Source organism: Rhizobacter sp. P5_C2 (assembly GCF_054049715.1).
This window is the reverse complement of the sequence record NZ_JBFULV010000037.1, coordinates 1-57,671: the sequence shown is the minus strand read 5'-3', so window position 1 is coordinate 57,671 and position 57,671 is coordinate 1. Positions and strand designations below refer to the sequence as shown.

Sequence of the window (57,671 nt, the reverse complement as noted above, 5' to 3'; positions counted from 1 at the left end):
TTCTGCGCCCGGGGCCGGCCGTCGCCGACCAGCATCACGTCGAGCGTCAGGTCGTCGACATGGCAGTCGACCAGGTCCTTGATGCGCCAGCGCGCGGCCGCTTTGAGCTCCTCTGGCGGCACCGCGGGGGCGTCGATCTGCAGCAGCGGGCACTGGTCGAGCTGCAGCAGCACGACGATCGAGCGCATCGGCAGCCCGAGCGCGCGCAGCTGCCGCCCCAGGTCCTGCGGCCGATCGGCGTCGAACGGCAGCGTGCCGCAATACAGCACCCGCCGCGGCGCGGCGGCGTTGCCGCCGTCGGCTGCGTGGGCAAACACGAGCTGCGAGCCCTCGAAGGCAAGCGCCATCGAGTCGGTGGAAGCGGGCTTGCGCCATGTCCAGAGCATGTCAGGGGTTCTCGCGTTGGTAGAGCACCCGGTCGGTGCCGTGGAAGACGCCGAAGGCGGCGCGCGCGGCCGGGTCCTTGTCGTAGGTGGCGCCGCACCAGCCGCCGCGCAGGTAGGCGAGGCTGGCGCCCTGCGTGGCGGCCTTGCCGGCGGCGGGTGTCCACGGTTGCAGGCAGGAGGTGTCGGTGGCGCTGCTGCTGTCCAGGCTCAGCGCGACGTCGACCGTGCCGCTGTGGCCGGCCGACGGCGCGGCGAGCTTCAGGAAAACGATGCCGTTCTGGACCTGGAGGCTGCTGTTGGTCAGCGTCGTGTCGGCTGTGGTCAGCGTCTTGCGGTGGTTGCCGAAGTTCACGCTCGCCAGCGGCACCGTGGTGCACTGGTCGTCGGTGTTCGTCGCGAAGCTGCCGCTGCTCCAGGTTTGCGCAGTCAGCGGCACGTTCAGCACGCGGCCCTGCGAGCCGACGGCGTTCGACAGCTTCAGGCGGCCGTACTGCAGCGGCACGGTGGTCAGCAGCTTGCGGTCGTTGCCGCTGACGCTGCCGTCGGCATCCAGGTCGTAGCTGCCCATCGTGATGCCGTCGCTGTCGACCGGCGCGATGCCGAAGCGCGCGTTGAACGGTCCATCGGGCGCGCTGCTGCGCAACGCCGCGGCCGACAGCGTCACGGCCGTCGCGAAACCGTTGCTCCAGCTGCCGACGGCGGTGCCGAGCGACAGGCGCGGTGAACTGCCGGTGCTCAGGAAGCTGGTGCTGCCATCGGCACCGCCGAGGTTCCATGCAGTGGCCGAACTCGGGTCCAGCTTGGCAAAGCTGCCGGTGTAGTTGAGGGTGTTGGCGCCGTCGGCGTTGACGGCGGCCAGCGTGAACTGCAGCTGGAAGTTCTCGCCGAGGTAGGTGAAGGGCTTGGCGGCGCTGCAGCTGACGTTGATCCGATTCGTCAGCGAGATGGCACTGACCGCGAAGGACGCCGGCGTGAAGCGCCCGACCCGCGTCGACTGCACGCTGTCCTTGTTGAACACGGTGGCATCCAGCGACAGGCCGCTGCCGAGGAAGTTGCTGACCACGCCGCTGGTGGCGAGCGCGAAGCTGCCGACCTCGGCGTACTTCAGCGAGGCCGCTGTCGCGCTGCCGCCGCTGAAGCCGGTGATGCTGCCGTTGCCCAGCGTGCCGAGCGTGCCGCCCGACGGTGTCTGGCTGCCGGCCAGCGGCGACAGCGTGACGGTGCTCGAGAACGATGGTGCGAGCCCGCCGGCGGTGGTGTTCGCAAGCGTCGCGCCGCTGTCCGGCACGCCGTCGTCGTTGGCGTCGGTGCCATTGGTCAGCATCGCGGATGTCCAGCGATAGGCCCCCACCGTGGCCTGGAAGCTGCTGCCTGCCTTGCCGAACACGCCCTCCGTGGCTGCCGAGCCGCCGGGGTTGCCGTTGCCGCCCAGTGTCAACCCTTGAACGACGATTGCGAAAGGCCGCACCGTCACCGCGTTGCTGCTGCCGATGACGGAGGTGCTGGCGTAGCTCAGGCTGTCGTCGCGCAGGTCGAAGCTGTATCGGCCGATGTCGGAAGTTGTCAGTTTGACGCTCGCGACGCCGGACTCGAAGACCAAGGTCAGGTTGTTCGACGACGGCTGCGCTGACGGAACGGTCAAGTTCGGAAGGACCAACGAGTTGGGACTGGCGATGGGTGCCGTCCAGCTGCCCCCGCTGTCGGTGCGCCACATTTTCACTGCGCGGTTGCCGCTGAAATCGGTGGCGACGCCACAGCTGCCGGTGCTCGGGTCCTTCTTGATCAGCGACACGGTGTAGTCGTGCGGGCGGCCGGCGACCGCGATGTCGCTGCCGCTGATCTTGTTGGAGGCGTCTTCGGCGAACGAGAACGCGTTGTCGCGGAAGGACAGCGTGCCCGAGGTGACGCTCGATCCGCTGATCGTCGTGTCGCTGGCCGTCACGGTGAGGTCTTGAGCGAGCGTGTGGCCGAGCTTCAGCTTGACGACGCCGAGGTCGCCGGGCGCGAAGGTGTAGGTGGCGGCGCCGTCGTTGGCCGTGCCGTTGTCCAGGGTGCCCGAAGGCACCGGGCTCGCGCCCGCGCTCCAGTCGCCACGGCCGCTGGACGTGCTCAAGGTCGCCGTGCCGGTGTAGTTGTTGACGGTATTGCCGCTGGTGTCGACGGCAGTGAGCGTGAGCTCGGTGGCGGCGCAGGTGGAGCAGTTCGAGCTGGCTGCCGACAGGGTGAAGCGGGCCGCCGCGTGCATCACGCAGTGGAAAAGCCGGTTGGCCGGCACCGCGACCTCGGTGGAACTGCCCGGTATCGTCCACGTGAGTCTTTGCTTGTAGACGCTGGAGTCGTTGTAGTGCTCGACCGTGATCGGCGCGTAGGTCGACGCCGACTTCGTGACGGTGGTGCTCAGGTCGGCACCGGAGGCCCAGTCGTCCAGCAGCAGCGTGTCGCTGAGGTACAGGTGGCCGCCGTCGTCGAAGCCGATCTTGAGCGTGTAGTCGCCTGCGGTCGAAAAAAGGATGAGGCCCTTCCAGCGCACCGAGAAGTAGGTGGCGGGAATGCCGCTGATCGGCACGGCGGTGGTCGAGGAGGTATTGATCTGGGAGGCCGTGGTCGTCTTGGTGGTGCCGGTGAAGTACGAGCCGGGGGTGCTTCCCTGCTGGTCGTAGTAGGTGGCGTTCAGTCCGCTGGCGATCCCGGTCGAGTAGCCGACGCCGGCCGACGCACTGCCGGTGATCGCGTTCATCGGCGTGGCCACATCGCCGACATTGCTGACGGTGAGCACGGACGCCCCGGTGATCGCAGGCGACACCGTGAGCCACACGGTCTTGCGGTCGGGCTGCAGCGCGGCGGCCGTGACGCCGTAGCCGCCGCTCAGGCTGTAGTTGCCGGCGGTCTGGGCGGAGCTGCTGTCGAGCTGCTCGGAGAAGACCACCTCCACCGAGGTGGTGGCGCCGCAGCGGACGTCGGCCGATGTGATCGCCGGGGCACTGCTGTCCGTCACGTTGGTCGTGAGGCCCATGCTGCCGTCGCTCTTCGGGATGACCACCGCGGTCGACGTGAGCGGCGACGGGCCGCGCCATTTCAGCATCGCGGTCGCGGTGCCCGAGTACTTGAGGAACTCGTAGCGAAATGCGTAGCGTTGCCCCGCGACCAGGTTGGAGCAACTGCCGCTGCTGACGGAGGGGCTCGAATGGACGCCCCAGTCGTCGACCAGCAATTCGCCGGACTGGAAGTCGCCGCTCTGGTCGCAATCGACATACAGTCGCGCGCCGTCATCGTTCCTCGACTCGAAGGTGTAGGTGCCGTTGCTGGGCACCAGCACGAACCCGGTGTAGCGCACCAGGTGGTTGGTTGCATTGATGTTGGGCGCCGGCGAGCCCGAGAGGGCGCTGACATTGATGTTGTCCTCGATGCGGTCCACCACCGCCTGCGTGGTCGGAAACGTCGTGTCGGCGTGGTACATGTTGAAGTACTCGGCCCGCACGCCGCGCACTTCGGCGGCCGCCGACGGCAGGCTGGCGCACCCCAGCGCCAGCAGGACCACGAGGTGCAGCGGCGTCTTCATTCGGTCAGCGTCCACGTGATCTGGCGCTCGACATACGTCGCATCCACGCTGCCGGTGGCTGGGCAGGCGCCACTGCTCGGCGCGTTGCAGGCGTTGGCGACCAGGGTCCAGAACGTCAGCGTGGTGCTGCCGTCGGTGCCCTGCGCGCGGGTGCACCTCAGCGTGACGGTGAAGCCGGCCAGGTTGCCGCCGGGCACGATGCTGTTGGTGGCCATGCAGGCGCCGGTCGCACCGCCCACCTTGCTCTGCCAGTAGGCCCACCATTCGAGCCCGGCACGCGCCGCCTGGTAGGCGCGCGCGGCCTGCAGGTCGCTCGCGGCGGCCAGGTGCTGGCGCTGGCTGACGGCGGCCATCGCCGCGCCGAGCGCGGCCAGCACGACCAGGATGAACACCACCGACACCATCGAGAACCCGGAGTGCGGGGCGCGGCGGCGACGGCTGCGAGGACCGAGGTCATGGCACATTGGTGACATGGGCCTCGTGGTGGAGGGTGATGCTTTCGGTGCCCGAGGGCGTGCTGGTGGCCAGCGTCAACTGCAGGCTGACGAGGCCGCTGCTCATCGCGATGGCCGCCGCGTCGTAGGCGAACCGGCAGGCGGTGACGCCGCTGGCCAGCACGCTGGCACTGCCGCCGGAAGGCGGGTCCGGCTGGCTCGCCTGGAAGCCGTAGCCGGTGTGGCGGGTCAGCGTGCCGGCCGTGAGGTCGCAGCGGTAGCTGACCGGCGTGTCGACCGCGAACACCCGGTAGGGCGCAGCGAAGTCCATCACCGGCAGACCGGCCAGCGAACTCAGCGTGATCGCCGTGGCCGAGCCGGCGGCGTTGGTCGCGGTGCGCCGGTTCGAAGCGGCCTGCTCGGTGGCGCTGCCGTTCGCAGCGTAGGCGTCCGAGCCGGGGACCCCGCTGCCGAGGTTGAAGAACACCAGCTGCTGGCTGCTCGCCATCACCAGCGGCGGGCCGACGAGGTCGAACGAGGTGTCGACCGTGCCGAACTCCAGCCGGTCGGTGCCTTCGCTGCGGTAGCGGGCCGCGCCGGTGGTCGGGATCAGCTCGATCGTGCGGCCCGACGAGGCGACGCGCACGCTGTTCGGCAGCGCGGTGCGCAGGTCGGCCTCGATGCGGCGCAGCGCCAGGTCGGCGCTGTCGACCAGCGCGGCGCGCGCGACGGTCGCGAGGTAGAGCTGGACCGGCTGCACGATGAAGCGCGCGACGATCGCCGCGAGCACGCCGGTGATCGCGATGACGACCACCGCCTCGACCAGCGTGAAGCCTTCAGATCGCAGGCGACGGCGCATGGAAGCTCCGGTAGCCGTCGAGGGCCAGGCTGTTGCCGTCCGGGCTGGTGACGGTGACGGTGATCTTCAGCACCACGTTGTCGGCGGCCGTCACCGAGTAGAAGCTGTTGCCCTGCGCCGCGGCCGCGACCGTCACCGAGGCCGAATAGCCCGACAGCGCGGCGATCGGTGTGTTCGTGATGTCGACGATGCCGGTCATCGCGTAGCCGTGGTAATCGTTGACGTTGTCGAACTGCGGCGACGCGAAGCGGGTCTCGCCGCTTTCCGGGCCCATGGCCTCGACCTGGCCCGCGCATTCCGCGGTGCTGGTAACAGCGACGGCGGCGTTCGCATCGTCCGGATCGCAGTACGTGTACGGCATCAGCTCGATCTCCTCGAGCAGCGATTCGGCGATCGCCAGCGCCTGGCGCCGCTGCAGCGGGTCGGCGCTGTGCGCGCCGGCCTGGATGAACACCCGCAGCACGCCGGCCAGCGCGGCACTCAGCACCACCATGAACACGACCAGCTCGATCAGCGACAGGCCGGTCTCGCGGGCAGGGTGGGATGGCTGGGGGCGCATGACGGACTTATCGGGGTGTCAAGGTGCGGCTGGAGGGGTACAGATCAACCGCCCCGGCCCATCGCCGCCTGCCCGAGGCTCCACAGCGGCAGGAAGACGCCGAGCGCCAGCACCAGCACCAGCCCGGCGATCACCAGCAGCAGCAGCGGCTCGATCGCGGCGGCCAGGCCCTGGATGCCGTAGGCGGTCTCGCGCTCGTACATGCCGGCGATCTCGACCAGCAGCGTGTCGAGTTCGCCGGTTTCCTCGCCGACCGCGATCATCTGCAGCACCACCGGCGTGAAGATGCCGGCGGCCGCCGCGCAGCGCGACAGGCTGCCGCCGCGCTCGACGCCGTCGCGCATCTGCTCGATGCGGCTCGCGATCCAGGCGTTGTCGACGGTCTGCGCGACCACCGTCATCGCCTGGCTGAGCGGAATGCCGCTGCGCGATGCCAGCGCGAAGCTGCGCGCGAAGCGGGCCAGCGTGGCCTTCAGCACGATCGGCCCGGCGATCGGCAGCCGCAGCTTCACGCGGTCCCAGCGGTAGCGGCCGTCCGGCGTGGCCAGCCAGCTGCGCAGCGCGACGAAGCCGCCCGAGCCCGCGAACAGCAGCGCCGGCCACCACGCAAGCGTGAAGGCCGAGAAGCCGAGCAGCAATCGCGTCATCAGCGGCAGCTGCGCCTTGAAGCCGGCGAACACCGTCGCGAAGGTCGGCAGCACGAAGATGTTGATGACCACCAGCGCGATGCCCATCGCCACCACCACCATCGCCGGGTAGCGCAGCGCCTGGCGGATGCGGGCGCGGATGTCCATCTCGAACTCGATGTGCTCGGCCAGGCGCTGGAACACCTCCGGCAGGCGGCCTGTCATTTCGCCGACCCGCGTCATCGCGATGAAGAAGCCCGAGAACACCTGCGGATGGCGCGCCAGCGCGACCGACAGTTCGCGGCCCTGGTCGAGCGAGGCGCGCACGTCGGCCAGCATCAGCGCCAGCCCTGGCTTCACGGCCGAGGCCTGCAGGCCGGCCAGCGCCCGCAGCAGCGGCACGCCGGCGCGCAGCAGCGAGTACAGCTGGCGCGCCAGCACCAGCGTGTCTTCGGGCGTGATCGGGTGGCTGCGCAGCGCTTGCCACCACGCAGGCCGCGCGAGTGCCGCGACGTCGCCGTTCGGCGCAATGGTCACCGGCGTCACGCCACCGGCCAGCAACTGGTCGGCGACCGCCGCCTCGCTGCCTGCGTTCAGCGTGCCGGTGATCAGCTCGCCGCGGGCGTTGCGTCCCTTCCAGTCGAAGCGATCCATGGTGTTGACAGGCCCTAGTCGAATTCGCTGGTCAGCCGCATTGCTTCGGCGATCGAGGTCTGGCCGGCACGCACCAGGTCGGCGGCCCGGTGCGCGAGCGTGCGGTCGTGCATGCGTGCGCGCGCCGCGGCCAGGAAGGTGGCGGGGTCGCCGTGGGTGGCGGTCTGCGCCAGCGTGGCGTCCATCTCGAGCATCTCGTAGACGCCGAGCCGGCCGGCGTAGCCGGTGCCGTTGCAGGCCATGCAACCGCGCCCGCGCTGGGTCGGCAGGGCGCTGTCGCCGGTCATCAGGCCGAGCCAGGCGGCCTCTTGCGGCGACGCGTCGTGCGGGCGCGTGCAGTGGATGCAGTTGCGGCGCACCAGGCGCTGCGCGATCACCGCCTGCAGCGCGGTCGCGACCATGAAGGCCGGCACGCCCATGTCGAGCAGCCGGTACGGCGTGCTCGCGGCGTCGCGGGTGTGCAGCGTCGACAGCACCAGGTGGCCGGTGATCGCCGCGCGCAGGCCGATCTCGGCGGTCTCGGTGTCGCGCATCTCGCCGACCAGGATCACGTCGGGATCCTGGCGCAGCGTGGCGCGCAGCACGCGGGCGAACGTGAGTTCGATCTTGTCGTTGACCTGCACCTGCGTCAGCCCGGGCAGCCGGTACTCCACCGGGTCTTCGACGGTGATGATCTTCTGGCTGCTCGCGTCGAGTTCGGCGAGCGCGGCGTACAGCGTGGTCGTCTTGCCCGAGCCGGTCGGGCCGGTGACGAGCACGGTGCCGGTGCTGCGGCCGAGCAGCTCGCGAAAGCGCGCCAGCATGTCGGCCGGCATGCCGATGTCGTCGAGGCGCCGCACCTCGCTGCTCTGGCCGAGCAGCCGCATCACGACCGATTCGCCGTACTGGCTGGGCAGCGTCGACAGCCGCACGTCGATCGTGCGGCCGCGCAGCCGCAGCGTGAAGCGGCCGTCCTGCGGCAGGCGCTTCTCGGAGATGTCGAGGTTGGCCATCAGCTTCAGGCGCTGCGTCAGCGCCCCGGCGATGCGCTTGTCGGCCTGCGTCTGCGTCTGAAGCACGCCGTCGATGCGGCTGCGGATCAGCAGCTCGTTCTCCTGCGGCTCGAGGTGCACGTCGGACGCGCCGATCATCATCGCGTCCTCGAACACCGATTGCAGCAGCCGCACGACCGGCGCGCCTTCCTGGCCGACGGACTCCTGCAGCGCGCCGAAATCGACTGCATCGCCGAGGTCTTTCTCGAGCGCCTTCGCGAGGCCTGAGATCTCGTCGGTGCGGCGGTAGTGGCGGTCGAAGGCCGGCGTCAGCTGGCTCTCGGGCACCACGGCGACCTGGATGCTGCGCTTGAGCAGCCGCGCGACGTCGTCATGCGACACCAGGTCGAGCGGATCGGAGAACGCCACCAGCAGGTGGTCGCCGCGGTCTTCGAGCACGATCGCGCGGTGGCGCCGTGCCGCGGCCTCGCCGAGCTGGCGCACCAGCTCGCCCTTCAGCGGGTAGCTGTTCAGGTTGACCACCGGCGCGCGCAACTGGCGGGCCAGTGCATGGGCCAGCGCTTCTTCGGTCAGCGCGCCGCGCTCGATCAGCACGCGGCCGAGCTTGCGGCCGCTGGTGTTCTGCAGTTCGAGGGCCAGCGTGAGCTGCTCTTCGGAGATCAGGCGCTGCGCCAGCAGCACGTCGCCCAGGCGCAGCTTGTCGCGGCGTGGGGCGGCGGCGGCGGTGCCCGATCCGGCCGAGGCAGCGATCAGCTTCATGGCCGCGCGCTCCCGCCGCGGCCGGTGGGCGACCGGGTCAGCTGTTGCTGGTCGCCCGCACCTCGGCCAGGCTGGTCACGCCCTGCAGCACCTTCTCGATGCCATCCTGGCGCAGCGTGCGCATGCCCTCGAGCAGCGCGCACTGCAGCAGCTGCTCGGCGCGCGCGCTGGTCTGGATCAGCCGGCGCAACTCGCGCGACACGATCATCAGCTCGTGCAGGCCCGCACGACCACGCTGCCCCGTGCCGCCGCATTTGTCGCAGCCGGGACTGTGGTGGTGCATCAAGTGGCCGTTCTGGCCGAAGCGCTCTGTCCATTCTGCTCGGATCACGTCTGGTTGGAACCGAGGGTGATCTTGCGGACAGATATGCAAGTAATCGTGCAGAAGCTCGTCGATTTGTTCGGTCGATGCCAACCCTGACACACGGCAGTGGGGGCACAAACGTCTCACCAACCGTTGTGCCAGCACACCCAGCAGGGAGTCTGCAAAGTTGAACGGGTCCAGACCCATGTCGATGAGCCGCGTGACGGTCTCCGGCGCGCTGTTGGTGTGCAATGTGGACAGGACCAGATGTCCCGTCAGCGAGGCTTCGACGCCCATCTGGGCGGTTTCGCCGTCGCGCATTTCACCGACCATGATCACGTCCGGGTCGGCCCGCAGGAAGGCCCGCAGCGCCTTCGCGAAGGTCCAGTCGATCTTCGGGTTGACCTGCACCTGGCGCAGGCCGGGCTGGGTGATTTCGACCGGGTCCTCGGCGGTCCAGATCTTGCGCTCGGGCACGTTGATGTGGCTGAGCGCCGAGTGCAGCGTGGTCGTCTTGCCCGAGCCGGTCGGGCCGACGCACAGCACCAGCCCGTAGGGGCGCTCCATCGCCTCCTTCAGGTGCTTCAGGTTCCACGGGCTCAAGCCCAGGTTGTCGAGCGGGATCGGCTTGGCCGACGCGAGGATCCGCATCACCACGTCCTCCAAACCGCTGTTGGTCGGGATGGTGGCCACGCGCAGCTCGATCTTGTGCTGGGGCGAGAACTTGGCGAAGTTGATCTTGCCGTCCTGCGGCTTGCGGCGCTCGGAGATGTCGAGGTCGCACATGATCTTGATGCGGGCGATCAACGCATTGCGGTAGTTCGGCGGCAGCTCCAGGTGGGTGCGCAGCGTGCCGTCCTTGCGGAAGCGGACCTTGATCTTGTCGCGGCCGGGGTAGCTCTCGATGTGGATGTCGGAGACGCCTTCCTTGTGCGCCTCGATGATCATGTTGTTGATCAGGCGCACCAGCGAGTTGTCGGATTGCTCGATCTGCCGCTCGTCCTCGAAGCCGGGCAGGCCGGAGTGCTCCTTCTCGAGCGTCTCCATCAGCTTGCCGGTGTCGGCGGCGACGAACTCGATCGGCTTGTCGGGCGAGTCGCCGTTGGCCGCCTGGTGGTTGGCGGCGCCGATCTTCTCGTAGGCGGCGAAGATGGTGTCGGCCACCGAGTGGCCGAGCGCGAGCACCGGCACGATCTTCATCTGTGCCATGAACTCGACCTCGTCGACCGCGCTGCGGCGGCGCGCCGGGTCGTCGATCGCGATCACCAGCCGGCCTTCGCGGATCAGCAGCGGCAGCACCTGCAGCCGCGCGGCGGCCGCATAGGGCAGCTTGCGCAGCGCCTCGGGCTCGACCGGGAAGGCGTTGACGTTGACGACCGGGTAGCCCATCTTGCGGGCGAGCGCCGTCTGCAGGTCCTCGCGCGAGACGGTGCCCATGCGCACCAGCAGCTCGCCCAGTGGCACGTTGCGGTCGTTCTTCTGCTGCGAGAGCGCGTCCTGCAGCTGTTCTTCGCTGACCAGGCCGAGCGAGGTCAGCGCCTCGCCGATGCGCACCATCGGCATCTTGGCCTGCTGTTCGATCGCGCTGAGCAGCTGGTTGGGCGTGACGATCTGGCGCGAGACGAGGATGTCGCCGAGCTTCTGGCTGCGCAGCTGCTGCTGCATGTCGGCGGCCTGGGCCACCTGCTGTGGCGTCGCCATCTTCTCGGCGACCAGCAGGTCGCCGATGCGCTCGCCGATCTCGAAGCTCTGGTAGGCGTCGCGCGGCACGAACAGGCGCTGCACGCTGCCCTCGGCATCGATCGGCGGGAACAGGAACAGGCCGTGCGCCGTCTCGACGTGGCCGATGGTGTCGCCTTCGAGCAGTGCGGCGGATTTGAGCGTCACCTTGTAGCGGCTGGAGGGGCGGTGCTCCAGCATGCCGGCGTGCGGGTCGCCGCTGGCGTCGCTGGCGGGCTTCAGCGGCTCGACGACGCACAGGCTGCGGAACTGCGTGAAGCGCAGCGCCATCGTCGTGCGCGCCGGGGGCACCTGCACATGCGCGACGGTCTCTTCCGGCACGAAGAAGATCAGCCGGCCGTTCATCTCGCGGTCGTTCAGGCCGACGATGCGGCAGGCCTGCGGCTGGTTCTGCTCCAGCGCATCGGGGTAGGCGGCGAACGGCGGCGTCGGCCAGCGAAAGCCTTCATGGCGGGCCTTCTCGGCCGGCGCGGGCGCGGGCGCGGGCGCGGGCGGATCCGAGAGGGGCGGCAGGTCCAGGACCCAGTTCGGCGGAGTCGTCAGATCGGACACGGGGTCCATCCTTTGAAGGACGGGCGCGTGCGGACAGGCCGGCGCGCCAGGGCGCGGAACAGTTTTCCGCCCTGGCATCGTAGAAGTACCACCCCCTGTACAAAGCGACGAATTGACGGTCTTTGGGCCGCCATCTCCGCGTGGGGAGCAGGTACTAGCTTTTCATCTGGTCCGGCAGGAACGTGATGATCTGCGGGAACAGGTACAGCAGCACCACCATCAGCACCATCAGCAGGAAGAACGGGAAGGCGGTCTTCGCGATGAAGCCGATCTCGCGGCGCGTCATGCCCTGCAGCACGAACAGGTTGAAGCCCACCGGCGGCGTCACCTGGGCCATCTCGACGACGATCACGATGAAGATGCCGAACCACAGCGGGTCGATGCCGGCCTTCTGCACCGTCGGCATGATCACCCCCATCGTCAGCACCACCATCGAGATGCCGTCGAGGAAGCAGCCGAGGACCACGTAGAACGCGGTCAGCATCAGGATCAGCCCGAACGGGCTCAGCCCCAGCGTCGCGATCCATTCGGCGAGGTGGCGCGGCAGGCCGATGTAGCCCATCGCGAGCGTCAGGAACGCCGCACCCGACAGGATCAGCGCGATCATGCAGTACAGCCGCGTGCCGCCCATCAGCGACTGCTTGAAGGTGCTCCACGTCAACGAGCCTTGCAGCGCCGACAGGATCAGCGAGCCCAGCACGCCCAGCCCCGCGGCCTCGGTGGCGGTGGCGATGCCGGCGTAGATCGAGCCCAGCACCGCGGCGATCAGCAGCACCACCGGAATCAGGCTGCGCGAGGCCTCGAGCTTTTCGCGCAGGCTCATCGGCGCGTCGGGCGGCGGGATCTGCTCGGGGTGGCGCAGCGACCACAGCGCGATGTAGCCGGAGAAGATCAGCGCCAGCAGCGCGCCCGGCAGCACGCCGGCGATGAACAGCTGCGAGATCGAGACGTCGGCCGTCACGCCGTAGACGATCATGATGATCGACGGCGGGATCAGCAGCCCCAGCGTGCCCGCGCCGGCCAGCGAGCCGATCGCCATCGCGTCGGGGTAGCCGCGGCGTTTCAGTTCGGGCAGGCTCATCTTGCCGATGGTGGCGCAGGTGGCCGCGCTCGAGCCCGACACCGCCGCGAAGATCGCGCAGCCGACCACGTTGGTGTGCAGCAAGCGGCCGGGCAACCGTTGCATCCACGGCGCGAGGCCCTTGAACATGTCCTGGCTGAGCCGGGTGCGGAACAGGATCTCGCCCATCCAGATGAACAGCGGCAGCGCGGTCAGCGTCCAGCTCGAGGCCGAGCCCCAGATCGTCACCGCCATCGCGTCGCCCGCCGGCCGCGAGCTGAACAGCTGCATGCCGATCCACGCGACGCCCGACAGCGTCAGCCCGATCCACACGCCGCTGCCGAGGATCAGGAACAGCGACGCGATCAGCAGCGTCGTCACCATCAGGTCATTCATTGCGGCTCGCCTCTTCGGACACCGGCACCACGCGCCGGCCGAGGATTTCCAGCACCAGCTCGTCGACGAACGCGACCGCGAGCACCACGCTGCCGGCGGCCATGCTCAGCTGCGGGATCCACAGCGGCATCGCGTCGTTGCCGGTCGAGATGTCGTGGAACACGTACGACTGCCAGACCAGCTTGCAGGCGTAGAACGCCGCCATCAGCGCCAGCGCGCTCGCGGCGCCCAGCGCCCACAGCTCCAGGCGCCGGCGCGCTGCGCCCTTCAGCGCATTGAGCAGCAGCGTCACGCGGATGTGCTCGCCCTGCTTCAGCGTGTGGGCGAGCGCGAGGAAGCCGGTGGCGGCCATCAGGTAGCCGGCGTAGCTGTCGACGCCCGGCACGTTGAAGTGCAGCTGCCGGCTGACGATCGACAGCAGCACGGCCAGCAGCAGCCCGACCATGAAGACCGCGGCGAGCGCGGCGCTGGCGTCGTACAGCGCGTCCAGCCCGCGGCGCAGCGCCGCGCTCACGGCTTGCGGTAGGCGTCGACGATGGCCTGGCCTTCGGGGCCGGCCTTCTGCAGCCACTCCTGCAGCATCGTGTCGCCGACCTTCTTCAGGTCGGACTTGAGTTGCGCGGACGGCGGCAGGATGGTCATGCCGTTCTTCTTCAGCAGCTCGAGGTACTCGGTGTTCTTGCTCTTCGACAGCGCCCAGCCGCGCGCCTCGGCGTCGGCGCCGGCCTTCAGCAGCGCGGCCTGGGTGGGCTTGTCGAGCGCGTCGAACGCGGCCTTGTTGACCAGCACCGCGTTCTTCGGCAGCCAGGCCTGGGTGTCGTAGAAGTACTTGATGTGCTCGTAGGTCTTGGTGTCGTAGCCGGTCGAGCCGGACGACATGTACGACTCGATCACGCCGGTGGCCATGGCCTGCGACAGCTCGGCCGCCTGCACCGTGACCGGCTGCGCGTTGACGAGCTCGGCGATGCGCGAGGTGGCCGGGCTGTAGGCGCGCCACTTGACGCCCTTCAGGTCGGCGGCCGAGTTGATCGGCTTCTTGACGTAGATGCCCTGCGGCGGCCAGGCCACCGCGTAGAGCAGCATCATTCCCTGCTCGGCGAGCTTCTTGTCGAGCACCGGCTTCTGCGCCTTGTAGAGCTTGGCCGATTCGTCGTAGCTGTCGGCGAGGAAGGGCAGGCCGTCGGCACCGAAGATCTGCCACTCGTTCTGGTAGTTGACCAGCAGGATCTCGCCGATCTGCGCCTGGCCGCCCTGCACCGCGCGCTTGATCTCGGGCGCCTTGAACAGCGAGGCATTGGCATGCACGGTGATCTTCAGCTTGCCGGCTGTGGCCTTGTCGACATCGGCGGCGAACTGGGTCAGGTTCTCGGTGTGGAAGTTGCTGGCCGGGTAGGCGGCCGGCAGGTCCCATTTGGTCTGGGCCGCGGCCGGGAGGGACAGGGCAGCGGAGAACACGCAAGCCAGCAGCGGAAGACGCACGCTCATCGGGAGACTCCAGAGGTTGATGCCCGCTAGGTTAAGCAGCTTGCTGCTGCGCGACCATACGGGCTTCTACGCTTAGCAAGCTCTGTTCCACGGACGGACTGTGTAGAAAGTGAGGAGCCGAAAGGCCTTTTGTTTTCCTAGGATCGCGCGACGTGCCCGGGCTGTTGGGGCCAATCAATCGACCCCAAGAGCTCACGGCATGGCAAGCAAGTCTCCTTCCGGCAGCGCGCCTGCCATCGAGCAGGTTCCCTCGTCATTCGTTGAGCCACCTGCAGGCTATGTGGATTGGTTCATCGAGTTGAAGGCGCGCATACAGACGGCGCAGCAGCGGACCGTGGTGGCAGCAAACCAGGAACTTGTGTTGTTGTACTGGCAGATCGGTCGCGACATTCTTGCTCGCCAAGCCCACCAGGGATGGGGTGCCAAGGTCATCGACCGGCTCGCCCACGATCTGCACAATGCCTTTCCCCAGATGAAGGGCTTCTCACGTGCCAACCTGATGTACATGCGAGCGTTCGCCGACGCTTGGCGTGACGGCCAAATTGTCCAACAGCTTGTTGGACAATTGCCGTGGGGCCACAACCTCGTGCTGCTGAGCAAACTGAAAGACCAACCTACTCGGCTGCGGTACGCGCAGCGTGCCATCGAGCAAGGATGGTCGCGCAACGTCCTGACGATGCAGATCGACGGCAATGCGCTGGCTCGCGAAGGTCAAGCTGTCACCAATTTCGGATCCGCATTGCCGCCCCCTCAGTCCGACTTGGCGCGCCACGCATTGAAAGACCCCTACCTCTTCGATTTTCTGGAGGTGGGCAAGGAGGCGGACGAGCGCTCGATCGAACAGGCCCTTGTCCAGCACATCTCACGCTTCTTGCTGGAACTCGGGGCGGGTTTCGCCTTTGTCGGGCGTCAACTGCATCTTGAAGTGGGTGGCGAGGATTTCTACGTCGACCTGTTGTTCTACCACCTCAAATTGCACAGCTACGTGGTGGTGGAACTCAAGGCCGGCGCCTTCAAGCCTGAGCACGCCGGACAGTTGGGCTTCTATCTTTCGGCGGTTGATGCCCAGTTCAAGTCGGAGCATGACGGACCGACCATCGGCCTTCTGCTGTGCCGTACCAAGAATCGAGTGGTCGCTGAGTACGCCCTGCGCGACTCGAACAGGCCCATCGGGGTGGCCGAGTATCAACTGGTCGAAGCGCTGCCGGCCGATCTGCGGACCAGCCTCCCCAGCGTGGAGCAGATCGAGCGTGAACTGGGTGCCGTCGGCGAGAGCGGACGTGATGCCCCATCCTGGAAATCCTGAAGGACGACGTCTCTTCTGAGGACAATGCTTTCTTTCGCCGCAGCGTTCCTTCGCCCATGAACCACCGTTTCGTCGAAGCCTTCTACTGGGTCGTCACGCTGAAGAGCGTCTCGCGCGCCGCCGAAAAGCTGTTCATCACGCAATCGGCGATGTCCAGCCGTATCGCCGCGCTGGAGGAAGAGTTGGGCGTGCTGCTGCTGGACCGGCGCGACAAGCAGTTCCGCCTGACCGTCGGGGGCTTGCGCTTCTTCACGCATGCGCAGCGCCTGCTCGCGCTGCACCGCGAGATCAAGGCCGAGATGGGCGCCGGCGCGGGCGGCACGCAGCGCACCGTCTCGCTGCGCATCGGCGTCATCGAATCGGTGCTGCACTCCTGGCTGATCGACTGGGTGCAGCACATGCGCAGCACCAACCCCGATTTCGCGCTCGAGCTGACGGTCGAAACCACGCCGGTGCTGGTCGACCAGGTGCAGCGCGGCGCGCTCGACCTCGCCTTCGCCGCGCTGCCGACCTCCGGCGAGAACCTGCGCAGCCGCGCGCTGCCGCCGATGGAGATGGTGTTCGTCGGCCACAAGGACCTGCACCGCAAGCGCCGCTACGCGCTTGCCGACCTGGCGCAGCTGGAGCTGCTGACCTTCCAGCGCGGCTCGCAACCGCACGTCGCGCTGCTCGACCTGTTCCGCGAGGCCGGGCTGGAGCCGCGGCGGGTCCACGCCATCTCGTCGATCTCGGCGATGGTGCAGCTGGTGGAGGGCGGCATCGGCATCGCGACGCTGCCGCTGGCCGCGGTGCTGCGGCTCGCCGAGCGCCTGCCGATCAAGCCGCTGGCCTGCGAGGTGCCGCTGCTCCCCTTGCCGGTGCATGCGAGCTGGCGCGACGACCCGACTTCGTCGGTCGCGATCGACGTGCTGGACGCCGTGTTCGACTACATCGGCGTGCCGAAGACCGGAGTGAAGGCCCCCAGGAAGCGCACCAAAAATGGGTGAAAACCCCAAGTTGGCTCATCGAAAAAATCGATGAGCTGAGAAAAAAATTTCTTGTTTGCGGCGGCGTGCCCGAGGCCAACACAATCCGCCCCATTCGCAAACCCACCTGCCGCCAGGGTCTTGTCATGAAGCCTGAACAGAAGTCCTCCAGTGCATCGCGAGCCCGCGCCGAGATCCGCGCCGGCCGCCACGCCACCCACACCAGCGGCCTGGCCGACGACCATGTGCAAGGCAACCTGGTGGTCCTGCCGCAGGCCCTCGCGAACGACTTCCTGCGCTTCTGCCAACGCAACCCGAAGCCGTGCCCGGTGCTGGCCGTTTCCGAACCCGGCGACCCGATGCTGCCGACGCTGGGCCACGACATCGACATCCGCAGCGACGTGCCGCGCTACCGCGTGTGGCGCCATGGCGAGCTGGTCGACGAGGTCGCCGACATCACCACGCTGTGGCGCGACGACCTGGTCAGCTTCGTGATCGGCTGCTCGTTCTCGTTCGAGCAGGCGCTGCTCGATGCCGGCGTGCCGCTGCGCCACGTCGCGCAGAACCGCAACGTCGCGATGTACCGCACGAATATCCCCACCGTGGCGGCCGGGCCGTTCCATGGGCCGATGGTGGTGTCGATGCGTCCGCTGACCGCGGCCGACGCGATCCGCGCGGTGCAGGTCACCTCGCGCTTCCCGTCGGTGCACGGCGCGCCGGTGCACCTGGGCGACCCGGCGCAGATCGGCATCGCCGACATCACCCGCCCCGACTACGGCGATGCCGTCGACGTGCTGCCCGGCGAGCTGCCGGTGTTCTGGGCCTGCGGCGTGACGCCGCAGGCCGCGATCACGCAGGCCCGCCCTGAGTTCTGCATCACGCACGCACCCGGCGCGATGCTGATCACCGATCTCTTGAACACGCACATCGCCAGTCTCTGAGTTCCCGTTCTTTCTTCATCCCTACCAGGAGCAGTCCCCATGCAACATTCGCAACCGCGTCCGCAACCGCGCAGAAGCGTTCTCCAGGCGCTGGGCGCCACCTTGTTCGGTCTGGGTTTCGGCACCGGCGCGCGCGCGCAATCGGCCGAGGTGAAGATCGGCGTGATCTACCCGCTGACCGGCCCGGCCGCGTCGACCGGCGCCGAGCTGAAGAACGCGCTGGAGCTGGCCGCCGACATCATCAACAACGGGGCGAAGGGCATCGCCGACCTGCCGTTCGCCGCCGGCGGTGGCCTGCCGAAGCTGAAGGGCGCGAAGATCAAGCTGGTGTTCGCCGACCACCAGGGCAACCCGCAGACCGGCGCGACCGAGGCCGAGCGGCTGATCACGCAGGAAAAGGTGGTCGCGCTCGTCGGCGCCTACAACAGCAACGTCACCGCCACCGCGAGCCAGGTGGCCGAGCGCTACGGCGTGCCCTTCCTGAACCCGGAGTCGTCGTCGGCCTCGCTGACGGCGCGCAACTTCAAGTGGTTCTTCCGCACCACGCCGCATGACGACCTGTTCGTGCACAACTTCTTCGACTTCCTGAAGGAGCTGGAGGCAAAGAAGAACTTCAAGATCGGCGCGATCGCGACCTTCAACGAGAACACGCTGTGGGGCAACGAGACCACCAAGCTGCAGGCCAGGCTCGCGCCCGAGAAGGGCTACAACCTGGTCAAGCAGGTCACCTACCCGGCCAAGAGCACGCAGCTCACGTCGGAAGTGCAGACGCTGAAGGCGGCCAACCCGTCGCTGGTGATGCAGTCGTCGTACCTGGGTGACGCGCTGCTGTCGATGAAGACCTACAAGGAGCTGGGCTTCTCGCCGGACATGATCCTCGCGAACAACGCCGGCTTCACCGACACCGAGTTCATCAAGACGCTGGGCAAGGACGCCGAGTACGTGATCACGCGCGAGGTGTGGGCGCTCGACCTGGCCACGCGCAACCCGCTGATCAAGCAGGTCAACGACCTGTTCCTCGCGCGCTACAAGGCCAACTTCACCGGCAACTCGTCGCGCACCTTCACCGGGCTGATGGTGCTGGCCGATGCGATCAACCGCGCCGCCTCCACCGAGCCGGAAGCGATCCGCAAGGCACTGTCGGAAACCGACCTGCGCGCCGAGAACCTGATCATGCCGTGGAAGGGCGTCAAGTTCGACAGCACCGGCCAGAACACGCTGGGCCGCGGCATCCTGGTGCAGATCATCGACGGCAAGTACAACACGGTGTACCCGTTCAACCTGGCGACGCGCGAGGTCACGTGGCCGATGCCGAAGTGGGACCAGCGCAAGTAACCAGGCCCACGGGACCTCCATCATGACCGCAGAAATCCTGCTCCAGACCCTCGCGTCCGGCGTGTTGATCGGGCTGATCTATGCGTTGGTCGCGATCGGCCTCACGATGATCTTCGGCGTGATGGACATCGTGAACTTCGCGCACGGCGAGTTCCTGATGCTCGGCATGTACGCGAGCTTCTGGCTGTTCGCGCTGTTCGCGCTCGACCCGCTGCTGACGCTGCCGCTCACGGTGCTGATGCTGTTCGCGTTCGGCGTGCTGCTCTACAAGCTGGTGATCCGCCGCATCACCGATGCGCCGATGCTCAGCCAGATCTTCACCACCTTCGGGCTGATGATCCTGTTGCGCGGCGTCGCGCAGTTCCTGTGGAAGCCCGACTTCCGCTCGATCGAGGGTTCGTGGGTCAGCGGCAGCGTCAAGCTGGCCGGCATCCAGCTCGGCCGGCCGCAGCTGGTGGCGGGGCTCGGCGCGATCGTGGTCACCGCGCTGGTGCACTTCTTCCTGACGCGCACCCGGCTCGGCGCGGCGCTCGAAGCCACCGCCGCCGACAAGGAGGCCGCGCAGCTGATGGGCATCGATTCGCACCGCATGTTCGCGCTCGCCTGGGGCATCGGCGCGGCCTGCGCAGGTGCGGCCGGGGTGCTGCTCGCGACCTTCTTCCCGATCTTCCCGGAGGTCGGCGCCAACTTCATCCTGCTCGCCTTCGTCGTCGTCAACCTCGGCGGTTTCGGCAGCGTGACCGGCGCGTTCTGGGCCGGCATCCTGGTCGGCGTGATCGAGGTGATGGGCGGGCTGCTGCTCGGGCCGCAGTACAAGACCGCCGTCGTGCTGGTGCTGTTCCTCGCGGTGTTGATGTTCCGGCCGCAGGGCCTGATGGGGAAAGCATGAAGCCATCTACGAAGACCCTCGCACTCATGGCACTGGCGGCCGCGGCCGTCCTGCTGCCGTTCGTCACGCACAGCCCCTCGCACCTGAACCTCGCGATCCTGGTGCTGATGGCCGCGCAGCTCGGCGTTGCGTGGAACCTGCTCGGCGGCTATGCCGGCCAGGTCTCGCTCGGCCACGCGGCGTTCTACGGGCTCGGCGCCTACACCTCGACGCTGCTGCTGCTGAACTTCGGCGTCAACCCGTGGCTCGGCATGCTGCTCGGCGGCGTGGTTGCGGCGCTGCTGAGCCTCGGCTTCGGCTGGTCGTGCTTCCGGCTGAAGGGCCACTACTTCGCGATGGCGACCATCGCGGTCGCCGAGATCGTGCAGATCGTGTTCACCAACTGGGAATACGCCGGCAGCGCGGTCGGCCTGACAATCCCGATGGACCAGCGGGGCTGGGCCACGATGGTGTTCGCCGACAAGGCGCCGTACTACTGGATCGCGCTCGGGCTGCTGACGCTGACGCTGGGGGCCACCTGGGCGGTGGAGCGCAGCCACATCGGCTACTACCTGCGGGCGATCAAGGACGAGCCCGATGCCGCGCGCAGCATCGGCATCGACATCGCGCGCTACAAGCAGGTGGCGCTGTCGCTCAGCGCGTTCTTCACCGCGCTCGGCGGCAGCCTGTACGCGCAGAAGGAGCTGTACATCGACCCGGGCTCGGTGCTGAGCACCGCGCTGTCGATCAAGATGGCGCTGGTGTCCATCCTCGGCGGCGTCGGCACGCTGTTCGGGCCGGTGGTCGGCTCGGTGGTGCTGACGACGATCGAAGAGTTCACGCGCGCCAGCTTCGGCGGCACCGGCCGCGGCACCGACACCATCATCTACGCGGCGCTGATCGTCGGCATCGCGGTGTTCTACCCGAGCGGGCTGATCGGCTGGTTCCGCGAATGGCGGCAACGGCGCCGCGCCCGCGCGGCCGAAGCCGCCAAGGTGGAGGTGGCGCTGTGAGTCTGCTCGAACTTCAAGGTGTCTCGAAACGCTTCGGCGGCCTGATGGCCAACCAGGACGTCTCGTTCAGCGTCGATGCCGGCCAGATCGTCGGGCTGATCGGCCCGAACGGGGCCGGCAAGACGACGGCGTTCAACTGCGTGGCCGGCTTCTACACGCCGAGTGCCGGCGAGATCCGGCTCGACGGCAAGGTCATCTCCGGCCTGCCGCCCGAGGCCTGCGCCCGTGCCGGCGTCGGCCGCACCTTCCAGGTCGCGCGCACCTTCACCAGCATGACGGCCTGCGAGAACGTGATGGCCGGTGCGCTGATGCGCAAGCGCCGCGTCTCGGCGGCGCGTGCCGAGGCGCTGCAGTGGCTGGCCTTCGTCAACCTCGGTCAATTCGCCGACAAACCCGCCGGCAGCATGACGATCAGCGAGCAGCGCCGCCTGGCGGTGGCGCGCGCGCTGGCCATCGCGCCGAAGCTGCTGCTGATGGACGAGGTGATGGCCGGCCTGAACCCGTCGGAGGTGCGCGAGATGGTGAGGGTGGTGCTGAACATCCGCGAGCGCGGCATCGCGTGCCTGATCGTCGAGCACGTGCTCGAAGGCATCATGCCGATCGCCGACAAGATCGTCGTGCTCGACCGTGGTGTGAAGATCGCCGACGGCACGCCGGCCGAGGTCTCGCGCGACCCGCACGTGATCCACGCCTACCTGGGAGACGAGTGATGCTGCAGGTTTCCAACTTGCGCGTCAGCTACGGCGGCGTGCTGGCCTTGTCTGACGTCAGCCTCGAGGTGCCGCAGGGCAGGATCGTCGCGCTGGTCGGCGGCAACGGCAACGGCAAGTCGACCACGCTGCGCGCGATCGCCGGCCTCAACAAGGTCGATGCCGGAAGCGTGCGCTTCGATGGCCGTCTGGTGCACGAGCTGCCGGCCCACCGGCGGGTGCCGCTCGGCCTGTCGCTGGTGCCCGAAGGCCGCCGGCTGTTTCCGCGCCTGACGGTGCGGCGCAACCTGGAGCTCGGCGCCTTCACCCGCACCGATGCGCACGAGATGGCGGCCGGCATCGACGAGATGTTCACGCTGTTCCCGATCCTGAAGGAGCGCGAGACGCAACTGGCCGGAACGATGAGCGGCGGCGAGCAGCAGATGCTCGCGATTGCACGCGGCCTGATGGCGAAGCCGAAGCTGCTGATGCTGGACGAGCCGTCGTGGGGCATTGCGCCGAAGTTCGTCGCGAAGGTGCTGGAGGTGATCCAGCGCGTGAACCAGAGCGGCGTGACGATCCTGCTGGTCGAGCAGAATCTGCACAAGGCCTTGTCGATCGCGCACCATGGCTACGTGATCCAGACCGGGCGCATCGTGATGCAGGGCAGTGGCGCCGAGCTGGCGGCCAACGACGACGTCAAGAAGGCCTATCTAGGGTTGTGATGATCCCCGGCACGGGACACAGGAAGGATTCCATGCAAGCTCAAGTTCAAGGCACCGACCGCTGGCAGTTCTGGATCGACCGCGGCGGCACGTTCACCGACGTGGTCGCGAAGCGCCCCGACGGCGTGCTGGTCACCCACAAGCTGCTCAGCGAGAACCCCGAGCAGTACCGCGATGCCGCGGTCGCCGGCATCCGCCACCTGCTCGGCCTGAAGCCGGGTGAGCCGTTTCCGGCCGAGCGCGTCGAGTGCGTGAAGATGGGCACCACGGTGGCCACCAACGCGCTGCTCGAACGCAAGGGCGAGCCGACGCTGCTGGTCACGACCAGGGGCTTTCGCGATGCGCTGCGCATCGCGTACCAGGACCGCCCACGCATCTTCGATTGCCACATCCAGCTGCCCGAACTTTTGTACAGCCGCGTGATCGAGGCGCGCGAGCGCGTCGGCGCGAAGGGCGAGCTGATCGAGGCGCTCGACGAGGCGCAGCTGCAGGCCGACCTGCAGAGCGCCTACGACGCCGGGCTGCGCAGCGTCGCGATCGTCTTCATGCACGGCTACCGCTTCACCGCGCATGAGCTGGCTGCCAAGGCGATCGCGCAGCGCATCGGCTTTCCGCAGATCAGCGTCTCGCACGAGGTCAGCCCGCTGATGAAGCTGGTCGGCCGCGGCGACACCACGGTGGTCGACGCCTACCTGTCGCCGATCCTGCGCCGCTATGTGGAGCAGGTCGCGAGCGAGATGCCGGGCGTGAAGCTGTTCTTCATGCAGTCGTCCGGCGGGCTGACCGATGCGCATGCCTTCCAGGGCAAGGACGCGATCCTGTCCGGCCCGGCCGGCGGCATCGTCGGCATGGTGCGCACCGCGCAACTCGGGCTGTCGCCGCTGGGCTTGCAGCGCGATGACCTGCCGGCCGGGGCGAACGGCAACGCCGCGGCCGCCGACGTGAAGGTGATCGGCTTCGACATGGGCGGCACCTCCACCGACGTCAGCCACTTCGCCGGCGAATTCGAGCGCGCCTTCGAGACGCAGGTGGCCGGCGTGCGCATGCGCGCGCCGATGATGAGCATCCACACGGTCGCGGCCGGCGGCGGCTCGATCCTCAGCTTCGACGGCGCGCGCTTCCGCGCCGGGCCGGAGAGCGCCGGCGCGAACCCGGGCCCGGCCTGCTACCGCCGCGGCGGCCCGCTCGCGGTGACCGATGCGAACGTGATGCTGGGCAAGATCCAGCCGGCGCATTTCCCGAAGGTGTTCGGCCCGAACGCCGACCAGTCGCTCGATCGCGAGGTGGTCGTGCGCAAGTTCACCGAGATGGCGGCCGAGATCGAGCGCGCGACCGGCGCCAAGCGCTCGCCGGAGGAAGTGGCCGAGGGCTTCATCGACATCGCGGTCGGTGCGATGGGCAATGCGATCAAGAAGATCTCGGTGGCGCGCGGCTACGACGTGACGCGCTATGCGCTGCAGTGCTTCGGTGGCGCCGGCGGCCAGCACGCCTGCCGCGTGGCCGATGCGCTCGGCATGAACCGGGTGTTTGCGCACCCGCTGGCCGGCGTGCTGTCGGCCTACGGCATGGGGCTGGCCGACCAGGCGGTGCTGCGCGAGCGCGCGGTCGAGCTGCCGCTGGCCGGTGCGATGCCGGCGGTGGCCGAGGTGCTCGATGCGCTGGCCGCCGAGACCGAGGGCGAGCTGAAGCGCCAGGGCACCAGCAGTGCCGCGGTGACGGTGCTGCGCCGCGTGCACGTGCGCTACGAGGGCACCGATTCGGCGCTGGTGGTGCCGTTCGGCACGCCGGAGGCCATCCAGGCCGCGTTCGAGGCCGCGTACCGCCAGCGCTTCGCGTTCCTGATGAGCGAGCGCCGGCTGGTGATCGAGGCGGCGTCGGTCGAGGCGATCGGTGCCGGCGATGCACCGGTCGAGCCGCGCCATGCGCTGGCCGCGAGCGGCGCGGCGCCGGTGCGCGAGACGGTGCAGCTGTTCAGCGGTGGCCGCTGGTGGGATGCGGCGCTGGTGGTGCGCGAGGACGCGCTGCCCGGCCACACCATCGACGGCCCGGCCGTCATCGCCGAGAAGACCGCGACCACCGTCGTCGAGCCCGGCTGGCGCGCGCGCGTCACCGCCTACGACCACCTGCTGCTCGACCGCGTGCAGCCGCGCGAGGCGAGGCGCGCGATCGGCACCACGGTCGACCCGGTGATGCTGGAGGTGTTCAACAACCTGTTCATGAACATCGCCGAGCAGATGGGGCTGCAGCTGCAGAACACCGCGTACTCGGTGAACATCAAGGAGCGGCTCGACTTCAGCTGCGCGCTGTTCGATGCCGACGGCAACCTGATCGCCAACGCGCCGCACATGCCGGTGCACCTGGGCTCGATGAGCGAGTCGATCAAGACAGTGATCCAGGGCAATGCCGGGCGCATGCAGCCCGGCGATGTCTTCGTGCTGAACGACCCGTACCACGGCGGCACGCACCTGCCCGACGTGACGGTGGTGACGCCTGTCTACCAGGGCGACGCGGCCGGCGAGAAGCCGCTGTTCTACGTCGGCTCGCGCGGCCACCACGCCGACATCGGCGGCATCACGCCCGGCTCGATGCCGCCGTTCTCGACGCGCATCGAAGAAGAGGGCGTGCAGATCGACAACGTCAAGCTGGTCGAGGCCGGCGTGCTGCGCGAAGCCGAGATGCTGGCGCTGCTGAAGAGCGGCCCGCACCCGTCGCGCAACCCGCAGCAGAACATCGCAGACCTGAAGGCGCAGATCGCAGCCAACGAGAAGGGCGTGCAGGAGCTGCGCAAGATGGTGCTGCAGTTCGGGCTCGACGTGGTGCAGGCCTACATGCGCCACGTGCAGGACAACGCCGAGGAATCGGTGCGCCGCGTGATCACGCGGCTGAAGGACGGCGCGTTCACGCTGCCGCTGGACAACGGCGCGCGCATCAGCGTGGCCATCCGGGTGAACGAGCAGGCGCGCAGCGCGGTGATCGACTTCACCGGCACCTCGGCCCAGCTGACGAACAACTTCAACGCGCCGCGCGCGGTCTGCATGGCCGCGGTGCTGTACGTGTTCCGCACGCTGGTCAACGACGACATCCCGCTGAACGCCGGCTGCTTGAAGCCGCTGCAGGTGATCATTCCCGAGGGCTCGATGCTGAACCCGAACCCGCCGGCCTCGGTGGTGGCGGGCAATGTCGAGACCTCGACCTGCATCACCAACGCGCTGTACGGCGCGCTCGGCGTGATGGCGGCCGGCCAGTGCACGATGAACAACTTCACCTTCGGCAACGCGACCTACCAGTACTACGAGACGATCTCCGGCGGTTCGGGCGCCGGGCCGGATTTCGACGGCACCTCGGTCGTGCAGACGCACATGACGAACTCGCGGCTCACCGACCCGGAGGTGCTCGAGTTCCGCTTCCCGGTGCGGCTGGACAGCTACGAGATCCGCCCCGGCTCGGGCGGTGCCGGGCGCCACCGCGGCGGCGACGGCGGCGTGCGGCGCGTGCGCTTCCTCGAGCCGATGACGGCCTCGATCCTGTCGAACGGGCGGCATGCCGGCGCGTTCGGCATGGCCGGCGGCTCGGCCGGGCGGCCGGGCATCAACCGGGTCGAGCGGGCCGACGGGCAGGTCGAGACGCTGGACCACATCGGCTCGGTGCCGATGGGGCCGGGCGACGTGTTCGTGATCGAAACGCCGGGCGGTGGGGGCTACGGGGCCGCCTGAGGGCAAGATGCAAACGATGTCAGTACAGATGGACCGGTGTGACCGGGTCGGGAAGGGCGTGAACGCTCCCTACACTTCGCACCGCTCGGCCTATCCCTCCCTCCGGCCGAGCAGTCCGGCCCTCTCCTCCCTTCGGCCGGACCTTCGGGCCCGCTGCTGCAACAGTCCCCCCCTTGCCGGCGGGCCCATTCTTTTTTCTCCCCCTCGATGTTCTTGCTGAAGCTGGCACTGGTCTGCGCGGTCGTGCTGGCCGCGAGCTTCGCCGCGAAGCGCTTCGGCCATGGGGTCGCGGGCACCTTGTCGGGGTTGCCGATGATTGCCGGGCCGATCATGGGTTTCGTGCTGCTGCAGGCGCCGCTGTCGCAGGCGCATGCGATCGCGGTGGCGACCCTGGTCGCCTACCCGGCGATGGTGTCGCACATGGTGGCGTTCGCGCATGCCGTGCGGCGCTGGCCGTGGTGGGTGTCGTTGATCGCGGCGAATGCGGTGTTCCTCGCGGTCGGCAGTTTGCTGGTGTGGATCGAGTTGCCGCTGCCGGCCGCCTGCGTGCTGGCCGCGCTCGCGCCGTGGGCCGGGCTGCGACTGATGCCGACGCACCGCCGCGAGCGCACGGTGCTGCACATCCCGTCGATCGAACTGGCGCTGCGCGTGGCGGCGGCCGCGGCGCTGGCGGCCGCGATCATGGGCGGCGCGTCGGTGTTCCCTGCTGCCGTCAGCGGGCTGCTGCTCGCGTTGCCGATCACCGGCAATGTGTTGCCGTGCTTCACGCGGGTGCGGCATGGGGCCGACGCGACGATCGAGCTGCTGGCCGGCTTCGTGCGCGGCATGGTCGGCTTCGGCGCGTTCTTCATGGTGCTCGCGCTGGCGCTGCCGGCGCTCGGGGCCGGCCTGTCTTATGCGGCGGCGTGGGGACTGGTGCTGGTGGTCGCGTGGGGGCTGCAGCGGCGCCGGCCTGCGCTCAGCGTGCCGCCTGCCGCACCCGATTGACATCGCAGGCCTCGACCGACGGCCACACCGCGGGTTACACCGTGTCGGGCCGACCCGCGTTGACACCGCCCTGCTGGCGCTGTAAAAAGAGCGCATGTTCTACATGATGTAAAAATAGAACATACGTTCAAAGACAAGGCGCAGCGCGAGCCACGCAGCCACCGCATGTGCCGGGCAGGAGACAAGCATGACCCGTTCATTCCGAGCCGGGGCGCCGCGGTGCGCCTCGCTGATTGGTGCGCTGCTGCTGGCAGCCTGTGGTGGCGGTGGCAACGACCCCGCGTCGACCCCGCCCGCTGCCGAGTCGGGCGCCCCGCCCACCGAGCGCACCGCCGCGGTGGCCGCGCCCGGCGCCGGCCAGTGGACCCCGCTGATCCCGCTGTCGATGGTGACGCCGTCGGCCGCGCTGCTGCCGAACGGCAAGGTGATGCTGTGGGCGTCGTCCGACCGCTTCACCGACGGCGCGCCGAGCGGCCAGACCTACACGACGCTGTTCGACCCGGCCACGCAGACCGCCAGCGAGACGCTGATCACGCAGACCGGCCATGACATGTTCTGCACCGGCACGACCAACCTGCCGGACGGCCGCATCCTCGTCAACGGTGGCAAGGACAGCGCCAAGACCACGGTCTACGACCCGGTGGCCAATGCCTGGAGCACCGGCGCGACGATGACGATCCCGCGCGGCTACAACGCCAACACGATCCTCGCCGACGGTTCGGTCTTCACGTTCGGCGGCTCGTGGAGCGGCGGGCGTGGCAACAAGCACGGCGAGCGCTGGACCGCCGCCGGTGGCTGGGCCCGGCTCACCGGCGTGCCGGTGGATGCAGCACTCGGCAACGACCCCGATTTCGCGTTCCGCGCCGACAACCACATGTGGCTGTTCCCGGCACCGAACGGCAAGGTGCTGCACGCCGGGCCGGCGGCCAACATGAACTGGATCGACACGCAAGGCAACGGCAGCATCACGCCCGCCGGCACGCGCGGCGACGATGCGTACAGCCAGAGCGGCAACGCGGTGATGTACGACATCGGAAAAATCCTGAAGGTCGGCGGCGCGCCGGCCTACGAAGGGCAGAACGCCAACAACCGCGCCTACGTGATCGACGTGAACGCCGGTGTCTCGGTGCGCAAGGTCGCGCCGATGGCGTACTCGCGCATCTTCAGCAACGGCGTCGTGCTGCCGAACGGCCAGGTGCTGGTGATCGGCGGCCACAGCTTCGGCCACCCGTGGTCCGACGACAACTCGGCGCTGGTGCCCGAGCTGTGGAACCCGGCCACCGAAACCTTCGTGCCGCTGCCGCCGATCGGCGTGCCGCGCAACTACCACAGCATCGCGCTGCTGCTGCCCGACGCACGCGTGCTGACGGCCGGCAGCGGCCTGTGCGGCAGCTGCTCGACCAACCATGCGAACGCGCAGATCCTGACGCCGCACTACCTCCTGAACGACGACGGCACGCTCGCGACCCGTCCGGCGATCAGCACCGCGCCGGCCACCGCGACGCAGGGCACCGACATCGCGGTGACGACGAACGCCGCGATCGCGCAGTTCTCGCTGGTGCGCGTGGGCTCGACCACGCACACCGTCAACAACGACCAGCGCCGCATCCCGCTGCAGTTCACCGCCACCGGCACCAACGCATACTCGCTGGCGCTGCCGTCGAACCCCGGCGTGCTGCTGCCCGGCTACTACATGCTGTTCGCGATGAACGCGGCCGGCACGCCGTCGGTCTCGAAGATGATCCGCATCGGCAGCGATGCCGCACCGAAGCTGGTGAACCCCGGCACGCAGAGCAGCATCAGCGGCAGCACGGTGAGCCTGGCGCTGGCCGCCACCACGCCGACCGGCACGCTGACCTGGTCGGCCACCGGCCTGCCGCCGGGCCTGTCGCTCAACACCACCACCGGTGCGATCACCGGCACGCCGACCACGGTGGGCCAGTACGTCGTCACGGTCAGCACGCGCAATGACGTGGCGGCCAGCAGCACGATGCTGGCGTGGAACGTCACGCCGGTGCTCGGCGCGACGGTGCAGTACGTGATGCTGGAGGCGGTGTCCGAGCAGGGCGGCAACGCCTGGACCTCGATGGCCGAGTTCAACCTGCTCGACCGGGCCGGTGCGGTGATCCCGCGCACCGGCTGGGCGGTGCAGGTCGACAGCCAGGAAGCGGCGAGCGGGCAGAACTCCGGCGCGGCCGCGATCGACGGCGATGCAGCAACCTTCTGGCACACCAAGTACACCGGCGGCAACGCGCCGTTGCCGCACCGCTTCATCGTCAACCTCGGCAGCGCGCGTGGCATCGGGGGTTTCAAGTACCTGCCCCGGCCGGTCGCGGGCGGGCTGAACGGCATCATCGCCGGCTACAACTTCTACATCGGCAACGACGGCGTCAACTGGTCGCTGCTGAAGAGCGGCAACTTCAACGACTTCCCGGACCGCAGCTCGGAGAAGACGGTCACCGTCGACCGCGCGCCGGCCATCGCGCCGATCGCGAACCGCAACAACCTGGTCGGGCAGGCGGTGTCGTTCGGCGTCAGTGCCGGCGATCCGGATGGTGATGCGCTCACGTACTCGGCCGCCGGGTTGCCGAACGGCCTCGCGATCAATGCGACGAGCGGGCTGGTCAGCGGCAGCGTGACGACGGTCGGCAACTTCGCGGTGACGGTCGGCGTCAACGACGGGCACGGCGGCACTGCGAGCGCGGCGTTCAGCTGGAACGTCAGCGCGGCGGCCTTCGTGATCGACCCGGTCGCCGCGGCGCCGGTCGCCTCGGGCGGCAGCGTCACCTTCAACGTCGCGTCGAACGGCGGCGGCGGTACGCGCTACCGCTGGACCTTCGGCGACGGCACGGCGCAGACGGCGTATTCGACCGCGACGTCGATCGCCCACACCTATGCGGCGCCGGGCCTCTACAACGTGACGGTCGAGGCGATCGACGCGAACAACGTCGTGACCTCGCGCACCTTCAAGCAGGCCGTCTATGCAGCGGCGACCGCGGCGCGCCCGACCTCGTCGTCGGCGATCGCGTTGGAGCCGGTGGCCACGCCACGCGTGTGGCTGGTCAACCAGGACAACGACAGCGTCAGCGTCTTCAACGGCAGCACGAACGCGCGGGTCGCCGAGATCGCGGTCGGCACCCGGCCGCGCAGCGTGGCGCGTGCGCCCGACGGCCGCCTGTGGGTCGTCAACAAGGGCGACGCGACGATCAGCATCGTCAACGCGAGCACGCTGGCGGTCGCGCAGACGGTGGCCTTGCCACGCGCCTCGCAGCCGTTCGGGCTGGCGTTCGCGCCGGATGGCAGCGCGGCCTATGTCGCGCTCGAAGGCACCGGCCAGTTGCTGAAGCTCAACGCCTCGACCGGGGCGACGCTCGGCAGCGTGGCGGTCGGCGCGAACCCGCGGCATGTGGCAGTGACGGCCGCGAGCGACCGGGTGCTGGTGTCGCGCTTCATCTCGCCGGCGCTGCCGGGCGAGGGCACGGCCGCGGTGCAGACGGCCGTGAGCGGCGTCAAGAAGGGCGGCGAGGTGGTCGTCGTGACCGCGGCGATGGCGGTGGAGCGCACCGTCGTGCTGCAGCACAGCGACAAGCCCGACAGCCTGCTGCAGGGCCGCGGCATCCCGAACTACCTGGCGCCGGCGGTGATCTCGCCGGACGGCGCGAGCGCCTGGGTACCGGCCAAGCAGGACAACCTGCTGCGCGGCACGCTGCGCGACGGCAACAACCTCGACTTCCAGAACACCGTGCGCGCGATCAGCTCGCGCATTGACCTGACCGGCTGGAGCGAGGACTACGCGGCGCGCATCGACCACGACAACTCCGGCGTCGGCAGCGGCGCGGTGTTCCACCCGACCGGCGCCTACCTGTTCGTCGCGCTCGAGACGAGCCGCGAGGTGGCGGTGGTCGACCCGGTCGGCAAGGCCGAGATCTACCGCTTCCCGGTCGGGCGTGCGCCGCAGGCGGTGGCGGTGTCGGCCGACGGGCTGAAGCTGTACGTCAACAACTTCATGGACCGCACGCTCGGGGTGTATGACCTGACGCGTCTGGTGAACTTCGGCGAGCTGAACCTGCCGCTGCTGGCGAATGCCGGCGCCGTCGGCACCGAGAAGCTCGCGGCCACCGTGCTGACGGGCAAGAAGCTGTTCTACGACGCGGCCGACACGCGGCTGGCGCGCGATGCCTACATGAGCTGCGCGTCGTGCCACAACGACGGCGGGCAGGACGGTCGCACCTGGGACTTCACCGGCCTCGGCGAAGGCCTGCGCAACACCATCTCGCTGCGCGGCCATGCCGGTGCGCAGGGCAACCAGCACTGGACCGGCAACTTCGACGAGATCCAGGACTTCGAAGGCCAGATCCGCAACTTCGCGCTCGGCACCGGGCTGATGAGCGATGCGCAGTTCAACACCGGCACGCGTTCGCAGCCGCTGGGCGACCGCAAGACGGGCGTCAGCGCCGACCTGGATGCGCTGGCGGCGTACGTCGCGTCGTTGAAGACCGGCGACGCGAGCCCGTACCGCAACGCGAACGGCACGCTGACGACCGACGCGCTGGCCGGCCAGGCGCTGTTCCGCGGCGCGGGTGGGTGCCTCGCGTGCCACGGTGGTACCGACGTGACCGACAGTGCCGGCGGCGTGCTGCGCAATGTCGGCACGATCAAGGCGTCGTCGGGCAAGCGGCTCGGCCAGACGCTGACCGGGCTGGACACGCCGACGCTGAAGGGCGCCTGGTCGAGCGGGCCGTACCTGCACGACGGCTCGGCGGCGACGCTGCTGGACGTGCTGACCACCGCCAACGCGGCCAACCAGCACGGCGCGGCGGGCAGCCTGACGGCGGCGCAGCGCACGCAGCTGGTGGCCTACCTGCAGCAGCTGGACGACAGCAACGATGCGATCAGCGCGGCGACGATCGGTGGGTTGTCGGTGCTGGACACGGCGAACGCGGTGGACTGGTCGGTGCAGGCCAACCTGCAGGCGAGCGCGCTGCAGTTCGGCGACCGCACCTTCACGATCACCGGGTTGCCGGCGGTGCTGTCGGGTTCTCCCTGGTTGCGCACCGCGAACGATTCGAAGACCTTCACCGGCAACCCGACGGTGAGTTTCACGCTGAACCAGCCGGCGGACGTGTACCTGACGGTCGACGACCGCTTCACCGGTGCGTTCGCGTGGATGGCGGGCTGGTCGAACACCGGGCTGAAGATGACGTCCGACGAGGGCGGAACGGCGCGCAGCTTCAGCGTGTGGACGAAGAGCTTCCCGGCCGGGACGGTGAGCCTGGGACCGGTCGCGACTGGGGGCAACAGCATGTACAGCGTGGTGGTGCGGTAGGGAGGGAACAGCGGCATGGCCTTGGCGCGATGGGGGGTGGCCTTGATGGCAGCGTTGCTGTCGGGCGCCCAGGCGTCCGATGCGGCGTTGTCGCTCGGCCGCCAGCTCTACCGCGGCGAGGTCGCGCTGTCCGGCACGATCAACGGGCATGCGCAGCCGCTGCCGCCGATCGCGACGCGATGCACCAATTGCCATTCGCGTGACAGCGCGGCGCAGGCGGCATCCGGTGCCGCATCGTTCGCGCCACTGCTGACGCGCGAGCGGCTGCTTGGGCCCATCGCGCGCCGCGGCGGCCCACCTTCGCGCTATGACGAGGCCTCCTTCTGCCGCCTGCTGCGCAGCGGCATCGACCCGGCCATCATGCTGATCCCGCGGCAGATGCCGCGCTATGCGATCGACGATGGGCAGTGCAAGGCGCTGTGGACCTGGCTGATCGACGGGGGAGAGACACGATGACGACGCGGCGGGATTGGCTTGCCGGTGCGGCCGCCTGCGGGCTGCTGTTGCGCGAGGCGATGGCACACAGCGCCTTCGGTCCGGTGCAACCGGCGCTGGCTGCACCGGCACTCGCGGTGCAAGACATGGCCGGCAAATCGGTGCCGCTTTCCTCGTTGCTCGCCGGCCAGGTCACGGCCGTGCAACTGATGTTCACTGGCTGCAGCGCCACCTGCCCGATCCAGGGCGCGGTGTTTGCCGATGCGCAGGCGCGGCTCGCGAAGGAGAACGCCGGGCTGCGGCTGTTGTCGCTGTCGATTGACCCGCTGGGCGACGACCTCGCGGCGATGCGGGCCTGGCTCGCGAAGTTCGGCGCGCAGTCGCCACGCTGGGCAGCCGCGCTGCCGAAGCTGAAGGATGTCGACCCGCTGCTCGACTTCCTGCGCGGCCGCGCGCCTGGCATCGACCGCCACACCGCGCAGGCTTTCGTGTTCGACCGGCAGGCGCGGCTGGTCTACCGCACCGAGGACATGCCGCAACCCGAGGAGTTGGTGAAGCTGATGCAACGGGTGGCCAGTCGGGCCTGACCCGGATTCGCATCCGGGCTACGAGGTCGGGACTCAAGCTTCACCTGTTCGCTTGTCACCTTCGAAGGAGCAGGGCGGTGGCACAAGGCGGGTGTGGGGAGGCTGTGGAGCGCCAATAGGGACGGTGCGCCGGAGCTGGCTGGTTTCATGGCCCCGCGCGCAGCGCGATCGTGAACTGACTGTCGCCGACTGTTTGACCACAACGAACGAAGTGAGTGGAGGGAGTTTCGGCGACGGGCCATGAAACCAGTCGGCGGAGGGCAGTCATTGCCCCGCCAGGGGCAATGACCGCACCGTCCGGCGCGCCACAGCCTCCCCGCACCCGCCTTCTGCGCCAATGTCCGAATGCTTGTCAGGCCGCAACCGGCGCCAGCTTCCCGAGATACCCCCGCACGCTCGCATGCGTGCACAGCTCCCCCATCGTCGTCGCATGCATCAACCGGCTGACCCGGCTCTCGTCCTTGTGCACGAAGATGTAGCGCTCGCAGATGTCGGCCAGGATCTCCATGTGCACCGGCTCGTTCGGGTGCAGGCACAGGAACACCAGCTTGCCCTGGCCGCGCAGCTTGCGGAAGAACTCCAGCATGAAGCCGATGTAGCCGTCCTGTGTGTTGAACTGCGGCTCGTCGAACAGGTGCACCACCGCGCGGTCGGCGCCGGCATGCTCCAGCATGAAGTTCGGCCGGTCGCGCTTGAACGAGCGCACCTGGTAGGACTGGTGGTAGTGCAGCGCCAGCCGGTCGCGCTCGCGGTAGCGCACCTTGTGGATGTCCTGCCCCGCCACCATCACCCGCCCGCCACTCGGCGCGTTGCCGCCGGTGATCAGCTCGAACATCGTCGTCTTGCCGGCGCCGTTGGCGCCCATCACGCCGATGATGCCGGGGCCGTCGACCTGGAAGTCGGCCTCCAGCGAGAACGTCGTCTGCCGGTTCGGCCAGCCGCGCCGGTACTGCTTGCGCAGGCCGTCGACATGAAGAATCGGTACGCCCATCTCGTCAGACTCCCAACAGCTTGCGTTGCAGTGCCGCATCGCCGCGCAGCGCCGCGGCGCTGCCCTCGTGCACGATGCGGCCCTGGTGCATCACGTACGCGCGGTCCGACACCGCCAGCGCACTCTCGACGTTCTGCTCCACCAGCAGCACCGCCACCCCCTCGCGCTTCAGCCGCATGACGGTCGCCATCACGTCCTGCACCACCTTCGGCGCCAGGCCCTGGCTGGGCTCGTCGAACAGCACCAGCCCCGGCGAGCCGATCAGCGCGCGCGAGATCGCGACCATCTGCATCTCGCCGCCCGACAGGTTCTCGCACTCGCGGCCCATCAGGTACTCCATCGCCGAGAAGATCTCGAAGCACTCCTTCTCGCTCCACGCCCGAAAGCGCGTCTTCTTGCGCGCGATCGCGAGGTTGCGAGCCACCGTCAGCGTCGGGAAGATGCGCCGATCGTCCGGCACCCAGCCGATGCCCATGCCGGCGATGCGGTGCGTCGGCACCTGCGTGATGTCGACACCGTCGAAGCGCACGCTGCCGCGCTTCGGCGGCGTGAGCCCGAGGATCGAGCGCAGCGTCGTCGTCTTGCCGGCGCCGTTCGGCCCGAGCAGCGACACCACCTCGCCCGGCGCGATGCTCAGCGACACGCCGAACAGCGCCTGCGTCTCGGCGTAGAAGGTCTCGATGCCGTGGATCTCGAGGATCGCCGGCTGGGGCTTCAACACGGCGCTCATGACAAGGTCCCCAGGTTCGAGCGTTGCACCCACGGGTTGTCGCGCAGCTGCGCCGGCGTGCCCTCGGCGATCACCTGGCCCCAGTGGATCACGTTGATCTTGTCGGCCAGGCTGAACAGGAAGCGCATGTCGTGCTCGATGATCACGATCGTCAGCTCGCGCTTCAGCTGCGCGATCAGCTCGGCCACGCGGGCCGTGCCTTCGGCGCCGAGGCCGGCGGTCGGCTCGTCGAGGAACAGCAGCCGCGGGTCGGTGGCCAGTGCCACGCCGATCTCCAGCGCGCGCCGCTCGCCATACGACAACGCGCCCGCCATCGACGAGGCCTTGGCCGCCAGCCCGACGCGGTCGAGCACCGCCAGCGCGAGCTCGCGCCCGCGGCTGAAGCGGCCGAGGTCGCGCCACATCGACAGGCCTTGCTCGCGCACCGCCGGCAGCGCGATCAGCACGTTGTCGAGCGTCGTTTCGTCGTCGAACAGATTCATGATCTGGAACGAGCGCGACAGCCCGCGCCGCGCGATCTGCCGCGGCGACAGGCCGGTGATGTCCTCGCCGGCAAAGCGCACGCTGCCGCGGTCGGGCGTGTAGCGGCCGGTCAGCACGTTGAAGCAGGTCGTCTTGCCGGCACCGTTGGGACCCATGATCCCGGTGAGCTGCTTCTCCTCGAACGACAGCGTGATGCTTTCCAGCACCACCTGGTCGCCGAAGCGCTTGTGCAGTTGATGGGCTTCGAACAGGGCCACGGGTCAGGTCTCCTTCGGGGTGGCGAGTGCAGCGTTGTGCGCCGCCGGGGTGTGCTTGCGGGCCGCGCAGCGCGCCCGCCACGATTGCCAGGCCCCGGCCACGCCGTCGGGCTGGAACAGCACGACCAGGATGAACAGCAGCCCGTACCAGAGCAGCCAGGTCTCGGTGTAGGCGCCCAGCAAGTCCCTTGTCAGGATGAACACCAGCGCGCCGATCACCGGGCCCCAGAAGCTCACCAGGCCGCCGCCGATCAGCACCATCATCACGACGAAGCCGGAGTTGTGCAGGCTCATCACGTTCGGGTAGGCCGATTGCTGCGCCATCGCGAACAGCGCGCCCGCCAGCCCCGCGACCGAGGTCGAGATGATGAAGGCCAGCCACTTGTAGAGCCACACCGGATGCCCGACGAACGCGGCGCGCATCTCGTTCTGCTTGATCGCCCGCAGGATGCGGCCGAACGGTGAGTGCACCAGCCGCCACAGCGCGGCCAGCACCAGCGCGAACACCACCAGCGCGAAGTAGAAGAAGGCCTCGTTGCTCTTCAGCGAGAGGTCGATGAAGCCGAGCGACAGGTCGGGCCGCTTGATGTTCAGCAGCCCGTCCTCGCCGCCGGTCACGGTGTGCCACTTGCCGGCCACGAACCACGCGAGCTGGCCGAACGCGATCGTCAGCAGCGCGTAGTAGATGCCGCGCCGGTGCGAGATGAACGCGCCGACCAGCGCACCCGCCAGCGCCGCGGCGAGCACCGCGCCGAGCAGGCCGGCGAGCAGCCCGGCCCCGCCGCGCAGCTGCAGCAGCCCGAACGCATACGCGCCGATGCCGAAGTACGCGCCATGCCCGAACGACGGCAGCCCGCCGTAGCCCAGCAGCAGGTTGTGGCCGAGCGCGAACAGCATCCAGATCATGATCTCCAGCGCCAGGTACTGGTAGAGCCCGACCTGGCTCAACCACAGCGGCGTGCTGGCGAGCGCCGCCACCGTGACCAGGAGCGGAAGCGGGGCGATCGGCGCGTGTCGTGTGGTGCTGAGCATGGTGGAACGCTGGACCTGAACTGTGATGAACGGTGGACTGGCCGGAATATATGTTCTACAGTTTCTGAGCGCAAGAATGTTTGTTCCTATTGCGACTCGGTGCTTCCACCTAGACAGTTCAGTCCCATGAGCCAGATCTCGAGCTACGACGAATTGAAGGATGCGATCTCGCACGCCTACCCGGACTTGCCGGCGCAGCTGCAGCGCATCGCGCGCTTCGCGCTGGAGCGCCCGAACGAACTCGCGCTCGGCACGGTGGCGGTGATCGCCGAGGCCGCGCAGGTGCAGCCGTCGTCGCTGATCCGCTTCGCGAACGCGCTCGGCTTCAACGGCTTCTCGCAGATGCAGCAGGTGTTCCGCGGCCACCTGGTCGAGCGCTCGGGCAGCTACCGCGAGCGCATCAACCAGCAGCGCCGCAGCGGCGACGGCGCGGCCAGCGGCGGCTTCCTGAACCAGTACGTGGCCGAGGCGATCGCCGAGCTCGGCCACCTCGAAGACAGCGTGCGCGCGGCCGACGTGAAGGCCGCCGTGCAGCTGCTGTGCGCGGCGCGCCGGGTGCACGTGCTGGCGCAGCGCCGCGCGTTCCCGGTCGCCGCCTACCTGGCCTATGCGCTGAGCCAGCTCGAGCTGAAGGCCTACCTGCTCGAAGGCCTGGGCGGCATGCTGCGCGAATCGCTGCGCAACATCGCGGCCGACGAGGTGCTGGTCGTCACCAGCTTCCACAGCTACTCGCGCGAGGTGATCGATGCCGCCGAGGCGGCGCAGCAGGCCGGCGTGCCGGTGATCGCGATCACCGACAGCGCGCTGTCGCCGCTGAAGCGCTCGGCCAGCGTGTGCTTCGAGCTTGGCCTGGCGTCCGACCAGGTGTTTCGCTCGCTGGTGGCACCGCTGTGCCTCGCGCAGGCGATCGTCGTGACGACAGGGCACCGGCTGGCCGAGATCGCCGCCGAACGTGCCGCCGAGAAAGCCACCGGACGCCCGTCCCCGAAGCGCCGCGCCGCGGCCCGGGGCACGCCCACCCGAACCCGTCTTTTGAATGGAGATGCTGCATGAGTGTCAGAGATTCCGCCCCGCCGGCGGCCCGCGCGCTGGACCTGGTCTGCGTCGGGCGGGCCGCCGTCGACCTGTATGGCGAGCAGCTCGGTGCGCGCCTGGAAGACGTGCAGACCTTCGCGAAGTACCTCGGCGGCTCGCCGGCCAACACCGCGGTCGGCGCATCGCGGCTGGGGCTGCGCTGCGCGATGCTGAGCCGCGTCGGTGACGAGCACAACGGCCGCTTCGTGCGCGAGACGCTGGCCGCCGAGGGCGTCGACGTGTCGCAGCTGAAGACCGACCCGTCGCGGCTCACCGCGCTGGTCTTCCTCGGCCTGCGTGACCGCGACACCTTCCCGCTGGTGTTCTACCGCGACAACTGCGCCGACATGGGCCTGTGCGAGGACGACGTCGACCCGGCCGTGATCGCCGGTGCCCGCGCGCTGCTGATCTCGGGCACGCACCTGTCGCGGCCCGGCACGCGCGCTGCGTGCCTGCTGGCGATGCGCGCCGCGCGCGCGGCCGGCACGCGGGTCGTGCTCGACATCGACTACCGCCCGGTGCTGTGGGGCCTGACCGCGCCGGGGCTCGGCGAGCAGCGCTACATCGCGTCGGCCCACGTCAGCGCGCAGCTGCAGGAGATCCTGCCCTTGTGCGACCTGGTCGTCGGCACCGAGGAAGAGGTGCACATCGCCGGCGGCAGCGACGACAGCGCGACCGCATTGCGCCGCATCCGCGAACTGTCGACCGCGCTGATCGTGATGAAGCGCGGGCCGATGGGCTGCGTGGCCTACCACGGCGCGATCCCGGCGCGGCTCGACGACGGCGTCGCCGGCCCGGGCTTCCCGGTCGAGGTGTTCAACGTGCTGGGGGCCGGCGATGCCTTCATGGCCGGGCTGCTGCGCGGCTGGGTGCGCGACGAGCCGCTGCCGCAGGCGCTGCGTTATGCGAATGCCTGTGGCGCGATAGTCGTGTCTCGGCATGGCTGCGCGCCGGCCATGCCCAGCTGGGTCGAGCTGAGCCATTTCCTTGCGCACGGCTCGCGCCACCAGCGGTTGCGCGAGGACGCGAAGCTGGAGCACCTGCACCGCGCGTCGACCCGGCACCGCGTCTGGCCCGGCCTCGCGGTGCTGGCCTTCGACCACCGTGTGCAGTTCGAGGAGATCGCCGCGAAGCACGGCACGCCGCGCGAGCGCATTCCGCAGTTCAAGGCGCTGGTCGCGCGCGCCGCGGCGCAAGGCCATGCGGCAGCCCGCGCGGCACACCCGCTGCGCCACCCGGACCAGCCCTTCCCGGAGGCCGGCGTGATCCTCGACGGCCGCTTCGGCGAGCAGATCCTGCCGCCGCTGACCGGTGTCGGCCTGTGGGTGGCGCGGCCGGTCGAGCTGCCCGGCTCGCGGCCGCTGGATTTCGAGGACGGCTGCAACGTCGGCCTCGCGCTTCGGACCTGGCCGCAGGAGCATGTGGTGAAGTGCCTCGTGTACCACCACCCCGACGACGAAGCCGGGCTCGCGGCCCAGCAGGTCGCGAGCGTCGGCCTGCTGGCCCAGGCCTGCAACGCCACCGGCCACGAGCTGCTGCTGGAGGTGATCCCGCCGCGCGGCATGGCGGCCGACGACGAGACGCTGGCGCGCGCGCTGCGCCAGTTCTATGCAGCAGGCATTCGGCCCGACTGGTGGAAGCTGCCCCCGCCCGCCAGCGAGGCCGCGTGGCGCCACATCGGGGACGTGATCGCGTCGAACGACCCGCTGTGCCGCGGCGTGCTCTTGCTCGGCATGGAGGCGAGCGAAGCTGCGCTGCGCGAAGGCTTCCGCACGGCAGCCGCACAGCCGCTGTGCAAGGGCTTCGCGGTCGGCCGCTCGCTGTTCGCCGAGGCCGCGCACGGCTGGTTCGCCGGCACGCTGGACGACGCGGCTGTCGTCGAGCAAGTCGCGGCCAGCTACCAGCGGCTGATCGAGTTCTGGACCGAGGCCCGCGCCGAATGCGCGAGCGGCTCGCTCGTCAATTGACCCCAACCAAGGAAACACCATGACTGCAAGCAAGAACCCCCGCGTCGGCTTCATCGGCCTGGGCATGATGGGCCACGGCATGGCCAAGAACCTGCTGGCCAAGGGCTTCCCGGTGAGCTTCGTCGCGCACCGCAACCGCGCCAACCTGCAGGACCTGCTCGACGCCGGCGCGAGCGAGCAACCGTCGCGCGCGGCGGTGGCGGTCGCGAGCGACGTGGTCATCATCTGCGTCACCGGCTCGCCGCAAGTGGAGGAGATCGTCTACGGCAGCGAAGGCCTGCTGGCGGCCGCCGCGAAGGGCCTGACGGTGATCGACACCTCGACCGCCGAGCCGGCCTCGACCGCGCGCATCCGCGCCGACTTCGCGGCGCGCGGCGTCGCCTTCATCGATGCGCCGCTCGCCCGCACGCCGAAGGAGGCCGAGGAGGGCCGGCTGAACACGATGGTCGGTGCCGAGCCGGCCGACTTCGAGCGCGTGCGCCCGGTGCTCGCGGCCTTCTGCGAGAACATCTTCCACGTCGGCCCGCCGGGGCACGGCCATGTGCTGAAGCTGATCAACAACATGCTCGCGATGACGACCGCGGCGGCCATCGCCGAGGCGGTGGCCACCGCCGCGAAGAGCGGGCTGTCGCTGCAGAAGCTGTTCGACGTGATCTCGGCCGGCGGCGTCAACTCCGGCATCTTCCAGATGATGCTGGGCAAGACGCTGCAGGGCGACCTGACCGGGCTGAAGTTCGCGATCGGCAATGCGCAGAAGGACCTGCGCTACTACACCCACCTGACCGAGATGCTGCCGACGACGAGCTTCGTCGCCGAGGCGGCGCACCAGAGCTTCGTGCAGGCCGGCAACCTGGGCCTGGGCGACAAGTTCATCGCGTCGCTGCTGGAGGCGCAGGAGAAGCTGAACAACGTGCAGATCATTCCGCGCTGAACGGGCGCAGGCCTCACACCACAACAACCCTGGAGACAAGCATGGACAAGTCGACGAAAGAAGTTCAGACGATCGATACCGGCACGCCTGATACGGGAAGGCGCAGCCTGCTGAAGGCCGGCGCCATCGCGGCCGCCGCGCCGGCCACTTTCTTCGGCCCGTGGGCGCACAACCGCGTCTGGGCCCAGGCGGCCACGGCCAAGCCGCTGGTCATCGGCCTGACGATGGACGCATCGGGCCAGTACGGCGCGAGCGGCGGCGAGGAGCGCCTCGGCGCGATGATGGCGATCAAGGAATACAACGACAAGGGCGGCGTGCTGGGCCGGCGCATCGAGGCGCTGCACATGGACACCGAGACCACACCGGCCTCGGGCTCGCGCATCGCCGAGCGCATGATCACCCGCAACGAGGTCGCCTTCCTGGTCGGCGCGCTGCACTCCGGCGTGGCCAACGCGATCTCGCAGGTGGCGCAGAAGTACGGCACGATCTTCCTGAACACCAACTCCAGCTCGCCGACCGAGGCCGGCAAGGACTGCCACCGCGTCAAGTTCGTCTGGGACGGCAACGGCACGAACTTCGCGCATGCGATCGTCAAGAACGCGATCAAGGTGAACGGCAAGAACTGGGTGCTGCTGACCAACGACTACGTGTGGGGCCGCACCACGTCGGCCGCGACGCGCGCGATCGTCGAGGCCAACGGCGGCAAGATCGTCGACGAGCTGCTGGTGCCGCAGAACACCCGCGACTTCTCGTCGTACCTGCTGAAGCTGCAGCAGCTGAAGCCGAATGCGGTGGCCACCGCGATCGGCGGCGACGACATCAAGGCGCTGCGCCAGCAGGTCATCCAGCTGAACCTGCAGAAGAGCATGGCCTGGATCAACAACCAGCAGGACTGGCCCGACGTGTACGGGCTCGGCCCGGAATCGATCTTCGGCGTGTTCGGCACCACCTGGTACTACCGCCTCGACCTGCCGGGCGTGAAGGAGTTCGTTGCGGCCTACCAGAAGCAGTTCCCGGGCATGGCGATCAAGGTGCCGGGCAACGTCTACCACAACAGCTACATGGCGACGCGCGAGCTGCTGCGCTGCGTGGAAGAGGCCGGCACCACGCAGAACATCGCGGTGATCAAGAAGCTCGAAGGCCGCAAGATGCCCGCGCGCGACCGGCTGCAGCACTTCGATGCGTGGATGGACCCGGTGACGCACCAGGTGCAGCAGACCATCTACATGGCGAGCTACAACGAGACGCCGGCCGAGAAGGACGACATCTTCAAGATCCTGTCGAACGTGGATCCGAAGGAGGTCGTCGACACCGACGCGCAGAAGGCCTGCAAGCTCGAGAGCTACGACGCCACGCCGTCCTATCAACAGTGAGAGGCCGGTGATGCACGCGCACTCACCGAGCCGCCGGCGCCTGGTGCTCGCACCGGGCGCGGCTGCCGTGGCGGGCTTCGCCGGACCCTGGGCCACGCAGCACGCGTGGGCCCAGGCGAAGCAGAAGAAGCCGCTGCTGATCGGCCTGGCCACCGACGACAGCGGGCAGTACGCCGCGAGCGGGCAGGACGAGCAGCTCGGCATGCGCATGGCGATCGCCGAGTTCAACGAGCGCGGCGGCGTGCTGGGGCGGCGCATCGAGACGGTGCACGAGAACACCGCGGGCGACCCGGTGGTCGCGGTCGCCGTGGCCGAGAAGATGATCCGCCAGCAGGAGGTGGCGTTCCTGATCGGCGGCGTGCATTCGGGCGTCGCGAGCGCGATGTCGCGCGTGGCGCAGAAGTACGGCTGCATCTACTTCAACAGCAACTCCAGTTCGCCCAGCGAGGCGGGTGCCGAATGCCACCGCGTCAAGTTCGTCTGGGACGCCAACGGCACCAACTTCTCGACCTCGGTGGTGAAGGGCGCGATGACCGGTTTCGGCCGCCAGTGGGCGCTGGTGACCAGCGACTACCTGTGGGGCCACAACACGGCCAAGGGCATCCGCCGGATCGTCGAGGGCAACGGCGGGCAGATCGTCGAGGAGCTGCTGGTGCCGCAGGGCACGCGCGATTTCGCGCCGGTGCTGGCCAAGCTGCGCCGGCTGAACCCCGGCGTGGTGGCCACCGCGGTGGGGGGCGACGACCAGAAGACGCTGCGCCAGCAGGTGCAGGAAGCCGGCATGGACCGCAGCGTCGGCTGGATCAACAACCAGCAGGACTGGCCCGACGTCTACGGCCTCGGCCGGCAGGCGCTGTTCGGCATCTTCGGCACCACCTGGTACTGGCGGCTCGGGCTGGCCGGCGTGCCGGACTTCGTCGCGCGCTACCGGCAGGCCCATCCGGAATACAGGCTCAAGGTGCCCGGCAACGTGTTCTTCAACGGCTACATGGCCACGCGCGAGCTGCTGCGCGCGATCCAGCGCACCGGCACGACGAACAACCTGAAGCTGATCGCCGAGCTGGAGACCCTGCGCGTGCCGGCCGCCGAGCGCATGCAGCACTTCGACGCGTGGATGAACCCGCACACCCACCAGCTGCAGCAGACGGTGTACGTCGCCGCCTACAACTCGATGCCGACCCAGCCCGACGACCTGTTCCGCATCCTCGCGCGCATCCGGCCCGAAGAGGTGCAGGACGCCGAGAGCGCGCAGGCCTGCAAGCTCGAACCGCTGGCGGCAACACCTTCGTACGAAACCTGAATTCCGAGAGACCATGGACACGCTGCTATCGCTCATTCCCCACCTGGCCAACGGCATCACGCTCGGCCTGCTGTTCGCGCTGATCGCGCTCGGCTTCATGCTGATCGTCGGCGTGATGGAAACCATCAACCTGGCGCACGGCTCGCTGTTCGCGCTCGGCATGTACGTCGCGCTGTTCCTGCTGGCGCCGAAGCTCGGCTGGTTTCCCGAAGCGCAGGCGACCTACATGGCGCTGCCGCTGGGCACGCGCTACGGCATCGCGCTGTTCGCCGCGCCGCTGGTGGTCGGACTGGTCGGGCTGGTGCTCGAGGCCTGCCTGCGCCGCACCTACGGGCGCGACCCGCTGTACGGGCTGCTGCTGACGTTCGGCGCGGCGCTGCTGATCGAGGAGCTGATCCGGCTGACCTGGGGCAGCAACGAGCAGCAGATGCCGCTGCCGCAGGCGATCTCGGGGGCGTTCCTGATGGGCGACCTGATCTATTCGCGCTACCGTGTGTTCGCCAGCGGCTTCGCGATCCTCGCGATCGCGGCGCTGTGGCTGTTCCTGGAGCGCACGCCGTACGGCGCGATCATCAAGGCCGGCGCGCACGACAGCGAGATGGTGCGCGCGCTCGGCATCAACCTGTCGCGCCTGCGCTCGGCGGTGTTCGCGCTGGGCGTCGCGCTGGCTGCGCTGGCCGGCGTCGTGATGGCGCCGATCTGGGGCATCCGGCCGCAGGTCGGCGTCGACGCGGTGGTGCCGGCCTTCCTGATCATCGTGCTCGGCGGCGTCGGCTCGCTGTGGGGCGCGGTGATCGCCGGGCTGCTGGTCGGCCTGGTCACCGGTCTCACGGGGGCGTATGCCTCCGAATGGTCGCTGATGTCGATGTACCTGCTGTTCATCGGCGTCGTCACGTTCCGCTCGCGCGGGCTGTTCGGCAAGAAGAGTGTTCTCGATACATGAGCAATACATGAAAACTTCAACCCCCCTGGAAGGCAAGCTCGCGTTGGTGACCGGTGCCGGCGGCACGATGGGCCGCGCGGTGGTCGACGCGCTGCGCGCCGACGGCTGCCGTGTCGCGATGATCGACCTCACGACCGCGTCGATGGAATCGCTCGTGGCGCGCCACGGCGACGCGGTGCTGGCGGTGGCCTGCGACATCTCGCAGGCCGAGTCGGTGCGCGCGGCGCATGCGCAGGTGCGCGAGCGCTTCGGCGAGGTCGACATCCTGGTCAACAACGCCGGCGTGCTGTCGAACAACAAGATCGAGGCCACGTCGATCGCCGAATGGCACCGCGTGCTCGGCGCCAACCTCGACGGCGCGATGCTGTGGTCGCAGGCGGTGGTGCCGGCGATGAAGGCGCGGCGCTGGGGCCGCATCATCAACACCAGCTCGCTGGCCGCGAAGACCGGCGGGCTGACTGCCGGCACGGCGTATTCGGTGTCGAAGGGGGCCATGAGCGCGCTGACCTTCTCGCTGGCCCGCGAACTGGCGGCGCACGGCGTCACCGCGAACGCGATCGCGCCGGCCTACGTGCGCACGCCGATGGTGACCGAGCAGCTGAACGAGGCGCAGCGGCAGGCGCTGCTGCAGCAGATCCCGGTCGGCCGCTTCTGCGAGCCGGAGGAGTTCGCGCATGCGGTGAGCTTTCTCGCATCACCGCTGTCGGGGTTCATCACCGGCGAGGTGCTGGACCAGAACGGCGGACTGTTGATGGACTGACGATGAGCGAACCAGTGACAGCGTGGGGGGGGCTGGCCGACCTGTTCGGCCTGCAGGGGCGCGTGGCCTACGTGCCGGGCGGCTATGGGGGGATCGGCGAGGCGATCGCGCGCGCGCTGGTGGGGGCCGGCGCGCGCGTCGCGGTCTCAGGGCGCAGCGCGGACAAGGCCGAGCGCCTGGCCGCGTCGCTGCGCGCCGGGGGCGGCGACGCGCTGGGTCTCGCGATGGACGCGCATTCGGTCGACAGCGTGCGCGGGTCGGTCGACGCGGTCGCGCGGCATTTCGGCGCGCTCGACCTGCTGGTCAACTGCATCGGCATCCAGCGCGAGGAGCGGCTGGCCGAGGTCAGCGAGGACGCGTTCGACGAGGTCGTGCAGGTCAACCTGAAGGCCGCGATGTTCCTGGCGCAGGCGGCGGCGCGGCACCAGGTCGACGCGGTCGCGGCCGGCCGCGCGCCGGGGCGGCAGCTGCACCTGCTGTCGGTGCGCGCGCAGCTGGGCATGCGCGACCGCGGCTACTCGGCGTACTGCGCGACCAAGGGCGCGCTGGTGATGCTGATCAAGCAGCATGCGGTCGAGCTGTCGGCGCACGGCATCACCGTCAACGGCATCGCACCGACGGTGGTGCGCGGCGAGATGGGCGCGCACTGGCTGGACAACCCGGTCACGCGCGAGCACATCCTCGGGCGCATTCCGCTCGGCCGCGTGGCGGAGCCGCAGGACGTGGCCGGTGCCGCGGTGTTCTTCTGCGGGCCGGGAGCGGGCTTCGTGACGGGGCAGGTGCTGTACCTGGATGGCGGGCTGACGGCGACGCAGTAGATCCGTCGGCAGAGCGTCGAATGATTGTGGTTGCACCGGGCCGGAAAGAACGTTTGTTCATGATAAGTTTCATGGATGACCCGGGCGACGAACTACGAGCAACTGAAGGCCGCGATCGAGCAGGCCTACCCTGAACTTCCGCAGCAGCTGCAGCGCATCGCACGCTATGCGCTGGACCAGCCGAACGAACTGGCGCTTGGCACCGTGGCGGCGGTGGCCGAGGCGGCGAAGGTGCAGCCCTCGTCGCTGATACGTTTCGCGAACGCGCTGGAATTCAAGGGCTTCTCCGAGATGCAGCAGGTGTTCCGCGGGCACCTGGTCGAGCGCTCGAGCAGTTACCGCGAGCGCATCGACCGGCAGCGCCGCCAGGGGCAGCCGGCGACCAAGGGGGCGGGGCTGCTGAGCCAGTTCGTCGGCGATGCGGTGTCCGAGCTCGGCCAGCTCGAGGAGAGCGTGCGCGCCGCCGACCTCACCGCGGCGATCAAGCTGGTGTGCACCGCGCCGCGGGTGCACGTGCTGGCGCAGCGGCGGGCCTTTCCGGTCGCCTGCTACTTGGCCTACGCGCTGAGCCAGCTCGACCTGCGGGTTCACCTGCTCGACGGCGTGGGCGGCATGCTGAACGAATCGCTGCGCAACCTGGAGCGCGGCGAGCTGCTGATCGCCACCAGCTTCCACAGCTACTCGCAGGAGGTCGTCGACGCGGCCGCGTCGGTGCACGCACGCGGCGTGCGCGTGATCGCGATCACCGACAGCGCGCTGTCGCCGCTGAAGCCGTCAGCGACGGTCTGCTTCGAGCTCGGGCTCGCGTCGGACCGGCCGTTCCGATCGCTGGTCGCGCCGCTGTGCTTGTCGCAGGCGCTGGTGGTGGGGGCGGGGCATCAGCTGGCGGAGGCGGGGAAGCGACCCGCAAAGGCAGCGCGCACGACCAGTTGATCGATCCCCTCGCCTTGTTGTCACTACGAGTTGTATATACAATCTTGTGGTGGAGTTCACTTGGTCCGAAACCAAACGCACGGCGAACCTCAAGGCCCACGGCCTTGATTTCGTCGATGCCGCGCGGGTGTTCGAAGCAACGACCTATACCTTCGAAGACGACCGGTTCTCCTATGGCGAGCAGCGTTTCGTCACGCTCGGGCTCCTCGCCGGCATCCCCGTTTCAGTAGTTCACACGGAGGGCGAACATGAAATCCGAGTCATCTCGTTCCGCAAAGCAACCCGGCGCGAAGCCGAAATCTACTTCGATGCAATCCAAGACTGACTGGGCGCGCCTCAAGAGCAAAGACGCCGTGGCCCAGGTTTCACCGGAACACCCGGAAGCCGATGTCCGCCGCATCGTCGGTGGCATGGTTCGGCGTGGCCTGAAGCCGCTTCCAACCAAGGCATCCATTTCTCTGCGAGTGGATACCGACGTTCTGGAGTGGTTCAAGGCCCAGGGCCCTGGCTACCAGACGCGCATCAATACGGTGCTTCGCGCGTTTCGCGACGCGTCGGTGTAGCTGGACATCGCCCCAAGACATCAAGCACCGCTACATGACCGCCAGCTTCGTTGCCAAGAACCGCGTGAGCAAAGCAGCAATGACGCTGAGGCCGATCCGCACGGAGGTTGATTACAAGGCAGCGCTGAAGCAGGTCGAACCTTATTTCGATGACGAGCCGAAGCCCGGCAGCGAGGCCGGTGCTCATTTCGCCGCGTTGGTGACGCTGATCGAGGCCTATGAGGCCATGCATTTCCCGATGCTCGGGTGGGTCGAGTAGGCGGCTGCAAGCCCGGTTTTGGCTGATATCACGCCGATCCCGCCATCTGCCGGCAGGCATTCACCGCCACCCATCCCGTCCCCGATTGACACCCCTCCTCGTGACTGATATAAGAACAAATGTTCTTTGATATTGTTGTGTAGAACGTTCATTCAACAAACGTTCCGCGCGACATCCGCAGCACCGGACCACCGGCGCGCGACCACTGATGGAGACAAACGATGTTCAAGCACCTTCAGCGCGCGCGTTGGGCTGCGCGCATGCTTCGTGGCTTCCTGCGTGCCGCCCGCACGCTCCCCGTCGCCGCCGCGCTGTGCGCCTCGGGCACCGCGAGCGCCGCCGGGCCGGGCCTGCCGAACCTCACCTACAGCGCCTCCGAGGTCTTCCAGCCGATCTCGGTCATCCACAGCGCCGTCGCCGGCAGCGCGCGCGGCGAGGGCACGGTGCAGATGGTCGAGGGCTACCTGTTCGTGCCGTTCGGCAAGGACTCCGGCGTCTCCGGCGGCGGCTTCGCGTTCTACGACATGTCGAACCCGCGCGCGCCGGTGAAGGTGTCGCAGACCGACGTGACTGCGCTGCGCGAACCGCACGGCTTCGGCTTCGCCAACGGCGGCAAGCACGCGGTGATGCAGACCATCAACGGCATCATGTTCTGGGACTTCACGAACCCGCTCGCGCCGGTGCAGCTGAGCCAGCTGGTGCTGCCGGGCATCCAGGAGTCCGACTACGCGCTCGGCGCCTGGTGGGCGTTCTGGCAAGCGCCCTACGTCTACGTCGGCGGCTCGGGCAACGGCCTGCTGATCGTCAACGCCGCCGACCCGCGCAACCCCGTCTACGTGAAGACCATCCCGACCAGCACCTGGGGCGGCTTCCGCGTCGGCCCGACCTTCGCGGTCGGCAACCTGCTGGTGATGACCAGCACCGACGGCAGCGGCCTCGCGACGCTGGACATCAGCGACCCGGTCAACCCGCGCCTGGTCGGTTCCAGCTCGACGACGCCCGGCCAGTACAGCGGCATCGTCAACGGCGAACGCATCGTCACCGCCGGCACCGACAACAAGCTGCATGTGTTCGACATCAGCAACCCGGCCGTCTTCACGCAGACCGCGGTGTCGGCCGACCTGGGCGGCAAGGGCGGCTACGTCTCGGTGCAGGGCGGCTACGCGCACTCCGGCTTCTCGGTCAAGTACGCCAAGGTCGATCTCGCGACCGGCGCCACCGCCGGCACAGGCACCTCCAACATCTCGGGCCGCGATGAAGACTTCGGCACGGTGTTCGGCAACCTGGTGCTGGTCGGCAACGACCACGGCTCGGGCAGCGCGGTGATCCCGCACCAGGCGGCCCCGTGGACGCAGACGCCCACCGTCAACATGGTCTCGCCGAAGAACAACGCGGCCAGCATGCCGGTGACAAGCCGCGTCGGCCTGACGACCACCGCGCACATCGACCTGCGCACCGTCTCCACCACCAGCTTCATCGTGCGCCCGCTCGGCGGCTCGGCCCTGCCGGGGCGCTACAGCGGGCAGTCCGGCGTGCTGAACTTCTCGCCCGATGCGCCGCTCTTCCCCGGCACCACGTATGAAGTGGTGGTGCCCGCCGGCGGCATGAAGGACGACAACGGCAACGCGATCGCCGCGTTCACGTCGCGCTTCACCACCGCCGGCAGCGCCGCGGTGGCCTGCACGCTCGCGCCGCGCACGGCCGCCTTGGTCAACAGCAGCCAGTCGTTCGCGCCGTCGTCCACCAGCGGGGCCAGCCTGCAGTACTCGTGGAGCTTCGGCGACGGCAGCAGCACCGCGTTCTCGACCACGCCGTCGGCCACGCACAGCTACACCGCGCCGCGCCACTACCCGGTGATCCTGTCGGTGCGCAGCGGCACGCAGACCAGCACCTGCTCGGCCAACCAGACCATCCACACCGCGCCCACCGCGAACGCGCCGCGCAGCACCGGCACCATCGCGTACGACGCCGGCCGCAGCCGCGTCTGGGTCGTCAACTCCGACAGCAACACCGTCAGCGCGATCAACACCGCGAACAACACGCGGGCGCTGGAGGTAGGCGTCGGCACCAACCCGCAGACGCTGGCGTTCGCACCCGACGGCCGGCTGTGGGTCGCCAACTTCGGTTCGGGCGACATCAGCATCCTCGACCCGGCCAGCGGCGGCCTGGTCCAATCGATCGCGCTCGGCAACGGCTCGCGGCCGTTCGGCATCGTCTTCAACCCGGCCGGCACCGCGGCCTACGTGTCGCTGTCGGGCTCGCAAGGCGTCGTCAAGCTGCACCCGACCACCGGCGCGGTGCAGGCCACGCTGTCGCTCGGCGCGGTGCCGCGCGGCATCGCGATCAGCGGCGATTCGTCGCGCGTGCTCGTCACCCGCTACCTGTCGCCGGCCACGCGCGGCGAGGTGATCGAGGTGAACGCCGCGCTGACCGCCGTCACCCGCAGCTTCGCGCTGGCAACCGACCCCGGCCCCGACACCGAGGCGAGCGGCCGCGGCGTGCCGAACTTCATCACGTCGATCGCGATCCAGCCTGACGGCCTGCGCGCGTGGATCCCGTCGAAGAAGGACAACACGCTGCGCGGAACCTTCCGCGACGGCCAGGCGCTGACCTTCGAGAGCACGGTGCGCACCATCGTCTCGCAGATCGCGCTCGACACCAATGCCGAGGTGCTGGCCGACCGCATCGACCTGAACGACCGCGAGCTCGCGAACGCGGTGGTCTTCAGCCCGCTCGGCGACTACGCCTTTGTGTCGACGCAGGGCACCAACCAGATCGAGGTGGTCGATGCCTACACGCGGCAGCTCAGCACCGGCATCGTCAACGTGGGCCGGGCGCCGCGCGGCCTGCTGCTGACGCCGAACGGCCGGCTGTACGTGCAGAACTTCATGTCGCGCAACGTCGGCGTCTACGACGTGAACGGCATCCTGAACGCCACCACCAACGTCGCGAGCAAGATCGTCGACGTGGCCGCGGTCTCGTCGGAGCCGCTGTCGGCGCAGGTGTTCCAGGGCAAGCAGATCTTCTACAACGCCGACGACCGGCGCATGAACCGCGACAAGTACATCTCGTGCGCCACCTGTCACCAGGATGGCGGGCACGACGGCCGCGTGATGGACTTCACCGACCGCGGCGAGGGCCTGCGCAACACCACCGTGCTGAACGGCCGGCGCGGCACCGGCCAGGGCCGGGTGCACTGGAGCGCGAACTTCGACGAGATCCAGGACTTCGAGCACGACATGCGCAACGCGTTCGGCGGCACCGGCTTCATGACCGATGCGCAGTTCAACACCGGCACGCGCAACCAACCGCTGGGCAACCCGAAGGCAGGTGTCAGCGCCGAGCTCGATGCGCTGGCGGCCTACGTCAGCTCGCTCGCAACGGTCGGCCCGAGCCCGTACCGCAATGCCGACGGCACGCTGACCGCCGATGGCGTGGCCGGCCAGGCGATCTTCAAGGGCGCCGGCCAGTGCAGCAGCTGCCACTCGGGCGCCGACTTCACCGACAGCGCGACCGGCGTGCTGCACGACGTGGGCACGATCAAGCCGTCGTCGGGCAAGCGCCTGGGTGCCACGCTGACTGGCATCGACACGCCGACGCTGCGCGGCGTGTGGGACAGCGCGCCCTACCTGCACGACGGCTCGGCCGCGACGCTGCTGGACGTGCTGACCACCGCCAACCCGGCCGGCCTGCACGGCGCCGCGAGCAGCCTGACGGCCGCGCAGCGCCAGCAGCTGGTGAGCTACCTGCTGCAGATCGACGACAGCACCGACGGCGCGGCCGGCGTGGTGTTGAGCAACCTGTCGGTGCAGGACACCGCGAACGCCGGCGGCTGGGCGCTGGTGTCGAACCTGCAGGCCGGCAACCTGCAGTACGGCGACCGCACCTACACCGTGACCAGCGTGCCGGCGGCGCTGGCCGGCTCGGCCTGGCTGCGCACCGCGAACCTGTCGCGCGCGTTCACCGGCGCGACGCTGGCCAGCTTCACGATCAGCCAGGCGGCCGACGTGTACGTGGGCATCGACAACCGCACCGCGGCGCCGTCGTGGATGAGCGGCTGGACCAACTCCGGGCTGCAGCTGGTCAACAGCGAATCGCCGGGACGCACCTTCGTGCTGTACCGCAAGAACTTCGCGGCGGGGACGGTGACGCTCGGGCCGCTGAACAACACCGGCGTCAGCATGTATTCCGTCATCGTCAAGTGAACCTCAGGGAGCCCCCCGTGAAGCTTCTCACCCGACTGCGCCGCCTGGGCGGTGCCCTCGCGGCCGGCCTGCTGATCGCCGGCCCGGCGCTGGCGGCCAGCGTGCCGACCGGCTTCGTCGACGCCCAGGTCGCGACCGGCCTCACCAGCCCGACCTCGATGGCGGTGATGCCCGATGGCCGCGTGCTGGTCGTGCAGCAGAACGGCATCGTGCGCATCATCAAGAACGACGCGCTGCTGGCGGCCAACTTCCATGCCTTCGCGAACGTCGATTCGACCAACGAGCGCGGCTGCCTGGGCGTCGTGCCCGATCCGGCCTTCGCCACCAACCACTACGTCTACTTCTACTGCTCGACGGTGGTGGGCAGCGTCTCGCGCAACCGCGTGATCCGCGTCACCGAGGCGGCCGACACCATCGTGGCCGGCAGCGAGCGCGTGGTCTTCGAGCTGCCCGACATCCCGAGCGCGACCAAGTGGCACATGGGCGGCGCGATGCGCTTCGGCACCGACGGCAAGCTGTACGTCGCGGTCGGCAACCACGAGGACAACCCGCAGCCGGTCGCCACCTCGAACTCGCAGAACCTCGCGAGCGCCTTCGGCAAGGTGCTGCGCATCAACGCCGACGGCACCATCCCGTCGGACAACCCGTTCTTCAACAACGCGAGCGCGTACAAGGCCAACTACATGCTCGGCTTCCGCAACCCGTTCGTGCTGGACATCCAGCCGACCACCGGCGCGATCGTGATCGGCGACGTCGGCCAGGGCAGCTGGGAAGAGATCAACCGCGGCCAGGCGGGCGGCAACTACGGCTGGCCGGCGGTCGAGGGCGTCGGCACGAACGCCTCGTACCTGAATCCGATCTACGCCTACTCGCATTCGGTGGGCTGCTCGATCACCGGCACGCAGTTCTACAACCCGGCCACCGCGCGCTTCCCGGCGAGCTACGTCGGCCAGCTGTTCTTCGCCGACTTCTGCAACGGCACCATCAAATCCTTGAGCCTGGCCTCGCCGACGGTGATCAACAACTTCGCCAGCGGCATCGGCAACCCGACCAACATCGGCGTGTCGCCGAGCGGCGCGCTGTACTACCTGGCGCGCAACCAGGGCACCGGCACGCCGGCGCCGGGCGCGGGCACGGTCAGCAAGATCAGCTACACCGGCAGCCAGGCGCCGGCCATCACCGCACAGCCGCAGAGCATCACGGTGTACGTCGGCACGGCGGCCACCTTCAGCGTCGGCGCCGATGGCGCAACCAGCTACCAGTGGCAGCGCAATGGAGCGAACATCTCGGGCGCGACCGCCAGCAGCTACACGCTCGCGACGACGACGGTCAACGACACCGGGGCGAGCTTCCGTGCGATCGTCACCAACGCCTCGGGCAGCGTCACGTCGAACGCGGCCACGCTGACCGTCACGACCAACCGCTCGCCGACTGCGGCCATCCTGACGCCGGCAAACGGCGCGGGCTTCGCGACCGGCGACGTGGTCTCGTACTCGGGCAGCGGCAGCGATCCGGAAGACGGCACGCTGCCGGCGAGCGCGTTCACCTGGAAGGTCGACTTCCAGCACGACTCGCATGCGCACTCGTTCGTGACGCCGGTCAGCGGCGCGACGGGTGGCACGTTCACCGTGCCGGACTTCGAGGCGACCGAGGCCAACATGTGGCTGCGCATCACGCTGACGGTGAGCGATTCGTCCGGTGCCACCGCGACCGCGACGCGTGACATCATTCCGCGCACGCCGATCAGCCAGCTGCCGGTGATCGGCACGCCGGTCAACGGCTACGGGCCGTACGAGGTCGACCGCAGCAACGGCGAGCAGGGTGCGGCCGACGGCCACACGATCACGCTGGCGGGCGTGCCTTACCTGAAGGGCCTCGGGGTGCATGCGCCGTCGGACATCAGCTTCGGGCTGAACGGCAACTGCAGCGGCAGTTTCCTGAGCGACCTGGGCGTCGACGGCGAGGTCGGCGCGCGCGGCTCGGTGGTGTTCCAGGTCTGGCTCGATGGCGTGCTGGCCTACGACAGCGGCGTCACGCGCGGTGGCGAGATCCGCAAGAAGGCGCTGGCCAGCGTGGCCGGCAAGAACACGCTGCGGCTGGTGGTCACCGATGGCGGCGACGGCGATGCGTACGACCACGCGGACTGGGGCGGCGCGCGCGTGACGGGCTGCGGCACGACGCCGCCGGTCGCGACGATCGGCAACTTGCTGGTGTCCGACGGCGCCAACTCGGCGGCCTGGTCGGTGCAGTCCAACCTGCAGGTCGGCAACACCGTCTACGGCGACCGCACGTTCACCGTGGCCGGCCTGCCCGCCGCAGTGGCCGGCGGGCGCTGGGTCCGCACCGCGAACGCCTCGAAGTCGTACACCGGCACGCCGCTCGCGACCTTCTCGCTGAGCGCGGCGGCGGACGTCTATTTGGCGTTCGACAACCGCGGCGCGCTGCCGTCGTGGGTCGACAGCAGCTGGGTCGACACCGGCAGCGACCTGACGACCTCCGAGAGCGGCACGAGCCGCGCGTTCAGCATCTTCAAGAAGCGCTTCAACGCCGGCACGGTGACGCTGGGGCCGCTGAACAATGCGGGCATCAGCATGTACCTGGTGATCGTGAAGTAGCGTCAGCCGCGGGGGTGGTGGGCGGCGTGCAAGGCCTTCAACCGTTCCCGCGCCACGTGCGTGTAGATGGTGGTGGTGGAGATGTCCGCATGCCCCAGCAGCATCTGCACCGCGCGCAGGTCGGCGCCGTGGTTCAGCAAATGGGTCGCGAAGGCATGGCGCAGCGTGTGCGGCGACATCGGCGCATGGATGCCGGCGTGCAGCGCGTACTTCTTGACGAGCTGCCAGAACATCTGCCGCGTCATCGGCCCGCCGCGGCCGGTGACGAAGAGCGCGTCGCTCGCCTGGCCCTTCAGGATGTCGGCACGCGCCTCGTCGAGGTAGCGCCGCAGCCACGCGTGCGCTTCGTCGCCGAACGGCACGATGCGCTCCTTCGAGCCCTTGCCGGTGACGCGCAGCGCGCCGTCCGACAGCCCGAGGTGGACGGCCTTCAGCGTGACCAGTTCGCTGACGCGCAGCCCGCTCGCGTACATCAGCTCGAGCATCGTGCGGTCGCGCAGGCCGAGCGGGGTGTCGACGTCCGGTGCCTTCAGCAGCGATTCGACCTGGGCTTCGCTCAGCGTCTTCGGCACGCGCAGCGGTTGGCGCGCGGTCAGCAGCTTCAGCGTCGGGTCGGCGAGGACCAGGTGCTCGCGCAGCGCCCAGCGGAAATAGCGCTTGAAGACGGTGAGGCGCCGGTTCGCGCTGGTGGCCTTGCCGGCGACCTGCGTCACCGCGTAGGCGCGCAGGTCGATCTCGGTGGTGGCGTTCAGCGCCTTCTTCGGCTCTTTCGCGAGCCACTGGGCGTACAGCGTCAGGTCGCGCCGGTAGGCGGCCAGCGAGTTGGCGGCGAGGCCGTCCTCGATCCACAGCGCGTCGATGAAGCGATCGATCGCGCCGTGGCTTTCCGTCAGTTCAGGCGTGGCCTGCAACAGGGCAGTGTTCAATCAGTCCAGCTTGAGTTTCTGCTGCGCGACGACCTTCTTGTACACCTCGTACTCGGCCGCGATCTGCGCCGCGAACTGCTCCGGCGTGTTCGCCACCATCAGCGAGCCGGTCTCCTCGATGCGCTTCTTCACCGCCGGGTCTTCCAGCGTCTTCTTGACCGCCGCGTTCACCTTGTCGACGATGTCCTTCGGCAGGCCCTTCGGGCCGTAGATGCCGTAGTACGCCATGCGGTTCACGCCCTCGAAGCCGACCTCCTTGAAGGTGGGCACGTTCGGCAGCACCGCCAGCCGCGTGGGTGCCGCGACCACGATCGGGATCAGCCGGCCGTCCTTGATGAAGGGCAGGGCAGAAGGCAGGTTGTCGAAGATCATCGGCACCTGGCCGGCGATGGTGTCGTTCAGCGCCGGGCCGGCGCCGCGGTACGGGATGTGCGTGACGAAGGTGTTGGAGAGGCTCTTGAACAGCTCCATCTGCAGGTGGCCGATGCCGCCGGTGCCCGAGCTGCTGAACGAGTACTTGCCGGGGTTCTTCTTCAGCTCGGCCAGGAAGCCGGCGAAGTCCCTGGCCGGAAAGCTCGGGTGCACTGCGATCACGTTCGGCGTGGCCGCCACGTTGATGATCGGCGTGAAGTCGGTGATCGGGTTGTACGGGATCTTCGTGTTGATCGCCGGGTTGGCCGCGGTGGTCGACACGGTGGCCACGCCGAGCGAGTAGCCGTCGGGCGTGGCCTTCGCGATCTCGTTGGCGCCGACCGAGCCGCCGCCGCCGGCCTTGTTCTCGACGATCATCGTCTGGCCGAGCGGGCCGTTGATCTTCTCGGCCACCACGCGGGCAATGATGTCGGTGGTGCCGCCGGGCGCGAAGGGCACGACCAGCCGCACCGGCTTGGTCGGCCAAGCCTGTTGTGCCAGGGCGGCGCCCTGGGCGGCCAGCAGCGCGCTCGCGAAGGCAGCGGCGGCGATCAGTGTTCTGCGTTGCATGGTGTCTCCTGTTGCGGATGAGTCGAAGCACGAAACGAGGGGCATTGTGAGCGATCCTGCCCCCGTCGCCGGGCAGCGGCGGTGTGGAAACTACGAAGCGGGAAAGCACGGACCACGCAGGCGGCGCTGGCACACTCGGGCCGCATGTCGAATGCCCTCTTGCTGCTGCCCGATTTCCTGCTGATCGTCTGCGGCTTCTGCATCTGCCGCTACACCGCGCTGGACCGTCCGGTCTGGGAGGCAGCCGAGCGGCTCGTCTACTACGTGCTGTTCCCGGTGCTGCTGTTCAACTCGATCGTGCGCAGCCCGCTGCAGCCGGCGCAGACGCTGAGCCTCGCCGCCAGCGGCGTCGGCATGCTGCTGGTGGGCATCGCGCTGTCTTACGCGCTGCGAAGGGGGCCGGGTGTCGATGCGCGGCTGCACGCGTCGGGCGCGCAGACGGCGTTCCGCTTCAACTCGTTCATCGCGCTCGCGCTGGCCGAGCGGCTCGGCGGGCAGCAGGGCGTCGCGTGGATGGCCTTGCTGATCGCGCTGGGCGTGCCGCTGTGCAACGTGGCGGCGGTGTGGCCGCTGGCGCGGCATGGTGGGCATTCGTACGCGCGCGAGATCGTGCGCAACCCGCTGATCGTCAGCACGGTGGCGGGGCTGATCGCGAACCTCGCGGGGCTGCAGTTTCCGGAAGCGGTGGCGACCACGCTGCAGCGCATCGGCGTCGCGGCGCTGCCGGTCGGGCTGATGGCGGTGGGGGCGGGGCTGCGGGTGGCGGGGTTGCGCGCGGCGCCGGGGTTGGCGGCGGCCTTCTTGTCGATCCGGCATGCGGTGCTGCCGGCGGTGGCGATCGGGCTGACGGCGGTGCTGGCGCTGCCGCTGGCTCAGCGTGACATCGTCGTGCTGTTCGCTGCGATGCCCACCGCGTCGAGCGCGTATGTGCTCGCGGCGCGGATGGGGGGCGACGGTGCCTACGTGGCGGGGCTCGTCACGCTGTCGACCTTGCTCGGGATGCTGAGCATCCCGGTATGGCTCGCGGTGCTCGCGGCACTTCCTTCTTGACCCCTTAGTCTTACTGTGTCACTAAAATCGTGGCACGATACGTACCTCTTCATTCTTCAGATGAGGAACGATGGGTGCGAGCGAACGGTTTGACGAGTACATGGAGCACCTGGCGCAAGGTCTGGGGCATTCGGACCGCCATGCGGGGCTCAAGGGGTATTGCACCGGGCTGATGCTGCCGCTGTCGCGCAAGAGCGTGGAGCCGATGGCCGCGCGGGTGGATCC

General features: G+C 68.8%; 46 protein-coding genes (1 of these 46 running past the window's edge). 29 read left to right on the top strand and 17 right to left on the bottom strand.

Annotation, left to right across the window (positions count from 1 at the left end):
- The 11 genes from ACXJLU_RS15725 to ACXJLU_RS15675 all read right to left on the bottom strand — a co-directional run.
- Nucleotides 1-386 carry the start of a hypothetical protein gene (locus ACXJLU_RS15725; RefSeq protein WP_457332453.1) on the bottom strand. Its footprint begins 667 nt before the window's first position, so only the first 386 of its 1,053 coding nucleotides appear in the window; its start codon is at nucleotides 384-386; the stop codon falls past the left edge of the window.
- Nucleotide 387: 1 nt separating this feature from the next.
- The gene (locus ACXJLU_RS15720) at nucleotides 388-3,945 is read right to left on the bottom strand and encodes a PA14 domain-containing protein (protein ID WP_457332451.1); all 3,558 of its coding nucleotides are present in this window, start codon (nucleotides 3,943-3,945) and stop codon (nucleotides 388-390) included.
- Nucleotides 3,942-4,349, bottom strand: coding sequence for an agglutinin biogenesis protein MshP (locus tag ACXJLU_RS15715; protein WP_457332449.1), 408 nt, complete (start codon nucleotides 4,347-4,349; stop codon nucleotides 3,942-3,944). The genes ACXJLU_RS15720 and ACXJLU_RS15715 overlap by 4 nt, the downstream gene beginning before the upstream one ends.
- A 49-nt stretch (nucleotides 4,350-4,398) precedes the next feature.
- The gene (locus tag ACXJLU_RS15710; RefSeq protein ID WP_457332447.1) at nucleotides 4,399-5,238 is read right to left on the bottom strand and encodes a PulJ/GspJ family protein; all 840 of its coding nucleotides are present in this window, start codon (nucleotides 5,236-5,238) and stop codon (nucleotides 4,399-4,401) included.
- Nucleotides 5,216-5,797 carry a type IV pilus modification PilV family protein gene (locus tag ACXJLU_RS15705; RefSeq protein WP_457332445.1) on the bottom strand — a complete coding sequence of 194 codons (582 nt, stop codon included), beginning with the start codon at nucleotides 5,795-5,797 and terminating at the stop codon, nucleotides 5,216-5,218. Before ACXJLU_RS15705 ends, ACXJLU_RS15710 begins: the two co-directional genes overlap by 23 nt.
- Before the next feature lie 44 nt (nucleotides 5,798-5,841).
- Nucleotides 5,842-7,077 (bottom strand): type II secretion system F family protein, encoded by a 1,236-nt coding sequence (locus tag ACXJLU_RS15700; RefSeq protein ID WP_457332443.1) that lies wholly within the window; start codon nucleotides 7,075-7,077, stop codon nucleotides 5,842-5,844.
- A gap of 14 nt (nucleotides 7,078-7,091) precedes the next feature.
- Nucleotides 7,092-8,828 (bottom strand): GspE/PulE family protein, encoded by a 1,737-nt coding sequence (locus tag ACXJLU_RS15695; RefSeq protein ID WP_457332441.1) that lies wholly within the window; start codon nucleotides 8,826-8,828, stop codon nucleotides 7,092-7,094.
- Nucleotides 8,829-8,865: 37 nt separating this feature from the next.
- On the bottom strand, nucleotides 8,866-11,424 hold the full coding sequence (locus tag ACXJLU_RS15690; RefSeq protein ID WP_489742157.1) for a GspE/PulE family protein: 2,559 nt from the start codon (nucleotides 11,422-11,424) through the stop codon (nucleotides 8,866-8,868).
- Between the two features lie 154 nt (nucleotides 11,425-11,578).
- A complete protein-coding gene (locus ACXJLU_RS15685) occupies nucleotides 11,579-12,880 on the bottom strand; it encodes a TRAP transporter large permease (RefSeq protein ID WP_457332439.1) in 1,302 nt (433 codons plus the stop codon).
- Nucleotides 12,873-13,382, bottom strand: a complete 510-nt coding sequence (locus tag ACXJLU_RS15680; RefSeq protein ID WP_073466435.1) for a TRAP transporter small permease — start codon at nucleotides 13,380-13,382, stop codon at nucleotides 12,873-12,875. Before ACXJLU_RS15680 ends, ACXJLU_RS15685 begins: the two co-directional genes overlap by 8 nt.
- Before the next feature lie 8 nt (nucleotides 13,383-13,390).
- Entirely contained in the window at nucleotides 13,391-14,365 is a 975-nt protein-coding gene (locus ACXJLU_RS15675; RefSeq protein WP_073466379.1) for a TRAP transporter substrate-binding protein, read from the bottom strand.
- A 199-nt stretch (nucleotides 14,366-14,564) separates the two neighbouring features.
- Here ACXJLU_RS15675 and ACXJLU_RS15670 point away from each other — a divergent pair, with 199 nt between their 5' ends.
- The 13 genes from ACXJLU_RS15670 to ACXJLU_RS15610 all read left to right on the top strand — a co-directional run bounded on the left by ACXJLU_RS15670 (nucleotide 14,565) and on the right by ACXJLU_RS15610 (nucleotide 33,255).
- Nucleotides 14,565-15,671: a PDDEXK nuclease domain-containing protein gene (locus ACXJLU_RS15670; RefSeq protein ID WP_457332437.1), complete on the top strand. Its 1,107-nt coding sequence runs from the start codon at nucleotides 14,565-14,567 to the stop codon at nucleotides 15,669-15,671.
- Between the two features lie 56 nt (nucleotides 15,672-15,727).
- Complete coding sequence (locus tag ACXJLU_RS15665) at nucleotides 15,728-16,657, top strand: LysR family transcriptional regulator (protein ID WP_457332435.1); 930 nt, start codon at nucleotides 15,728-15,730, stop codon at nucleotides 16,655-16,657.
- A gap of 125 nt (nucleotides 16,658-16,782) precedes the next feature.
- Nucleotides 16,783-17,577 carry a putative hydro-lyase gene (locus ACXJLU_RS15660; protein WP_457332433.1) on the top strand — a complete coding sequence of 265 codons (795 nt, stop codon included), beginning with the start codon at nucleotides 16,783-16,785 and terminating at the stop codon, nucleotides 17,575-17,577.
- Between the two features lie 39 nt (nucleotides 17,578-17,616).
- Nucleotides 17,617-18,912 carry an ABC transporter substrate-binding protein gene (locus ACXJLU_RS15655; protein WP_457332431.1) on the top strand — a complete coding sequence of 432 codons (1,296 nt, stop codon included), beginning with the start codon at nucleotides 17,617-17,619 and terminating at the stop codon, nucleotides 18,910-18,912.
- A 22-nt stretch (nucleotides 18,913-18,934) separates the two neighbouring features.
- On the top strand, nucleotides 18,935-19,801 hold the full coding sequence (locus tag ACXJLU_RS15650; protein WP_457332429.1) for a branched-chain amino acid ABC transporter permease: 867 nt from the start codon (nucleotides 18,935-18,937) through the stop codon (nucleotides 19,799-19,801).
- The gene (locus tag ACXJLU_RS15645) at nucleotides 19,798-20,793 is read left to right on the top strand and encodes a branched-chain amino acid ABC transporter permease (protein ID WP_073466368.1); all 996 of its coding nucleotides are present in this window, start codon (nucleotides 19,798-19,800) and stop codon (nucleotides 20,791-20,793) included. The genes ACXJLU_RS15650 and ACXJLU_RS15645 overlap by 4 nt, the downstream gene beginning before the upstream one ends.
- Nucleotides 20,790-21,503 (top strand): ABC transporter ATP-binding protein, encoded by a 714-nt coding sequence (locus ACXJLU_RS15640; RefSeq protein WP_457332427.1) that lies wholly within the window; start codon nucleotides 20,790-20,792, stop codon nucleotides 21,501-21,503. Before ACXJLU_RS15645 ends, ACXJLU_RS15640 begins: the two co-directional genes overlap by 4 nt.
- Nucleotides 21,503-22,207, top strand: coding sequence for an ABC transporter ATP-binding protein (locus ACXJLU_RS15635; RefSeq protein ID WP_457332425.1), 705 nt, complete (start codon nucleotides 21,503-21,505; stop codon nucleotides 22,205-22,207). The genes ACXJLU_RS15640 and ACXJLU_RS15635 overlap by 1 nt, the downstream gene beginning before the upstream one ends.
- A gap of 32 nt (nucleotides 22,208-22,239) precedes the next feature.
- A complete protein-coding gene (locus ACXJLU_RS15630; protein WP_457332423.1) occupies nucleotides 22,240-25,920 on the top strand; it encodes a hydantoinase B/oxoprolinase family protein in 3,681 nt (1,226 codons plus the stop codon).
- A 207-nt stretch (nucleotides 25,921-26,127) separates the two neighbouring features.
- Nucleotides 26,128-26,907, top strand: a complete 780-nt coding sequence (locus tag ACXJLU_RS15625; RefSeq protein WP_457332421.1) for a hypothetical protein — start codon at nucleotides 26,128-26,130, stop codon at nucleotides 26,905-26,907.
- Nucleotides 26,908-27,094: 187 nt separating this feature from the next.
- A complete protein-coding gene (locus ACXJLU_RS15620; RefSeq protein WP_457332419.1) occupies nucleotides 27,095-32,233 on the top strand; it encodes a putative Ig domain-containing protein in 5,139 nt (1,712 codons plus the stop codon).
- A gap of 15 nt (nucleotides 32,234-32,248) precedes the next feature.
- Nucleotides 32,249-32,689 (top strand): hypothetical protein, encoded by a 441-nt coding sequence (locus ACXJLU_RS15615; protein WP_457332417.1) that lies wholly within the window; start codon nucleotides 32,249-32,251, stop codon nucleotides 32,687-32,689.
- Entirely contained in the window at nucleotides 32,686-33,255 is a 570-nt protein-coding gene (locus ACXJLU_RS15610; protein WP_457332415.1) for an SCO family protein, read from the top strand. The genes ACXJLU_RS15615 and ACXJLU_RS15610 overlap by 4 nt, the downstream gene beginning before the upstream one ends.
- Before the next feature lie 352 nt (nucleotides 33,256-33,607).
- On the opposite strand, the gene ACXJLU_RS15605 is transcribed toward ACXJLU_RS15610, so the two are convergent.
- The 4 genes from ACXJLU_RS15605 to ACXJLU_RS15590 are packed head-to-tail and all read right to left on the bottom strand — an operon-like array spanning nucleotide 33,608 to nucleotide 36,748.
- Entirely contained in the window at nucleotides 33,608-34,246 is a 639-nt protein-coding gene (locus ACXJLU_RS15605) for an ATP-binding cassette domain-containing protein (RefSeq protein ID WP_457332413.1), read from the bottom strand.
- Nucleotides 34,247-34,250: 4 nt separating this feature from the next.
- Entirely contained in the window at nucleotides 34,251-34,976 is a 726-nt protein-coding gene (locus tag ACXJLU_RS15600; protein WP_457332411.1) for an ABC transporter ATP-binding protein, read from the bottom strand.
- A complete protein-coding gene (locus ACXJLU_RS15595; protein WP_457332409.1) occupies nucleotides 34,973-35,716 on the bottom strand; it encodes an ABC transporter ATP-binding protein in 744 nt (247 codons plus the stop codon). The genes ACXJLU_RS15600 and ACXJLU_RS15595 overlap by 4 nt, the downstream gene beginning before the upstream one ends.
- Before the next feature lie 3 nt (nucleotides 35,717-35,719).
- Nucleotides 35,720-36,748 carry a branched-chain amino acid ABC transporter permease gene (locus tag ACXJLU_RS15590; RefSeq protein ID WP_457332407.1) on the bottom strand — a complete coding sequence of 343 codons (1,029 nt, stop codon included), beginning with the start codon at nucleotides 36,746-36,748 and terminating at the stop codon, nucleotides 35,720-35,722.
- Nucleotides 36,749-36,874: 126 nt separating this feature from the next.
- On the opposite strand from ACXJLU_RS15590, the gene ACXJLU_RS15585 reads away from it, so the two are divergent.
- The 14 genes from ACXJLU_RS15585 (at nucleotide 36,875) to ACXJLU_RS15520 (ending at nucleotide 54,489) form a co-directional block, all read left to right on the top strand.
- Nucleotides 36,875-37,801, top strand: a complete 927-nt coding sequence (locus tag ACXJLU_RS15585; protein WP_457332405.1) for a MurR/RpiR family transcriptional regulator — start codon at nucleotides 36,875-36,877, stop codon at nucleotides 37,799-37,801.
- On the top strand, nucleotides 37,798-39,789 hold the full coding sequence (locus ACXJLU_RS15580) for a bifunctional 5-dehydro-2-deoxygluconokinase/5-dehydro-2-deoxyphosphogluconate aldolase (protein WP_457332403.1): 1,992 nt from the start codon (nucleotides 37,798-37,800) through the stop codon (nucleotides 39,787-39,789). The genes ACXJLU_RS15585 and ACXJLU_RS15580 overlap by 4 nt, the downstream gene beginning before the upstream one ends.
- Nucleotides 39,790-39,808: 19 nt before the next feature.
- Entirely contained in the window at nucleotides 39,809-40,720 is a 912-nt protein-coding gene (locus tag ACXJLU_RS15575; RefSeq protein WP_457332401.1) for an NAD(P)-dependent oxidoreductase, read from the top strand.
- A gap of 41 nt (nucleotides 40,721-40,761) precedes the next feature.
- A complete protein-coding gene (locus ACXJLU_RS15570) occupies nucleotides 40,762-42,093 on the top strand; it encodes an ABC transporter substrate-binding protein (protein ID WP_457332399.1) in 1,332 nt (443 codons plus the stop codon).
- Between the two features lie 10 nt (nucleotides 42,094-42,103).
- Entirely contained in the window at nucleotides 42,104-43,393 is a 1,290-nt protein-coding gene (locus tag ACXJLU_RS15565) for an ABC transporter substrate-binding protein (protein WP_457332397.1), read from the top strand.
- A gap of 13 nt (nucleotides 43,394-43,406) precedes the next feature.
- The gene (locus tag ACXJLU_RS15560) at nucleotides 43,407-44,336 is read left to right on the top strand and encodes a branched-chain amino acid ABC transporter permease (protein WP_457332395.1); all 930 of its coding nucleotides are present in this window, start codon (nucleotides 43,407-43,409) and stop codon (nucleotides 44,334-44,336) included.
- Between the two features lie 7 nt (nucleotides 44,337-44,343).
- The gene (locus ACXJLU_RS15555) at nucleotides 44,344-45,096 is read left to right on the top strand and encodes an SDR family NAD(P)-dependent oxidoreductase (RefSeq protein ID WP_457332393.1); all 753 of its coding nucleotides are present in this window, start codon (nucleotides 44,344-44,346) and stop codon (nucleotides 45,094-45,096) included.
- 2 nt (nucleotides 45,097-45,098) lie between these two features.
- The gene (locus tag ACXJLU_RS15550; RefSeq protein WP_457332391.1) at nucleotides 45,099-45,914 is read left to right on the top strand and encodes an SDR family NAD(P)-dependent oxidoreductase; all 816 of its coding nucleotides are present in this window, start codon (nucleotides 45,099-45,101) and stop codon (nucleotides 45,912-45,914) included.
- 75 nt (nucleotides 45,915-45,989) lie between these two features.
- Nucleotides 45,990-46,847 carry a MurR/RpiR family transcriptional regulator gene (locus ACXJLU_RS15545; protein WP_457332389.1) on the top strand — a complete coding sequence of 286 codons (858 nt, stop codon included), beginning with the start codon at nucleotides 45,990-45,992 and terminating at the stop codon, nucleotides 46,845-46,847.
- 49 nt (nucleotides 46,848-46,896) lie between these two features.
- A complete protein-coding gene (locus ACXJLU_RS15540) occupies nucleotides 46,897-47,172 on the top strand; it encodes a BrnT family toxin (RefSeq protein ID WP_457332387.1) in 276 nt (91 codons plus the stop codon).
- Nucleotides 47,156-47,410 carry a BrnA antitoxin family protein gene (locus ACXJLU_RS15535; protein ID WP_457332385.1) on the top strand — a complete coding sequence of 85 codons (255 nt, stop codon included), beginning with the start codon at nucleotides 47,156-47,158 and terminating at the stop codon, nucleotides 47,408-47,410. The genes ACXJLU_RS15540 and ACXJLU_RS15535 overlap by 17 nt, the downstream gene beginning before the upstream one ends.
- 34 nt (nucleotides 47,411-47,444) lie before the next feature.
- The gene (locus ACXJLU_RS15530; RefSeq protein WP_457332383.1) at nucleotides 47,445-47,669 is read left to right on the top strand and encodes a hypothetical protein; all 225 of its coding nucleotides are present in this window, start codon (nucleotides 47,445-47,447) and stop codon (nucleotides 47,667-47,669) included.
- Between the two features lie 221 nt (nucleotides 47,670-47,890).
- Entirely contained in the window at nucleotides 47,891-51,874 is a 3,984-nt protein-coding gene (locus tag ACXJLU_RS15525) for an Ig-like domain-containing protein (protein ID WP_457332381.1), read from the top strand.
- A 17-nt stretch (nucleotides 51,875-51,891) separates the two neighbouring features.
- Entirely contained in the window at nucleotides 51,892-54,489 is a 2,598-nt protein-coding gene (locus tag ACXJLU_RS15520; RefSeq protein WP_457332379.1) for a PQQ-dependent sugar dehydrogenase, read from the top strand.
- A gap of 2 nt (nucleotides 54,490-54,491) precedes the next feature.
- Here ACXJLU_RS15520 and xerD read toward each other — a convergent pair whose 3' ends face one another.
- Together xerD and ACXJLU_RS15510 are read right to left on the bottom strand one after the other, a co-directional pair.
- Nucleotides 54,492-55,415, bottom strand: coding sequence for a site-specific tyrosine recombinase XerD (xerD, locus tag ACXJLU_RS15515; RefSeq protein WP_457332377.1), 924 nt, complete (start codon nucleotides 55,413-55,415; stop codon nucleotides 54,492-54,494).
- Nucleotides 55,416-56,396, bottom strand: a complete 981-nt coding sequence (locus ACXJLU_RS15510) for a tripartite tricarboxylate transporter substrate binding protein BugE (protein WP_457332375.1) — start codon at nucleotides 56,394-56,396, stop codon at nucleotides 55,416-55,418.
- A gap of 144 nt (nucleotides 56,397-56,540) precedes the next feature.
- Here ACXJLU_RS15510 and ACXJLU_RS15505 point away from each other — a divergent pair, with 144 nt between their 5' ends.
- Both ACXJLU_RS15505 and ACXJLU_RS15500 read left to right on the top strand, forming a co-directional pair.
- Nucleotides 56,541-57,446, top strand: coding sequence for an AEC family transporter (locus ACXJLU_RS15505; RefSeq protein ID WP_457332373.1), 906 nt, complete (start codon nucleotides 56,541-56,543; stop codon nucleotides 57,444-57,446).
- A 70-nt stretch (nucleotides 57,447-57,516) separates the two neighbouring features.
- The coding region (locus ACXJLU_RS15500; RefSeq protein ID WP_457332459.1) for a transposase at nucleotides 57,517-57,671 on the top strand (155 nt) is incomplete at its 3' end.

Excerpts from the sequence above, each read along its gene's own strand:
- ACXJLU_RS15615 (WP_457332417.1), top strand. The coding sequence starts at position 32,249 with ATGGCCTTGGCGCGATGGGGGGTGGCCTTGATGGCAGCGTTGCTGTCG.
- ACXJLU_RS15545 (WP_457332389.1), top strand. The coding sequence starts at position 45,990 with ATGACCCGGGCGACGAACTACGAGCAACTGAAGGCCGCGATCGAGCAG.
- ACXJLU_RS15715 (WP_457332449.1), bottom strand. The coding sequence starts at position 4,349 with ATGGTGTCGGTGGTGTTCATCCTGGTCGTGCTGGCCGCGCTCGGCGCG.
- ACXJLU_RS15570 (WP_457332399.1), top strand. The coding sequence starts at position 40,762 with ATGGACAAGTCGACGAAAGAAGTTCAGACGATCGATACCGGCACGCCT.
- ACXJLU_RS15565 (WP_457332397.1), top strand. The coding sequence starts at position 42,104 with ATGCACGCGCACTCACCGAGCCGCCGGCGCCTGGTGCTCGCACCGGGC.
- ACXJLU_RS15550 (WP_457332391.1), top strand. The coding sequence starts at position 45,099 with ATGAGCGAACCAGTGACAGCGTGGGGGGGGCTGGCCGACCTGTTCGGC.
- ACXJLU_RS15600 (WP_457332411.1), bottom strand. The coding sequence starts at position 34,976 with ATGAGCGCCGTGTTGAAGCCCCAGCCGGCGATCCTCGAGATCCACGGC.
- ACXJLU_RS15625 (WP_457332421.1), top strand. The coding sequence starts at position 26,128 with ATGTTCTTGCTGAAGCTGGCACTGGTCTGCGCGGTCGTGCTGGCCGCG.
- ACXJLU_RS15555 (WP_457332393.1), top strand. The coding sequence starts at position 44,344 with ATGAAAACTTCAACCCCCCTGGAAGGCAAGCTCGCGTTGGTGACCGGT.
- ACXJLU_RS15710 (WP_457332447.1), bottom strand. The coding sequence starts at position 5,238 with ATGCGCCGTCGCCTGCGATCTGAAGGCTTCACGCTGGTCGAGGCGGTG.
- ACXJLU_RS15720 (WP_457332451.1), bottom strand. The coding sequence starts at position 3,945 with ATGAAGACGCCGCTGCACCTCGTGGTCCTGCTGGCGCTGGGGTGCGCC.
- ACXJLU_RS15585 (WP_457332405.1), top strand. The coding sequence starts at position 36,875 with ATGAGCCAGATCTCGAGCTACGACGAATTGAAGGATGCGATCTCGCAC.
- ACXJLU_RS15505 (WP_457332373.1), top strand. The coding sequence starts at position 56,541 with ATGTCGAATGCCCTCTTGCTGCTGCCCGATTTCCTGCTGATCGTCTGC.
- ACXJLU_RS15530 (WP_457332383.1), top strand. The coding sequence starts at position 47,445 with ATGACCGCCAGCTTCGTTGCCAAGAACCGCGTGAGCAAAGCAGCAATG.
- ACXJLU_RS15620 (WP_457332419.1), top strand. The coding sequence starts at position 27,095 with ATGACCCGTTCATTCCGAGCCGGGGCGCCGCGGTGCGCCTCGCTGATT.
- ACXJLU_RS15705 (WP_457332445.1), bottom strand. The coding sequence starts at position 5,797 with ATGCGCCCCCAGCCATCCCACCCTGCCCGCGAGACCGGCCTGTCGCTG.
- ACXJLU_RS15675 (WP_073466379.1), bottom strand. The coding sequence starts at position 14,365 with ATGAGCGTGCGTCTTCCGCTGCTGGCTTGCGTGTTCTCCGCTGCCCTG.
- ACXJLU_RS15650 (WP_457332429.1), top strand. The coding sequence starts at position 18,935 with ATGACCGCAGAAATCCTGCTCCAGACCCTCGCGTCCGGCGTGTTGATC.
- ACXJLU_RS15700 (WP_457332443.1), bottom strand. The coding sequence starts at position 7,077 with ATGGATCGCTTCGACTGGAAGGGACGCAACGCCCGCGGCGAGCTGATC.
- ACXJLU_RS15580 (WP_457332403.1), top strand. The coding sequence starts at position 37,798 with ATGAGTGTCAGAGATTCCGCCCCGCCGGCGGCCCGCGCGCTGGACCTG.
- ACXJLU_RS15645 (WP_073466368.1), top strand. The coding sequence starts at position 19,798 with ATGAAGCCATCTACGAAGACCCTCGCACTCATGGCACTGGCGGCCGCG.
- ACXJLU_RS15630 (WP_457332423.1), top strand. The coding sequence starts at position 22,240 with ATGCAAGCTCAAGTTCAAGGCACCGACCGCTGGCAGTTCTGGATCGAC.
- ACXJLU_RS15605 (WP_457332413.1), bottom strand. The coding sequence starts at position 34,246 with ATGGGCGTACCGATTCTTCATGTCGACGGCCTGCGCAAGCAGTACCGG.
- ACXJLU_RS15510 (WP_457332375.1), bottom strand. The coding sequence starts at position 56,396 with ATGCAACGCAGAACACTGATCGCCGCCGCTGCCTTCGCGAGCGCGCTG.
- ACXJLU_RS15590 (WP_457332407.1), bottom strand. The coding sequence starts at position 36,748 with ATGCTCAGCACCACACGACACGCGCCGATCGCCCCGCTTCCGCTCCTG.
- ACXJLU_RS15695 (WP_457332441.1), bottom strand. The coding sequence starts at position 8,828 with ATGAAGCTGATCGCTGCCTCGGCCGGATCGGGCACCGCCGCCGCCGCC.
- ACXJLU_RS15525 (WP_457332381.1), top strand. The coding sequence starts at position 47,891 with ATGTTCAAGCACCTTCAGCGCGCGCGTTGGGCTGCGCGCATGCTTCGT.
- ACXJLU_RS15670 (WP_457332437.1), top strand. The coding sequence starts at position 14,565 with ATGGCAAGCAAGTCTCCTTCCGGCAGCGCGCCTGCCATCGAGCAGGTT.
- ACXJLU_RS15635 (WP_457332425.1), top strand. The coding sequence starts at position 21,503 with ATGCTGCAGGTTTCCAACTTGCGCGTCAGCTACGGCGGCGTGCTGGCC.
- ACXJLU_RS15560 (WP_457332395.1), top strand. The coding sequence starts at position 43,407 with ATGGACACGCTGCTATCGCTCATTCCCCACCTGGCCAACGGCATCACG.
- ACXJLU_RS15665 (WP_457332435.1), top strand. The coding sequence starts at position 15,728 with ATGAACCACCGTTTCGTCGAAGCCTTCTACTGGGTCGTCACGCTGAAG.
- ACXJLU_RS15535 (WP_457332385.1), top strand. The coding sequence starts at position 47,156 with ATGCAATCCAAGACTGACTGGGCGCGCCTCAAGAGCAAAGACGCCGTG.
- ACXJLU_RS15660 (WP_457332433.1), top strand. The coding sequence starts at position 16,783 with ATGAAGCCTGAACAGAAGTCCTCCAGTGCATCGCGAGCCCGCGCCGAG.
- ACXJLU_RS15655 (WP_457332431.1), top strand. The coding sequence starts at position 17,617 with ATGCAACATTCGCAACCGCGTCCGCAACCGCGCAGAAGCGTTCTCCAG.
- ACXJLU_RS15610 (WP_457332415.1), top strand. The coding sequence starts at position 32,686 with ATGACGACGCGGCGGGATTGGCTTGCCGGTGCGGCCGCCTGCGGGCTG.
- ACXJLU_RS15685 (WP_457332439.1), bottom strand. The coding sequence starts at position 12,880 with ATGAATGACCTGATGGTGACGACGCTGCTGATCGCGTCGCTGTTCCTG.
- ACXJLU_RS15575 (WP_457332401.1), top strand. The coding sequence starts at position 39,809 with ATGACTGCAAGCAAGAACCCCCGCGTCGGCTTCATCGGCCTGGGCATG.